General features: G+C 69.9%; 50 protein-coding genes (2 of these 50 cut by a window edge). 30 read left to right on the forward strand and 20 right to left on the reverse strand.

Annotation, left to right across the window (positions count from 1 at the left end):
* A protein-coding gene (locus tag AB0B90_RS28865) for a DUF885 domain-containing protein (RefSeq protein WP_362925794.1) crosses the window boundary here: on the forward strand, positions 1-968 show its 3' portion. It extends 685 nt beyond the left edge of the window; the window shows 968 of its 1,653 coding nt (coding positions 686-1,653); its start codon lies off the left edge, out of view; it ends in the stop codon at positions 966-968.
* A gap of 9 nt (positions 969-977) precedes the next feature.
* On the opposite strand, the gene AB0B90_RS28870 is transcribed toward AB0B90_RS28865, so the two are convergent.
* From AB0B90_RS28870 to AB0B90_RS28880, 3 genes are all read right to left on the reverse strand, one after another.
* Positions 978-1,772, reverse strand: a complete 795-nt coding sequence (locus tag AB0B90_RS28870; RefSeq protein ID WP_350947369.1) for an ABC transporter ATP-binding protein — start codon at positions 1,770-1,772, stop codon at positions 978-980.
* Entirely contained in the window at positions 1,769-2,830 is a 1,062-nt protein-coding gene (locus tag AB0B90_RS28875) for an iron chelate uptake ABC transporter family permease subunit (RefSeq protein WP_362925795.1), read from the reverse strand. Before AB0B90_RS28875 ends, AB0B90_RS28870 begins: the two co-directional genes overlap by 4 nt.
* Positions 2,831-2,901: 71 nt before the next feature.
* A complete protein-coding gene (locus AB0B90_RS28880; RefSeq protein ID WP_350947371.1) occupies positions 2,902-3,987 on the reverse strand; it encodes an iron chelate uptake ABC transporter family permease subunit in 1,086 nt (361 codons plus the stop codon).
* Positions 3,988-4,074: 87 nt separating this feature from the next.
* Here AB0B90_RS28880 and AB0B90_RS28885 point away from each other — a divergent pair, with 87 nt between their 5' ends.
* Positions 4,075-5,094, forward strand: coding sequence for an ABC transporter substrate-binding protein (locus AB0B90_RS28885; RefSeq protein WP_350947372.1), 1,020 nt, complete (start codon positions 4,075-4,077; stop codon positions 5,092-5,094).
* A gap of 32 nt (positions 5,095-5,126) precedes the next feature.
* Here the strand turns inward: AB0B90_RS28885 and AB0B90_RS28890 are convergent, their stop codons facing one another.
* Both AB0B90_RS28890 and AB0B90_RS28895 read right to left on the reverse strand, forming a co-directional pair.
* Positions 5,127-7,523, reverse strand: a complete 2,397-nt coding sequence (locus AB0B90_RS28890) for a helicase-associated domain-containing protein (protein WP_350947373.1) — start codon at positions 7,521-7,523, stop codon at positions 5,127-5,129.
* A gap of 345 nt (positions 7,524-7,868) precedes the next feature.
* Positions 7,869-8,300 carry an ATP-binding protein gene (locus AB0B90_RS28895; RefSeq protein WP_350947374.1) on the reverse strand — a complete coding sequence of 144 codons (432 nt, stop codon included), beginning with the start codon at positions 8,298-8,300 and terminating at the stop codon, positions 7,869-7,871.
* Between the two features lie 355 nt (positions 8,301-8,655).
* Here AB0B90_RS28895 and AB0B90_RS28900 point away from each other — a divergent pair, with 355 nt between their 5' ends.
* The 3 genes from AB0B90_RS28900 to AB0B90_RS28910 all read left to right on the forward strand — a co-directional run bounded on the left by AB0B90_RS28900 (position 8,656) and on the right by AB0B90_RS28910 (position 10,095).
* Positions 8,656-9,477 carry a helix-turn-helix transcriptional regulator gene (locus tag AB0B90_RS28900; RefSeq protein ID WP_350947502.1) on the forward strand — a complete coding sequence of 274 codons (822 nt, stop codon included), beginning with the start codon at positions 8,656-8,658 and terminating at the stop codon, positions 9,475-9,477.
* The gene (locus tag AB0B90_RS28905; protein WP_350947375.1) at positions 9,478-9,714 is read left to right on the forward strand and encodes a DUF397 domain-containing protein; all 237 of its coding nucleotides are present in this window, start codon (positions 9,478-9,480) and stop codon (positions 9,712-9,714) included.
* Positions 9,715-9,837: 123 nt separating this feature from the next.
* On the forward strand, positions 9,838-10,095 hold the full coding sequence (locus AB0B90_RS28910) for a hypothetical protein (protein WP_362902497.1): 258 nt from the start codon (positions 9,838-9,840) through the stop codon (positions 10,093-10,095).
* Positions 10,096-10,152: 57 nt separating this feature from the next.
* Here the strand turns inward: AB0B90_RS28910 and AB0B90_RS28915 are convergent, their stop codons facing one another.
* Positions 10,153-10,734: a histidine phosphatase family protein gene (locus AB0B90_RS28915; RefSeq protein WP_350947377.1), complete on the reverse strand. Its 582-nt coding sequence runs from the start codon at positions 10,732-10,734 to the stop codon at positions 10,153-10,155.
* A 126-nt stretch (positions 10,735-10,860) separates the two neighbouring features.
* Between AB0B90_RS28915 and AB0B90_RS28920 the strand changes: the two genes are divergently transcribed.
* The 9 genes from AB0B90_RS28920 (at position 10,861) to AB0B90_RS28960 (ending at position 21,172) form a co-directional block, all read left to right on the forward strand.
* On the forward strand, positions 10,861-11,748 hold the full coding sequence (locus tag AB0B90_RS28920) for a Gfo/Idh/MocA family oxidoreductase (protein WP_362902493.1): 888 nt from the start codon (positions 10,861-10,863) through the stop codon (positions 11,746-11,748).
* A 449-nt stretch (positions 11,749-12,197) separates the two neighbouring features.
* Entirely contained in the window at positions 12,198-13,157 is a 960-nt protein-coding gene (locus AB0B90_RS28925) for an ABC transporter substrate-binding protein (protein WP_362925796.1), read from the forward strand.
* Positions 13,158-13,447: 290 nt separating this feature from the next.
* Positions 13,448-14,413, forward strand: a complete 966-nt coding sequence (locus tag AB0B90_RS28930) for an iron ABC transporter permease (protein ID WP_362925839.1) — start codon at positions 13,448-13,450, stop codon at positions 14,411-14,413.
* A gap of 151 nt (positions 14,414-14,564) precedes the next feature.
* Entirely contained in the window at positions 14,565-15,338 is a 774-nt protein-coding gene (locus tag AB0B90_RS28935; protein WP_350947380.1) for an ABC transporter ATP-binding protein, read from the forward strand.
* Positions 15,339-15,565: 227 nt separating this feature from the next.
* A complete protein-coding gene (locus AB0B90_RS28940) occupies positions 15,566-16,177 on the forward strand; it encodes an adenosylcobinamide amidohydrolase (RefSeq protein WP_350947381.1) in 612 nt (203 codons plus the stop codon).
* Between the two features lie 68 nt (positions 16,178-16,245).
* Positions 16,246-16,845: a Uma2 family endonuclease gene (locus AB0B90_RS28945; RefSeq protein ID WP_350947382.1), complete on the forward strand. Its 600-nt coding sequence runs from the start codon at positions 16,246-16,248 to the stop codon at positions 16,843-16,845.
* A 297-nt stretch (positions 16,846-17,142) separates the two neighbouring features.
* A complete protein-coding gene (locus AB0B90_RS28950) occupies positions 17,143-18,726 on the forward strand; it encodes a hypothetical protein (RefSeq protein ID WP_362925797.1) in 1,584 nt (527 codons plus the stop codon).
* Positions 18,726-20,327: a serine/threonine-protein kinase gene (locus tag AB0B90_RS28955; protein ID WP_350947384.1), complete on the forward strand. Its 1,602-nt coding sequence runs from the start codon at positions 18,726-18,728 to the stop codon at positions 20,325-20,327. Before AB0B90_RS28950 ends, AB0B90_RS28955 begins: the two co-directional genes overlap by 1 nt.
* A 182-nt stretch (positions 20,328-20,509) precedes the next feature.
* Positions 20,510-21,172 (forward strand): response regulator transcription factor, encoded by a 663-nt coding sequence (locus AB0B90_RS28960; protein WP_350947385.1) that lies wholly within the window; start codon positions 20,510-20,512, stop codon positions 21,170-21,172.
* Here the strand turns inward: AB0B90_RS28960 and AB0B90_RS28965 are convergent.
* Positions 21,112-21,816, reverse strand: coding sequence for a hypothetical protein (locus AB0B90_RS28965; protein WP_362925798.1), 705 nt, complete (start codon positions 21,814-21,816; stop codon positions 21,112-21,114). The genes AB0B90_RS28960 and AB0B90_RS28965 overlap by 61 nt on opposite strands.
* Before the next feature lie 210 nt (positions 21,817-22,026).
* On the opposite strand from AB0B90_RS28965, the gene gdhA reads away from it, so the two are divergent.
* Positions 22,027-23,370, forward strand: coding sequence for an NADP-specific glutamate dehydrogenase (gdhA, locus tag AB0B90_RS28970; protein WP_350947387.1), 1,344 nt, complete (start codon positions 22,027-22,029; stop codon positions 23,368-23,370).
* 142 nt (positions 23,371-23,512) lie between these two features.
* Here gdhA and AB0B90_RS28975 read toward each other — a convergent pair whose 3' ends face one another.
* The 3 genes from AB0B90_RS28975 to AB0B90_RS28985 form a co-directional block, all read right to left on the reverse strand.
* Entirely contained in the window at positions 23,513-24,406 is an 894-nt protein-coding gene (locus tag AB0B90_RS28975) for an aminoglycoside phosphotransferase family protein (protein ID WP_350947388.1), read from the reverse strand.
* Positions 24,407-24,568: 162 nt separating this feature from the next.
* Positions 24,569-25,948, reverse strand: coding sequence for a hypothetical protein (locus AB0B90_RS28980; protein ID WP_362925799.1), 1,380 nt, complete (start codon positions 25,946-25,948; stop codon positions 24,569-24,571).
* A gap of 889 nt (positions 25,949-26,837) precedes the next feature.
* On the reverse strand, positions 26,838-27,467 hold the full coding sequence (locus AB0B90_RS28985) for a hypothetical protein (RefSeq protein ID WP_350947390.1): 630 nt from the start codon (positions 27,465-27,467) through the stop codon (positions 26,838-26,840).
* 314 nt (positions 27,468-27,781) lie between these two features.
* Between AB0B90_RS28985 and AB0B90_RS28990 the strand changes: the two genes are divergently transcribed.
* From AB0B90_RS28990 to AB0B90_RS29000, 3 genes are read left to right on the forward strand one after another with little or no spacing between them, the layout of a single operon-like run.
* Positions 27,782-29,953 (forward strand): DUF6421 family protein, encoded by a 2,172-nt coding sequence (locus AB0B90_RS28990; protein ID WP_362925800.1) that lies wholly within the window; start codon positions 27,782-27,784, stop codon positions 29,951-29,953.
* Positions 29,950-30,615, forward strand: a complete 666-nt coding sequence (locus AB0B90_RS28995) for an SDR family oxidoreductase (RefSeq protein ID WP_350947392.1) — start codon at positions 29,950-29,952, stop codon at positions 30,613-30,615. Before AB0B90_RS28990 ends, AB0B90_RS28995 begins: the two co-directional genes overlap by 4 nt.
* Positions 30,612-31,685, forward strand: coding sequence for a low specificity L-threonine aldolase (locus AB0B90_RS29000; RefSeq protein WP_350947393.1), 1,074 nt, complete (start codon positions 30,612-30,614; stop codon positions 31,683-31,685). The genes AB0B90_RS28995 and AB0B90_RS29000 overlap by 4 nt, the downstream gene beginning before the upstream one ends.
* Before the next feature lie 74 nt (positions 31,686-31,759).
* On the opposite strand, the gene AB0B90_RS29005 is transcribed toward AB0B90_RS29000, so the two are convergent.
* Both AB0B90_RS29005 and AB0B90_RS29010 read right to left on the reverse strand, forming a co-directional pair.
* Positions 31,760-32,059, reverse strand: coding sequence for a DUF3467 domain-containing protein (locus AB0B90_RS29005; RefSeq protein ID WP_329092600.1), 300 nt, complete (start codon positions 32,057-32,059; stop codon positions 31,760-31,762).
* A gap of 74 nt (positions 32,060-32,133) precedes the next feature.
* On the reverse strand, positions 32,134-32,742 hold the full coding sequence (locus AB0B90_RS29010; protein WP_362925801.1) for a DUF305 domain-containing protein: 609 nt from the start codon (positions 32,740-32,742) through the stop codon (positions 32,134-32,136).
* A gap of 170 nt (positions 32,743-32,912) precedes the next feature.
* Here AB0B90_RS29010 and AB0B90_RS29015 point away from each other — a divergent pair, with 170 nt between their 5' ends.
* Entirely contained in the window at positions 32,913-33,668 is a 756-nt protein-coding gene (locus AB0B90_RS29015) for a DUF3105 domain-containing protein (RefSeq protein WP_350947395.1), read from the forward strand.
* Between the two features lie 65 nt (positions 33,669-33,733).
* On the opposite strand, the gene ald is transcribed toward AB0B90_RS29015, so the two are convergent.
* Positions 33,734-34,852, reverse strand: a complete 1,119-nt coding sequence (gene ald / locus AB0B90_RS29020) for an alanine dehydrogenase (RefSeq protein WP_362925802.1) — start codon at positions 34,850-34,852, stop codon at positions 33,734-33,736.
* A gap of 107 nt (positions 34,853-34,959) precedes the next feature.
* Positions 34,960-35,814 carry a hypothetical protein gene (locus tag AB0B90_RS29025; RefSeq protein WP_362925803.1) on the reverse strand — a complete coding sequence of 285 codons (855 nt, stop codon included), beginning with the start codon at positions 35,812-35,814 and terminating at the stop codon, positions 34,960-34,962.
* Positions 35,815-35,985: 171 nt separating this feature from the next.
* Here AB0B90_RS29025 and AB0B90_RS29030 point away from each other — a divergent pair, with 171 nt between their 5' ends.
* Entirely contained in the window at positions 35,986-37,035 is a 1,050-nt protein-coding gene (locus AB0B90_RS29030; protein ID WP_350947398.1) for an excalibur calcium-binding domain-containing protein, read from the forward strand.
* A 30-nt stretch (positions 37,036-37,065) separates the two neighbouring features.
* Here the strand turns inward: AB0B90_RS29030 and AB0B90_RS29035 are convergent, their stop codons facing one another.
* The 3 genes from AB0B90_RS29035 to AB0B90_RS29045 all read right to left on the reverse strand — a co-directional run bounded on the left by AB0B90_RS29035 (position 37,066) and on the right by AB0B90_RS29045 (position 43,374).
* Entirely contained in the window at positions 37,066-39,288 is a 2,223-nt protein-coding gene (locus tag AB0B90_RS29035) for a molybdopterin cofactor-binding domain-containing protein (protein WP_362925804.1), read from the reverse strand.
* A 204-nt stretch (positions 39,289-39,492) separates the two neighbouring features.
* On the reverse strand, positions 39,493-42,405 hold the full coding sequence (locus tag AB0B90_RS29040) for a BTAD domain-containing putative transcriptional regulator (protein ID WP_362925805.1): 2,913 nt from the start codon (positions 42,403-42,405) through the stop codon (positions 39,493-39,495).
* A gap of 534 nt (positions 42,406-42,939) precedes the next feature.
* A complete protein-coding gene (locus tag AB0B90_RS29045; RefSeq protein ID WP_350947401.1) occupies positions 42,940-43,374 on the reverse strand; it encodes a helix-turn-helix transcriptional regulator in 435 nt (144 codons plus the stop codon).
* Between the two features lie 1,378 nt (positions 43,375-44,752).
* On the opposite strand from AB0B90_RS29045, the gene AB0B90_RS29050 reads away from it, so the two are divergent.
* The 4 genes from AB0B90_RS29050 to AB0B90_RS29065 all read left to right on the forward strand — a co-directional run bounded on the left by AB0B90_RS29050 (position 44,753) and on the right by AB0B90_RS29065 (position 49,359).
* A complete protein-coding gene (locus AB0B90_RS29050) occupies positions 44,753-46,027 on the forward strand; it encodes a helix-turn-helix transcriptional regulator (RefSeq protein ID WP_362925840.1) in 1,275 nt (424 codons plus the stop codon).
* 104 nt (positions 46,028-46,131) lie between these two features.
* Positions 46,132-46,728, forward strand: a complete 597-nt coding sequence (locus AB0B90_RS29055; protein WP_362925806.1) for a copper resistance CopC family protein — start codon at positions 46,132-46,134, stop codon at positions 46,726-46,728.
* Entirely contained in the window at positions 46,725-48,767 is a 2,043-nt protein-coding gene (locus AB0B90_RS29060) for a cytochrome c oxidase assembly protein (protein WP_362925807.1), read from the forward strand. The genes AB0B90_RS29055 and AB0B90_RS29060 overlap by 4 nt, the downstream gene beginning before the upstream one ends.
* A gap of 178 nt (positions 48,768-48,945) precedes the next feature.
* Positions 48,946-49,359 carry an ATP-binding protein gene (locus tag AB0B90_RS29065; RefSeq protein WP_350947404.1) on the forward strand — a complete coding sequence of 138 codons (414 nt, stop codon included), beginning with the start codon at positions 48,946-48,948 and terminating at the stop codon, positions 49,357-49,359.
* Between the two features lie 117 nt (positions 49,360-49,476).
* Here the strand turns inward: AB0B90_RS29065 and map are convergent, their stop codons facing one another.
* Positions 49,477-50,325: a type I methionyl aminopeptidase gene (gene map / locus AB0B90_RS29070; RefSeq protein WP_350947405.1), complete on the reverse strand. Its 849-nt coding sequence runs from the start codon at positions 50,323-50,325 to the stop codon at positions 49,477-49,479.
* A 44-nt stretch (positions 50,326-50,369) separates the two neighbouring features.
* Between map and AB0B90_RS29075 the strand changes: the two genes are divergently transcribed.
* The gene (locus tag AB0B90_RS29075; RefSeq protein ID WP_362925808.1) at positions 50,370-50,558 is read left to right on the forward strand and encodes a hypothetical protein; all 189 of its coding nucleotides are present in this window, start codon (positions 50,370-50,372) and stop codon (positions 50,556-50,558) included.
* Positions 50,559-50,631: 73 nt separating this feature from the next.
* On the opposite strand, the gene AB0B90_RS29080 is transcribed toward AB0B90_RS29075, so the two are convergent.
* Positions 50,632-51,210, reverse strand: coding sequence for a hypothetical protein (locus AB0B90_RS29080; protein WP_350947407.1), 579 nt, complete (start codon positions 51,208-51,210; stop codon positions 50,632-50,634).
* Between the two features lie 123 nt (positions 51,211-51,333).
* Here AB0B90_RS29080 and npdG point away from each other — a divergent pair, with 123 nt between their 5' ends.
* The 3 genes from npdG (at position 51,334) to AB0B90_RS29095 (ending at position 54,364) form a co-directional block, all read left to right on the forward strand.
* Positions 51,334-52,023 (forward strand): NADPH-dependent F420 reductase, encoded by a 690-nt coding sequence (npdG, locus tag AB0B90_RS29085; protein ID WP_350947408.1) that lies wholly within the window; start codon positions 51,334-51,336, stop codon positions 52,021-52,023.
* Positions 52,024-52,197: 174 nt separating this feature from the next.
* Complete coding sequence (locus tag AB0B90_RS29090; protein ID WP_362925809.1) at positions 52,198-53,370, forward strand: aminotransferase class I/II-fold pyridoxal phosphate-dependent enzyme; 1,173 nt, start codon at positions 52,198-52,200, stop codon at positions 53,368-53,370.
* Between the two features lie 82 nt (positions 53,371-53,452).
* A complete protein-coding gene (locus AB0B90_RS29095; RefSeq protein WP_362925810.1) occupies positions 53,453-54,364 on the forward strand; it encodes a threonine/serine dehydratase in 912 nt (303 codons plus the stop codon).
* Positions 54,365-54,636: 272 nt separating this feature from the next.
* Here the strand turns inward: AB0B90_RS29095 and panB are convergent, their stop codons facing one another.
* Positions 54,637-55,482: a 3-methyl-2-oxobutanoate hydroxymethyltransferase gene (gene panB / locus AB0B90_RS29100; protein ID WP_350947411.1), complete on the reverse strand. Its 846-nt coding sequence runs from the start codon at positions 55,480-55,482 to the stop codon at positions 54,637-54,639.
* A 322-nt stretch (positions 55,483-55,804) separates the two neighbouring features.
* Between panB and AB0B90_RS29105 the strand changes: the two genes are divergently transcribed.
* Positions 55,805-57,007: an MFS transporter gene (locus AB0B90_RS29105; protein WP_362895771.1), complete on the forward strand. Its 1,203-nt coding sequence runs from the start codon at positions 55,805-55,807 to the stop codon at positions 57,005-57,007.
* Positions 57,008-57,117: 110 nt separating this feature from the next.
* Positions 57,118-57,320: the 5' end (the start) of an MFS transporter gene (locus tag AB0B90_RS29110; RefSeq protein ID WP_350947413.1), read on the forward strand. The gene runs 1,360 nt beyond the window's last position; only the first 203 of its 1,563 coding nucleotides appear in the window; it begins with the start codon at positions 57,118-57,120; its stop codon lies beyond the right edge, outside the window.

Genomic DNA, 57,320 nt, shown 5'->3' on the forward strand with positions numbered 1-57,320 from the left:
AGCTCTACTCCACCCTGCTGCGTGAGCGGGAGATGCTCGGCTACGGCGCCGGCGAGCTGCGCGACCGGGGACAGGCCGCCTACGACGAGCTGGACGCGCGGATGCGCGAGGTCGCGGCGAGGCTGGACGGCGGTTCCGGTGACTGGCACGCGGTCATCGCCGAACTCCAGGACGACCACGCGCCGACGCTGGAGGACATGCGGGCCGAGTACGAGGCCGAGACGGAGCGGGCCAGGAGGTTCGTCCGCGAGCGCGGCCTGGTGACCTTCGCGCGGGGCGAGGAGTGCAGGGTCGTCCCGTCGCCGGAGTTTCAGCGGCCCATCGTCGCCGTCGCCTCCTACATGTCGCCCCCGCCCCTGTCGACCTCCAGGATCGGGCACTTCTTCGTCCCGTACACCCCCGCGTCCTTCACCGAGGAACAGATCCGTCAGCGGCTGCGTACCAACGCCAGGGCGCAGATGCCCTCCATCGCCGTCCACGAGGCATATCCCGGCCACCACTGGCACCTGTCGTGGGTGGCGGACAACCCCCGGCGGGCCCGCAGGCTGTTTCGCACCCCGTACTTCGCCGAGGGCTGGGGCCTGTACGTCGAGAAGCTCATGCACGAGCAGGGGTACTTCACCACCCCGGCCCAGGAGCTCGCCCACCTCGACTTCAGGCTCTTCCGCGCGGCCCGCATCGTCGTCGACACCTCGCTGCACTGCGGCGACATGACGATCGAGCAGGCGGAGGAGTACATGACCACGAGATCGTCGCTCACCCCCGGCACGGCGAAGGGGGAGGTCGACCGCTACTGCGCGTGGCCCACCCAGGCGCCCTCCTACCTCACCGGCGCCCTGGAGATCGACCGCATCCGCGACGACTACCTGGCCGCGGGCCGCGGCGACCTGCGCGCCTTCCACGACACGCTGGCCGGTTCGGGCGGGCTCCCCCTCGGACTGGCCCGCCGGGTCGCGCTGGAGGGATGAGCGAGGGGCTCAGGCGCGGGCGGGGGCGCGGCGGCGGGTCTCGGGGACGATCAGCGGGGTGCCGCTCTGCGGATCCTCGATGATCTCGCAGCGCAGTTCGAAGACCTGCTCCACCAGCGCGGCCGTGATGATCGAGGAGGGGTCGCCCTCGGCGACGATCCGGCCGTCGCGCATCACGATCAGGTGGGTGGCGTAGCGGCAGGCCTGGTTCAGGTCGTGCAGTACGGCGACGAGGGTCCTGCCCCGCTCGTGCAGGTCGGCACAGAGGTCGAGCACCTCGATCTGGTGGGCGATGTCCAGGAAGGTCGTCGGCTCGTCGAGCAGCAGGATCGGCGTCTCCTGGGCGAGCGCCATCGCGAGCCAGACCCGCTGGCGCTGGCCGCCGGAGAGCTCGTCCACGCAGCGCTCCGCCAGTTCGGTCACGTCGGTGGACTCCATCGCCGCCGCCACCGCGACCTCGTCCTCGCGGGACCACTGCCGCATCAGCCGCTGGTGCGGGTAGCGGCCCCTGCCCACCAGGTCGGCGACCGTGATGCCGTCGGGCACGATCGAGCTCTGCGGCAGCAGGCCCAGCCTGCGCGCCACCTCCTTGGACGGCAGCGAGGTGATCGCGGCCCCGTCCAGGTGGACCGTCCCCGCGCGGGGTTTGAGCATGCGGGCCAGGGCGCGCAGCATGGTGGACTTGCCGCACGCGTTGGGGCCGATGATCACGGTGAACGACCCGTCGGGGATCGTGACGTTCAGGTCGCTGGCCACCACGCGCTTGTCGTAGGAGAGCGTCAGGTCGGTGCCGTACAGTCTCAACGTCGTTCCCTCCGGAGTAGAAACACCAGGTATATCCCGCCGATCGCGGCGGTCATGATCCCGACCGGTAGCTGCACCGGCGCGAAGACGCGCTGTGCGGCCAGGTCGGCGCCGACCAGCAGGGTGGCGCCGGTCAGCGCCGAGGTGAGCAGGGTGACGCCGGGGGAGCGGGTGATCCGGCGGGCCAGTTGCGGCGCGGCCATCGCCACGAAGATCACGGGTCCGGCGGCGGCGACGGCGACCCCGCACAGCAGCACCGCGACGGCGATCGCCGTCGCGCGTACCGGCTCGACGCGGATGCCCGCGGCCTTGGCCGCGTCGTCGCCCATCTCCATCATCCGCAGCGGGCGAGACAGGAGAGCGCAGACGGGCAGGAGCACCGCCAGCGCGTACGCGACCGGGATCGCGTGCTCCCAGCCGCGTCCGCCGAGGCTGCCGGTGATCCACGCTCCCGCGGTGGCGGCGTCGTTGATGTCGGCGCGGGTGAGCATGTACCAGTCGGCGGAGACCAGCAGCGCGCCGATCCCGATGCCGACCAGGATCAGCCGGTAGCCCTGCACCCCGCGCCGGTAGGCGAGGGCGTAGACCACCAGTGCGGACAGGACGCACCCGGCGAGGGAGGCTCCGGCGATCTGCCAGGCGGTGCCGCCCAGGATGACGGCGGCGATGCCCCCGGTGGAGGCTCCGGCGGTGAAGCCGATGAAGTCGGGGCTGCCGAGCGGGTTGCGGGTGAGGCTCTGCAGGATGGCGCCGCTCAGCCCGAACGCGGCGCCGACCAGCAGGCCGGTCACCACACGCGGCGCCCGCAGGCGGCTCACGATGAGTTCGGCGACCGGAGGCCCCTCACCGAACAGGGCGGCCACGATGTCGGGGATGGGAACGGTGAACTCGCCGGTGGACAGCGCGACGAGGCTGACGGCCAGTCCCAGGAGGGCGACGGCGGCCCCGGCGGCGAGGCCGCGCGGTGGGAGCCGCAGCGACCAGGAACCCAGGCGCAGGGCGGCGGGTGTCCGCGGTGAGCCGTTCGCGAGGTGGGAGGTCTCCGTGGCGGGTGCCATCCGTGAGGTGACTCTCAGGAGAGGGTTCGTGCGGCGGGCCTTCGGGGTGTCCGTCCGCCGTGAGGTGATCTTCATAGCGCGGCGAGCCTCCGGCGGCGGGCGAGCAGGATGAACACCGGGGCGCCGACGACCGCGCACATGATGCCCACCTGCACCTCACCGGGGGCGGCGACGACCCGGCCGAGGATGTCGGAGCCGAGCAGCACCACGGGGGCGAGCACGAGGGTGTAGGGCAGGACCCAGCGTTGGTCGGGGCCGGTGAGGGCGCGCACCGCGTGCGGCACGGCCAGGCCCACGAACCAGAGCGGTCCGGTGGCGGCGGTGGCGGCTCCGCACAGCAGGGTGACGGCGATCGCGGTGAGCCCGCGCGTGCGGGCCATGTTCACGCCGAGCGCGCGTCCCGCCTCGTCGCCGAGCGCGAGGGCGTTGAGCGGTTTGGCGAGCAGCAGTCCGAGCACCAGCCCGGCCGCGAGGAACGGGGCGAGCCGTATCGCGACGTCGCCGCTCACCCCGGCCAGTGAGCCGGTGAGCCAGAACCGCATCCGGTCGAAGGTCGCGTTGTCGCTCCGCAGGATCGCCGACGCGGCCGCGTTGAAGACCATGCCCAGTGCGACACCGGCGAGTGTGAGCCGTACCGGCCCGCCTCCCGAGCGCCCGGCGGAGCCGAGCGCGTAGGCGAGTGCGGCGGCGGCGGCCGCACCGGCGAACGCGAACCAGACGTAGAGGGAGGGGTCGCCCACCCCGAGCAGTCCGATCGCGACCGTCACCCCGAACATGGCGCCCTGGTTGACGCCGAGCAGTCCGGGGTCGGCGAGCGGATTGCGGGTGAGGCTCTGCATCAGCGCCCCGGCCAGGCCGAGTGCCGCGCCCACGCCGATGCCGATCAGGGTCCTCGGTACGCGAAGTTCCCTGATGACCGTGTGGTCCGGGGACCCGTCGGGCGCGAGCAGCGCGTCCAGGACCGTGGACAGCGGGATCGAGCGCGATCCCACCGCGATACCGACCATCGCGAGCAGCACCAGCACGGCCAGTCCCGCCAGCAGCCCGGCCACGAGCGTCACCGGGCGCCTGCTCGGCCCTCCCGCTCGCCCGGGACGCGGCCCGTCCGGTTTCCCGGGCGTCTCGGACGCGGCCGTGGTCACACCGGCCCTGCTCACCAGGTACCCCTCTTCTTCGGTAATGCTTAGGCAAGGCTAATCTAACGTAGGAGTCAATTTAGGTAAGCCTATCCATTGGAGTGAGAAATGTCCCGACCTGTCCTGCCTCGGCGGGGATTCATGGCCGCGGGCCTCGGTCTCGTGTTCGTCCTGGCCGCCTGCGGGAGCGGAACGGAGACGACCGCGGCGACGGGCGGCCCGTCGGCCGCGACCTCCCCCTCGGCGGGTCCCTGGACCTTCACCGACGACCGAGGCAAGAAGATCGATGTGCCCGGCCGCCCGGCCCGGGTCGTCGCCCAGGTCGGCGCCGCCGCGGCGCTGTGGGACTTCGGCGTCCGGCCGATCGCCGTCTTCGGGCCGCACCGGCTCAAGGACGGCACGAAGGATCCCCAGGTCGGTGCTGTCGACATCACCAAGGTCGAGTCCCTCGGCAACGTGTGGGACGAGTTCAACGTCGAGAAGTACATCTCCCTGCAACCGGACCTGCTGGTCAGCGGCATGTACGCCAAGGACGCCCTCTGGTACGTGCCGGAGAAGTCCGCCGCCACCATCGAGCAGGTCGCCCCCACCCTCGGCGTCAGCCAGATGGACATGTCGGTACCCAAGATCATTGAGAGGTACGGGCAGGTCGCCGCCGCCCTCGGCGCGGATCTCGACGCCCCCGAGGTTGCCGAGGCCAAGGCCAGGTTCGACGCCGCCTCCGCCGCGATCGTCACCCCGGAGAACAAGGGCCTGAAGATCATGGTCATGGCGGGCGGGCCGGAGGCGATGTGGGTGGCCAACCCCGAGGCGCACGCGGACGTGCGCTACTTCAAGGAGCTCGGCCTGGACGTCGTGGTGCCGGAGAAGGTCGACGAAGGCGGCTACTGGCAGACCCTGAGCTGGGAGAACGCCGACACCTACCGGGCGGACGTGATCCTGGTGGACGCCCGCTCCCAGTCGATGCGGCCCGAGGAGATGAAGAAGAAGCCGACCTTCGCCGGGCTGCCCGCGGTCAAGGCGGGACAGGTCTACCAGTGGCACGCCGAGGAGCGCTACAGCTACCAGGGCTACGCCGACGTGCTGGAGCGGCTCAACGCCGACCTCGCCAAGGCGAAGAAGCTGTAGTCGGCACGCCCTCGCGAACCGACTCGTTCGGATCAGGCGTAGGTGCCGCGAACCTCCACGATGTCGGCCAGCGGGAACTCCAGGTAGTCGCCCGCCTCCTCGCACCACGCGTCGAGCACGCCGCTGCGCAGCTCGCCGTGGCTGATGGTGGCGGTCAGGCCGTCGGTCAGCGTGATCGCCGCCCGTACGCCACGGTCGACGACGAAGCCGAGCAGCGACTGCTGGGCGGTCGGCAGCCGGGAGGCCATGCGGCCGATGACCGCCCACGTCCTGCCGACGGACTGGGACGCCTCGCCCTCGGCGACGAGCAGGCGCTGGGCGTGCTCGCGCGGATCGGGAGGCGGTTCCACCAGCGGGTAAGAAGGCTGCTCCAACTCGGCCACCCTGCCCCCGGGAAGCAGGATGAGCCGCCCGTTCCGCGGCTCCTCGACGCGGGCCCTGCGGATGGTGATCTCACCGGTGTCCTCGATCGGCACCGGCGCGTAACCGTTCTCCCTCAGCGCCGCGAGGGTCTTGTCGGCGGGCTGCGAGCTGGCCAGCACGGTCGGGGCGAGCAGCCGCAGGCCCAACCGGCCCAGTCGCCGGTGCCCGGCGATCTCGGCGAGCAGCACCGGATCGGAGGCCTGCACGATGCAGGCGACCGTGGTCACGGTGACCTCGCCGTGCCGCCTGGCCACGTCGTGGACGAGGTAGTCGAGGGGCTGCGGCACCGCGCCCACCTCCGCCAGGTCCGCCAGCAGGCCCTCGGCGGTGTAACCGGAGTCCATGGCGCGGCGCACGCTGGCCGGGGTGAACCGCCACACCGAGGCCGCGCCTCGCGACTCGCGTTCGGCGGCCCGGTCGAGCAGTTCGGCGAGCTCACCGGCGGGCGGGCCGGTCACCACTGCGGTGAGATCGGCGCCGAAGAGGGCGCTGCGCCGCACACTGGCGAGCGCCCTGGTGGAGCACTCGACCAGTACGGGGTCGTTCTCCACGATGGGCGCCGAGTCGTCGATCTCGTCGCCGGGAAAGGCGTCGAGACCGGCCATCGCCCGGCCGAGATCGGTGATCGTGTCGAGGGCGACCAGCCCGAGCACGCGGGCCTCCTCCAGCACGGCGGGGGCGCACTCGGCGAGCAGCGCCCGGTCCAGCAGCGGCGCGTGCCAGTGCGCGGACCTGACCAGCCCCGACAGGTCGGTGCAGGCGGTGTTGGCGGGCAGCCGGGCCAGCACGCCGAGCAGCGCCCGCCGGGCGCGGGCGACCATGGCCCCCGCCGGGTCGTCGCCGAGCACCGTGCCGTACTTGCCGTCGATCTTCCGCAGCGACGAACGCTCCATCCGCCACCACGCCGACAGCAGCACCCGGAGCCTGGCGGCGGCGTCGTCCAGCCGCCAGCGGTCGAACTTCTCCGTGGGCACCAGCCCTCCGGCGGGCTCGTCCCAGGCGAGCAGCCGGGCCACCGCGCACACCTCGAGCAGCAACCGGGTCTCGTCCTCGTCGCAGCCGGTGTCCTTGGCCACCCGCCGGACCTCGCGCACCCCGACCCCGCCCGCCTTGAGCAGCGGCAGCGGGAACTTCGCGGTGTTCTCCAACATGGCGGCACAGCGCTCCACCACGTGCGGTGCGGCGAGCGTCATCAGGTGGTCGACGGCCTCGGGGTCGACGGGAATGGTGGCGAGGTCGGGCGGGAGGGGGGTGAAGGGAGGGTGATAGTCGGGGCCGCGCAGCGCGAGCGCCACCTCACGAGGCATCTCGGCCATGTTCCAGCTGGGCCGGAAGAGCAGGCCGTGGTCGGCCGCCCACTTCTCGGGAGATCCGGGCACCACGAACCTGCCGCCGTCCACGTCGCGGACCGGGCCGTCCCAGGCGAACTCCTCCAGCAGCCCTCTCGTGCCGTCCGGGGCCTTCTCCAGCAGTGCGATCACCCGCTCCGGATCGGAGAGGATCTCGGTCACCCTGGTGACCGTGCGCCGCTTGGGGCCCTGCGGAAGGCCGAGGGCCCTGGCCAGTCCGCGCAACGCGTCGGCGCTGACCGTCCAGGAGTTCAGGTAGTGGGGAATCGGGTCGCCGAGCCCGCAGGGCGCCGTCCACCACCGGGCGACCCCCTCGGCCACGCGGATGCGGCCCTCGGCGTCCGGCCACGCCAACGCGTGGTCGAACAGCAGGTCGAGCCAGGGGGCCACCTCGGCCTCGGGCACGCCCATGAACCGGGCCACCGTGTCAGGCCCGGCCTGCTCGCCGAGGGCGAGCGAGGCCTGCGCCACCTCCAGTGAGGGCAGCGGCAGGCCGCGCATGACCTCCATCACCGCGAAACCGTTGCCCAGCCGCTGCGCCAGGGTGTCCAGGCGGCGTGGCCACGGTGGGGCGATGGCGTCCAGCCGGTTGGCCAGAACTCGGGCGAGCCGTTCTTCGTCGAGGGTTTTCAACCAGCCGAGCAGGTGATCGTCCATCTCGCAGTTCTCTCAGGAATCTCGCGCGGGGACTCTCCGTGAGCCATAAACATCCACGGTAATGCAGAGGGCATCTCTGACGGCATCTACCGCGCAGAATGCGATGCGTTATAAAACTCTCCACCCGGATCTGACCGGTCCCGGGGCCGCGAGACGGGAGAGGTGGCGGCCCCGGGACCGGTCGGCGCCTGTGAGAAGGGAAGAGGCGGCGCCGTCCGGGAGGGTCGGTAGAGGCTCGGGGGAGCGGAGAAGGTCGTCGGAGCCCCGGGAGAACCTCGGGCCCGGGGTGATCGGACCCGAGGGCGTTCGAGGGGCCCTGTGGGGAGAGGGGAGGAAAAAAGGGGACTACGGGCGGTCGAAGGGATCCGGCTCTTCGCACGGACCCGTCCGGAGGACGGCCCACACGATCTTGCCGTACGGAGCGAGCGGTGCCCAGCCCCATCGGAGACTCAGCGACTCGACGATGTGCAGTCCGAGGCCGCCGATGTCGAGGGGGCAGGGGTCACGGAGGGCGGGAAAGCCGGCCCCCGGGTCGTTGAGCGTGCAGGCGACCAGCCCGCCTCGCCGGAGCAGGGAGAGCCGGATCGGTTCCCTGGCGCGTGACTCGGCCAGCCTCAGGCCGTGCCTGAAGGCGTTGGTCGCCAGCTCCGAGACCACCAGCTCCATGTTCTCGCCCAGTTCGGCGAGGTTCCAGCCGGTGAGGGTGCCTGTCGCGAAGCTTCGGGCGGAGTGGACGGACTCGGCCTGTGGCGGGAGGACGAATGTGGCGCTGGCCATGGCTACCGGGGACCTGGGAAGAAGATCACGCGCGGAATCGGGCCACCAGCCGGCGGGGGGCCACCAGTCGAGAGCCGTCCATGACGTTGACGCTCGGGGGGGCGCGGTTTGGGCGGACTGCACAGCCGTCATCATGGTGCAAACTCCCGTGCAGGTGCAAGAGCGAATGCACGTGCATAAGACCTGTGCAACCGCTACCGTTACCCCTGATTGGGTGATTACGGACGAAAGGGGATCTTGGTCATGGCCGAGGATTCTTTGGCCATGAAGTGACAGACTGTCGATCAGGAAAGCGAGCGAGGAGCACCACGTGTCCATGGATCCGCCCGGTACCGGTTCCACCGTTCGGCGAATCATGCTCGGCGCGAGCCTGCGCCGGTTGCGTGAGGAGAAGGGACTTGCCCGAGAGGTCGCGGGATTTCACATCCGTGCCTCGGAGTCCAAGATCAGCCGCATGGAACTCGGCCGCGTCGGTTTCAAGACACGTGACGTGGAAGACCTGCTCACCCTGTACGGCGTGCTCGACGACGCAGAACGGCGCGGCCTGCTGGAGATGGTCCGCGAGGCGAACACCCCGGGCTGGTGGCACAAGTACGGCGACCTGTTGCCGAACTGGTTCACCACCTACGTGGGGCTGGAGGAGGCGACGAACATGATCCGCACCTACGAGGTGCAGTTCGTTCCCGGCCTGCTGCAGACGTCCGCCTACGCGCGCACCGTGATCCGGTTGGGCTACCCGGACGTGCCGGAGGCGGAGATCGAGCGTCGTGTGCATATGCGCATGCAGCGGCAGGATCGCCTGACGAGAAAAGACGGCCCCCGGTTGTGGGCGGTCATCGACGAGGCGGCCCTGAAGCGGCCCATCGGAGGTAAGGAGATCATGCGTGAACAACTCCAGCACCTGCTGGAAGTGTCCGCGCTTCCCAACATCACCCTTCAGGTGATGCCCTTCCGATTCGGCATGCACGCGGCCGAGGGTGGTGCGTTCAGCATCTTGCGGTTTCCCGAGTCCGACCTGTCGGACGTCGTCTATGTCGAGCAGCTCTGGGGTGCCCTCTACCTGGACAAACGTGAGGACATCGATCCATACCTCACGGCCATGGAGCAGTTGTGCGTGGAAAGCACCACGCCCGGGGGCACCGCCGAGATCCTCGGCGACCTTCTCAGAGAGATGTAAATGAAGCAGACCTACAACGGCATGCCCGCCACTGACCTTGCCGGGGCCAGCTGGCGCAAGAGCCGCTACAGCAACTCGACGGGTAACTGCGTCGAGCTGGCCGAACTGACGGATGGCAGCATCGCGGTCCGCAACTCGCGTTTTCCCGAGGGGCCTGCCCTGATCTACACACGGGACGAGATTCGCGCCCTGGTGCTCGGGGTGAAGGATGGGGAGTTCGACGGCTTAACGGTGTAACACCGTTTTTACATCGGGGCAGCCGGGTTAACCGCGACGCGCCGATGATGTAACCGGGGGAGTGGATCGGCACGGAAGAGTTTGAGATCACAGTGATTGGGGGCTCAAACCGTGCTCGACCAGATGACCTTGTATCCGGTGGCCGACGACGTGCTGTTCGCGCCAGGCGGGCGCGTCGTGATCCGCACTTACGGCGTCGCCTCGGCGGCCACAGGGGAAGGTGCGTCCACTCCGGTGTCCTACCGCACATGGGTCACCGGAGTGCGCGACCAGCCACGTTACTGGCGCTGGGGTCATTTCGAGGACGCCTGCCACGGTCATCGCAAGGTCCTCGAATGGCTGACCGGCCGCGGTCCCCAGCCCGTCGCCGCCGCCGCCTGACCGAGCCCTCCGTCTCCCGTACGACGTGACGGCGCCCGGCCCGGCGGTTTTTCGAGGTCAGACGGGGGCGTTCCAGGCGAGGATCACCGGCTCGCCGTGCTCGAAGCCGAGCCGGGAGTAGGTCCCGGTGTCCAGCCGGAAGAGCCGCCCGTCCTGCGGGGACAGCCTGAGCCAGCGGGCGCACAGCACCCGCAGGAAGTGCCCGTGGGCGACGAGGACCACGTCGCCCTCCACGGTCCCGGCGCGGGCGATCACCCGGTCGGCGCGGGCGCCCACCTGCTCCGCGCTCTCGCCGGGATGGCCGGCGTCGCCGGGAACGACGCCGTCACGCCACAGATACCAGCCGGGGCGACCCTCACGGATCTTCGGGGTGGTGATGCCCTCGTAGCCGCCGTAGTCCCATTCCCACAGATCGGGCTCGATCTCGTAGTCCTTGATCCCGGCCAGTTCGGCGGTGTTCCTCGCACGACCGGCCGGGCTCACCAGGGCCAGGTCGAACGCCAGGCCCGCGATCAGCGGGGCGAGCGCCCGCGCCTGGTCCTCGCCCTTGGGGGTCAACGGCATGTCGGTGAGTCCGGTGTGTCGGCCGTCCCGGCTCCATTCGGTCTCGCCGTGTCGCAACAGAGTCATCTGATTCATGGTGCCCACCATCATGCCGGTACGGCCGATGCCGGTCGTCGGCGGCTCATGAACGGCTCACGGACGGCTCATGGACGGCTCATGGACTGAGCGCGGACTGAGCACGGCATACCCCCGGAGCACGCGATGAGGGGAGAGAGAGCATGCGAAACTGGATTAGTGACGTTATCTGTAGGTCTGGTCGGCGCCGGACCATGGGCCGAGATGGTGCACGCACCGATGCTGGCGGCTGGTCCGAACACGCGTCTGGCGGGCGTGTGGGCCCGTCGTCCCGAGGCCGCGGCGAGGTTCGGCGCCCCGGTCTTCGAACGGATCGAGGAACTCTTCGACAACTGCGAGGCGGTCGCGTTCTCGGTGCCGCCCGCCGTGCAGGCGGAGCTGGGGGTACGCGCCGCCAAGGCGGGCAAGGCGCTGCTGCTGGAGAAACCGCTCGCCGCCGACCTGGACGGGGCCCGGCGGCTGGCCGAGGCGGTCGCCGAGGCGGGAGTGGCCTCGCAGATGGTCCTCACCTGGCGTTACTCACCCGCCACCCGCGCCTTCCTTGCCAGGGTGTCGGCGATCGAGCCGTTCGGCGGGCGGGCGGCCAACGTCTCGGGGGCGATGCTCGGCGGGGCCTTCGCCACCTCCTGGCGTCTGGAGCGCGGCGCGATCCTCGACGTCGGGCCGCACATGATCGACATGCTGGACGCGGCGCTCGGCAGGGTCGTCGGGGTCCGGGCGCACGGCAACCCGCTGGGCTGGGTCGGCCTGCTGCTCGAGCACGAGACCGGCGCGGTGAGCGAGGCGTCGCTGTGCATGAGCGTGCCGGGTGAGAACCCGCCCTCCGAGGTCGAGATCTACGGGCGCCTCGGCAGGGAGTCCCTCGACGGCACCCGGCTGGGCTCCGACATCTTCTCCCTGATGCTCACCGAGTTCACGCGTACCGTACGGCGCGGCGGTGGTCACCCCCTGGACGCCGCGCACGGCCTGCGCCTGCAGGAGATCATCGCCGCCGCCGAGGAGCAGTTCGGCTGAGGGACGGCGGCGGTGAGTGGTTCGGCCGAGGTGGGACTCGGCTGAGGGTGGTTCGCCGAAGAGGCGAGGAACGGTTTACCGCAGGGTGCGCGACGGAGGGGTTCACCGGAGGACGGTTCGCCGGAGGGTGCGCGACGGAGGGGTTCACCGAAGGACGGCTCGCCCGGAGGACGCGTGTCGGAGGGGTTCGCCGGAGAGCGGTGCGCCGGAGGACGGGTGTCGAGGGCCTCGACACCCGGGGACCTTCGAAGGACGTTCTGGGGAATTGATACCGTTCGTCTGACGCGCAGCGTGAGCGAAGTCCGGTGTGAGTCCGGCGCTGTCCCGCAACTGTCATGACCCCGAGGGGTCGAGCCAGGTCGCCTCCGCCGCGTCGACGCAGACCCTCGTGGAAAAGGGTGACCCGTCTCTCCTGGGTCTCTCGGTTCCGGCAACTGAAAGGACCTCGTGTGAGGCCCGTACGCAGCGCCCTCGCCGGTGCCCTGTTCGCCGCACTGACCCTGGCCGGATGCGGCCAGAGCTCCCCGGCCTCGGCCCCGTCCCAGACCCTGTCCCCGACCGCCCCCGCGGCGGCCACTCCCTCGGCGGGCTTCCCCGTCACCGTCGAGGCGGGCAACGGCCCCGTCGTCGTCGCCAAGAGGCCCGAGCGGATCGTCTCGCTGTCGCCGAGCGCGACCGAGAGCCTGTTCGCGATCGGAGCCGGACCGCAGGTCGTGGCGGTGGACGACCAGTCCACCTATCCCGCCGAGGCGCCGAAGAGCGACCTGTCCGGTTTCAAGCCGAACGTGGAGGCGATCATCGCCAGGAAACCCGACCTCGTCGTGGTCGCCAACGACATCGGCGGCGTGGTGGCCGCGCTGGGCAAGGTCGGTGTCCCCGTCCTGCTGGAGCCCGCCGCGACCAAGTTCGACGATGCATACGACCAGATCACCGACCTGGGGGACGCCACCGGCAACGGCGACAGGGCCGCCGAACTCGTCGCCGGGATGAGAAAGCGGCTCGACGAGATCACCGCCGCCGCACCGAAGGACGCGAAGCTCACCTACTACCACGAGCTGGACACCACCCCCTATTCGGTCACCTCCGACACCTTCCTCGGCCAGATCTACGGGCTGTTCGGCATGACGAACATCGCCGACAAGGCTCCCGACCCGGCCGGCGGCTACCCCAAGCTCTCCGCCGAGTTCGTCGCCCAGGCCGACCCCGACCTCGTCTTCCTGGCCGACACCAAGTGCTGTGCTCAGTCCAAGGAAACCCTCGCCAAGCGTCCCGGCTGGTCCAGGCTCTCCGCCATCAAGAACGACCGGGTCATCCCCCTCGACGACGACATCGCCTCCCGCTGGGGGCCGCGTGTCGTCGACCTCGCCGAGCAGATCGGCGACGCCGTTCAGAAGGTGTCGGCGGGCTGATCGGTGTCAGGAAGAAACGGCAGATGTCTCCTCCCCGCCTCGAAGGACGAGGGCCGCACCCCGGACCGTCGGTGAGTCCCGGCGACGCGACCTCCGGATCGTCGCCTTCAGCCGACACGGACCCCGGCGTCGAGACGAACGCGGGCACGGACGCCGGCATCGGTACAGCCACCGAGACGAACACGGACGCCGGCGCCGACGCGGTTCGGAAGGCCGATGCCCGGGGGAGGCAGGCGGCCAGGCTGCGCCCGCTGGTGGCGCTCGCGGCCGTGGCGGTGCTTCTGGTGAGCATGCTCGCCGGGCTGCTGGTCGGCGCGGCGGACATCGCGCCGACCAGCGTGATGCTCCAGCTGCTCGACTGGCTGCCGTTCGTCTCGGCGGACTCGGGACTCGCCCCGGTCGAGCTGGGCCTGCTGACCGAACTGCGGCTGCCCCGGGTCCTGCTCGCCGCGATCGTCGGCGGCCTGCTGGCCGTCGCGGGAGCCGGATACCAGGGCGTCTTCCGTAACCCGCTCGCCGATCCCTACCTGCTGGGTGCCGCGGCGGGCGCCGGTCTCACCACCACGGCGGCGATCGTCTTCACCGGTGGCGACGTCGAGGCGATCGGCATCCCCGCCGCGGCCTTCACCGGGGCCGTCGGCGGCGTGCTGCTCGCCTACGCGCTGGGCAGCGCGGCGGGCCGGGGCGGCGGCACCGCGACGCTGGTACTCGCGGGCGTCGCGGTCACCTCCTTCCTCACCGCCGTCCAGACGTTCCTGCAGCAGCTCAAGGTGGAGGAGCTCCAGCGCATCTACGCCTGGATCCTCGGCGACGTCGGCGGCGGCTGGGGCCAGGTCACCCTCGTCGTCCCGTACGCCGCCGTCTCCGTGACGGTCATGCTGCTTCACGGCAGGCTTCTCGACGTGCTCTCGGTCGGTGACGACGAGGCGGTCACCCTCGGCCTGAACGCGACCCGCGTCCGCCTCGTGGTGCTGCTCGCCGCCTCCCTCGCCACCGCGGCGGCCGTCGCGGTGAGCGGGCTGATCGGCTTCGTCGGCATCGTCGTGCCGCACGTGGTCCGTCGCCTCGCCGGGTCGTCGTACCGGATCGTGCTGCCGATCTCGCTCATCGGCGGGGCCGCCTTCCTCGTCCTCGCCGACCTGATCGCCAGGACCGTACTCGCCCCCGCCGAGCTGCCCATCGGGGTGGTGACCGCGTTCGTCGGCGCACCGTTCTTCGTGGCCGTGCTGCGCGTGACCCGCAGGGTCGAGACATGAGGCGGCGCGTGCCCTGCGGGGGCGAGACCATGAGGCGCGTGCCCGGAACCGGGCCCATGGAGTCGTACGTGGTCCGGAAGAAGAAGGCGCGGCTCCGCTCGGACGGTGGGTGCGCGGCCGTGACCCGCGCGCCGCGCGAAGGGGAGACGCGGTGAGTCACCTGGTGGTGCGGGACCTGTCGGTGGTGCTGGATCGGCGCCCGGTGCTGTCCGGCGTCGGGCTCGACGTGCGGACCGGCGGATGGCTGGCCGTCATCGGGGCCAACGGCGCGGGCAAGTCCACTTTGCTGCGGGCCCTGGCGGGGGTGCTGCCCTTCGAGGGGGATGCGCTCGTCGACGACATGCCGTTGCGGCGGCTCAAGGCCAGGGAGCGGGCCGGGCTGCTCGCCTACGCCCCGCAGTCCCCGGCGCTGCCGGCCGACATGACCGTGTTCGACTACGCCCTGCTCGGCCGCACCCCGTACATCCCCTACCTGGGCCGCGAGAGCCGGCACGACCGCGAGGTGACCGTCTCGGTGCTGGAGCGGCTGGACCTGTCACCCCTCGCCGCCCGCCCGCTCGCCCGCCTGTCCGGTGGCGAGCGTCAGCGCGTCGTGCTCGCCAGGGCGCTGGTCCAGCAGGCCCGGGTGCTCCTGCTCGACGAGCCCACCACGGCCCTCGATCTGGGACACCAGCAGCAGGTGCTGGAACTCGTGGACCGGCTCAGGCTGGCCGACGGGCTCACCGTCGTCACGACACTCCACGACCTGAGCCTGGCGGGTCAGTACGCCGACTCGATGATGCTGCTCTCCGGCGGACGGGTGGCCGCCTCGGGTGCCCCGGCCGAGGTGCTGACGGGCGAGCTGATCGGTGAGCACTTCGACGCCCGTGTGCGTGTCGCGGCCGGTCCCGGTGGCAGGCCCGAGGTCCATCTGGAGCGTCCTTGAGCGAGATGGGAAATCGTCCGGAGACGTTCGTGAGCGGCTACGATGTCCGGCCGGAGGTCCCGGAGCGGATCCGAGGTTCACGCGAAGCATCACCGGGACCCTCGCCGGAACACGGAGCGTCTTCGGGACCCTTCCCGACACATGGAGCATCTCCGAGGCAGTCGCCGGCACATGGAGCGTCCCCGAGGCTGAGCCATCGCGACGAGGACGGCGCGCGGCTCGCCTCGTTGCTGTGGGAGTTCGGGCCAGGATGGCGGGCGATCTCCTCGGCGATGGTCGGCGGCGGCATCGGCCCGGTCGCCTGGGTGCTCAACGCGCAGGTGATAGCCGGATACTCGCGGATGGACCCGGTGGACCACCTCCTGGAGCTCGCTCCGCCCGGCCCCGGGGTCGGCATGCTCACCGCGGCCTCGGTCGAGCACTTCACCCGGGCTCACGACGGGGGAGCGGAGGTGGTGGCGACCGTCGGCCTGCGCGTCCCCACCTGGGCCGCCGCCCCCGAGGGCGCCGCCGACCCCGAACTGGCCCCCATGCTGCTGCCGGGAACGATCAACATCGTCGCCGCCGTCCCGGTCGCGATGAGCGACGCCGCCCTGGTCAACATGGTCATGACGGTGACCGAGGCGAAGACCCAGGCACTACTGGAGGCCGGTTTCCCCTGCACCGGCACCGCCTCCGACGCCGTCTGCGTGGTCGCCCCCGAGCGGATTCCCGGGGGCCCGGAGGAACTCTTCGGCGGTCCCCGCTCCACCTGGGGTGCCCGCGTCGCCCGCGCCGTCCACACCGCCGTCCGTCAGGGCGCGCACCGATGGGCGAAACGTGATGTATCAACTACTTAAAGTAAGGAAATCGAGGGAAGTAGCATGTGGGCGAGGGCGAGACTCCCGATACTGAGCAGGTGACCGCGATGGCAACGACGGAGCCGACGACCAGACGGACGGTTCTCCATGGAGAGCCGCCGTTCACCGTCGACGACCTGCTCACGTTCCCCGACGACGGGAACCGCTACGAGCTCTTCAACGGGAGCCTACTGGTGAGTCCCTCTCCTGTCCCCCTGCACCAGCGTGCAATCTTGCGTCTCGCGCGAATTCTCGAAGACGCCGCGCCGCCGGAGTTCGAGCCGCTGCCGGAGGTCAATCTCCGGGTGAGCAGGCGTGACTTCTTCATCCCCGACCTGGTCGTGGTGCCCGCCGAGGCCGTCGACGAGACGGAGCTGATGTTCGCGCCGCGCGACATCCTCCTCGCCGTCGAGATGGTGAGCCCGAGCACCCGGGCGCGAGACCGCCACCTCAAGAGGGCCGCCTACGCGGCGGCGGGAATTCCCGTTTACTGGCGGATCGAGCTGTCCGACGGGCCGTCCGTCCACGTTCACGAGCTCGCCGGTGACGAGTACAAGGCGGCGGAGAAGCACGAGGCCGGAGAGGTGACGAGCCTGCTCGCCCCGTTCGAGGTCTCCTTCGATCCCGCGGTGCTGCTGCGTCCCCGCGATCGAAGGGACCGGAGCTGAGGGAGCGGGGATCGAAAGGACCGGAGCCGAAAGGGCCGGGCCGCTTTGGGTGATCTTCGATCGGTATACGTTGTCGCGCCGGAGGGGCCGCCGGGATTAGACTTTGCGTAACTGTCCGCGACGGGGCGTGGACGTGACGATAGGCCGTAAGACGGGATGGGCGAAGCGGGGTGGCGATGCCCTGCTCATGGCCTTTTACTGGTGATGGCGGAAAGAAAGTCAAGTCCTACGGGCCTGGACGGTTCACTTATTCACCCCCGTTTGCGACCCTGGTCCTATCCCCTGTAGGGAGTGGCGATGCGGCGGTTCGGTTCGGCGCTGGCGGTGCTCGGAGGGCTCTGTCTGGCGATCGCCGGGGTGGCTCCCGCCCTGGCTCATGAGCATCCCAGCGGGATCACCGACCTGGTGACCCCCGCGGTGGTCAGGATCGAGGCGACGGCGCGGGTCGACATCACGCTGCTCGACCACATCGGTGAGCTGGTCCACGTGGAGCGTTCCTACGACGTGCCGATCGGCAGCGGCACCGGCACCGTGATCAACCCCGACGGGGGCATGGTCACCCTCACCCGGGTGGTCAAGACCGACCGCGACGTCCGGATCTACGCGGCCAACAAGATCTTCGCCGCGCACCACAAGGTCAAGATCCCCGAGGACTTCGAGCGGCACAGGCTCAAGGACGACCAGCTCGACCACCACCTGCAGGAGTGTTACCCGCCCAAGCAGCCCACCGCCACCTGCATCATCGACGTCACCACCGAGATCACGGTCTTCCCCAACATCTCTCCCCCGGACAAGGAGGGGTTCAAGGCGGAGATCGTCCGTGTCGGTGACAAGCCGGACAGTCCCGCAGTGCTGAGCCCCGTCGGCCGCGCGGACGGGAGCGCGGGCCTGCCCACCGCCCCGCTCGCCGCCGTGGTGCCCGCCAAGGAGGGCTCGCCGGTGGCGGTCGCGGGGTTCACCGGGCGGCCCGCAGCGAACCTGCCGGAGACCGTCGACATCGCCCACCTGCGGGCGGGCGGCGCGGGGGAGAGCGGCCGGCAGTTCAAGGACCCGGAGAACAAGGTCAACGAGCCGGAGAAGCTGGGAGCCCTGATCGACAAGGGCCTGCTCGGTGGCCCGGTGATCGAGGACAAGAAGGGCGAGGTCGTCGGACTGCTGATCGGCGGCGGCAAGGACGCCCGGATGATCGGCATCCGTGAGATCACCAAGGCCCTCGCCGAGGCGGACGTCACGCCCGCCCGGGGCTCGATCGACGCCGCCTTTGAGCAGGCGCTGACCCGCTTCCACACCCATTACTACGGCGACGCCGTCCCCGCCTTCCAGCGCGTGCTCGACCTCTACCCCGGCCACATCGTGGCGGCGGCGCACCTGAAGACGTCGCAGGCCAAGCGGGGCACGGCGGAGGACGAGGCGACCAAGAGGGCGGCCGCCTCCACCGACCTGCCCAAGAGCACGCCCCTGTGGCCGTTCCTGGTCGGCGGCGGCCTGCTGGTGCTCGTCGTGCTGGTCATCGCGATCCTGCTCTGGCGCCGTGGGTCGCAGGACCCCGAGCCCGAGCCGAGCCCGGCCGCCAAGACCGGGCCCACGGTCCCGGCCTCGCCACCGATACCGATACCGCCGCGACCGGCCTTCGACGAGCAGGCCGACTCCACGGTCGTCGTCGGCCGGTCCTTCCCGGCGCTGCCCAAGATCTCCTCCACCCCCGGTCAGCCGGTGCTGGTGGCACGCGACCCCGGTCACAACACGGCCCCGGGTGCCGGCACGGCACCGGGCACGAAACCCGGAGAGACGATGGTGCAGAAATACTGCACGGGTTGCGGGATGCGACTGGGCCCCGCCCACAGCTTCTGCGGCTACTGCGGCCAGCCGACCAAGACGTGATGTCCATGAACGACAGGGCGCTGATCGGCCGGGAAGTGGCCGGCTACCAGGTCGAGGACATCATCGGCAAGGGCGGCATGGCCGTGGTCTATCTCGCGATCGACCCCAGGCTGAACCGCAGGGTGGCACTGAAGATCCTCAATCCGCTTCTCGGTGAGGACGACAGGTTCCGCCAGCGCTTCGTGCTGGAGTCGCGCACGGTCGCGAGCATCGACCACCCCAACATCATCCCGATCTACGAGGCCGACAGCGCCGAGGACGGCACTCTCTACATCGCGATGCGTTACGTCGACGGACCCGACCTGCGCAAGCTCTTCTACGACCGGGGGCCGATGCCGGTCAGCCAGGTGAGCCGGATCTTCGCCCAGGTGGCCGCCGCGCTCGACACCGCGCACGCCCACGACCTGGTCCACCGCGACGTCAAGCCCGCCAACATCCTGATCGCCGGTCACGCCGACGGCGACCACGCCTACCTCACCGACTTCGGCATCACCAAGCACCGCACCTCGATCTCCGGGCTGACCCAGACCAACCAGTTCATCGGCACCCCCCGCTACATGTCGCCCGAGCAGATCAACAAGGAGCACATCGACGGCCGCTGCGACCAGTACGGCCTGGCCTGCGTGGTCTACGAGGCCCTGTCGGGGCGGCTGCCCTTCCAGCGCGACAACGAGATCGCCCTGCTGTGGGCGCATCTCGCCGAGACGCCCACGCCGCTCACCACGCTCCGCCCCGAGCTGCCGCTCGAAGTCGACGGTGTGATGATGCGGGCCCTGGCCAAGTCGCCCGAGCAGCGCTACGACACCTGCGGCCAGTTCGTCGCCGAGCTGCGTGACGCGATCAGCGGCGCCGGGCAGCCGTACCAGCTCGCGCAGGCTCCCTCGGCGTCGTCGGCGGTGTCGCCGACTGTATCTCCGGCGGTGTCGTCGACGGTGTCCGAGACGACCGAGGTGTCCGGGAAACGAAGAGGGCCCAAGGGACGCCCGTCCGGGGGGAAGGGCATCCTCATCGGCGCGGCCGTGGCGATCACGGCGATCGTCGCGCTGGTGGCGGTGCTCGCCACGTTCCTGCGCGGCGGCGACACCTGGGTGGCGTACCCGGGCTCCTCCGCGGTGCCGGTCGCCTTCCAGCACCCCGGGACCTGGACCCTTGAGCCGCACGCCGACGTGTTCGTGGTGGCCTCCCCGAAGGTGGAGCAGTTCCGCGCGCTGTTCGCGACACCCGTCACCGCCGACTGGGCCGCGGCGAACGAGATCATCAAGGATGCCCCGCAGGACGCCACCGGCCTGTACGCGCAGACCCTAGACACCCTCGACCCGCTCGGCGGCGCCAAGCAGCTGCAGGAGACCCTGCAGTCCTCGCTCCCCGGGACGGTCAGTGTCTTCTCCCAGGTCGTGCAGGTGAGCGTGGGCGGGCAGAACGCCGCGCGCCTGCAGGGGACGATCGCCGACCCACAGCGCGGCGGTCAGCTCGAATTCACCGGCTGGGTCGTCGAACGGCATGACGAGCCCGCCATCCTGATCTACTTCTGCGCGTCCGGCAGGTGCGATGACGCGGTCGCCAACAGGTTCGTGCGGAGTGTCTCGTTCCCGGCGTTCTGACCCGTTGACTTGTGTCCGACTTGTGAGCGGCTTGACCGGGCGTTTTGTCCTATGGGCAAGACGGTCGCCAGGCTTTAGTCTCCCCGCAGGGCGGCTCTCCTTCCCCTTCGGTACCGGTGCGTACGGGCCGTTCGATCGCTCGGCCCCGGAACGAGGTGTCCAGCCGCCCGCAAGGAGGAGAAGTGAACATCCGCGTCGTGATCGCCGACGACCAGGCGATGGTTCGCGCCGGGCTGAAGCTCGTCGTGGAGAGCGAGGTCGGGCTCGAGGTGGTCGGTGAGGCCGCCGACGGGATCGAGGCCCTCGCCGTGGCCCGCCGTACCAGGCCCGACATCGTGCTGATGGACATCTCGATGCCGCGCATGGACGGCATCACCGCCGCGAGGCAGTTGCTGGGCCAGCAGGACCCGCCGAAGGTCGTCATACTGACGACCTTCGACACCGACGAGAACCTCTACGCCGCGCTTCGGGCCGGGACGAGCGGGTTTCTGCTCAAGGTCTCGCCGCCCGAGCAGCTCGTGGAGGCGATCCGCGTCGTCGTCGCCGGGGACGCCCTGCTCGACCCGGCCGTCACCACCCGCGTCATCGCCTCCTTCGCCGGACGCCACGACCCCGCGCCTCCGCCGCAGCTGGCCGATCTCACCCCGCGCGAGCTGGAGGTGCTGCGCTTCCTGGCACGCGGCCTGACCAACGCCGAGATCGCGGGGGAGCTCTTCGTCGGCGAGGCCACGGTCAAGACGCACGTGGCGCGGGTGCTGATGAAGCTTCACCTGCGCGACCGGGCTCAGGCGGTGGTGTTCGCGTACGAGTCGGGCGTGGTCCGGCCGGGGGCGGCGGTCGGGTAGTAGGAGATCCACTCCTCGCGGCTCATCCGGAGCATCTTGACACCGAGATGCCCCAGCGCGACCGCGGGGGCGATCCACATCGGGATGGTCGCCGGACCGTACGGGACGACCAGCGAGGCGCCGTAGCCGATCAGGACGACGAGCGGCACCCACCAGTGCGCGAATCCGGCTCGCCAGACGCCGATCAGCAGGACGGGCAGGCCGAAGAGGGCGAAGAACAGCCAGGGCATCTGGAATCCGAAGACGACGCCGGGCAGGTTCAGCATCTCGTCGAGGATCCGCTGCGTCTGCTCGGGGGTGTTGCGCTGCCCGAGCCACCACTCCACCGGGTCGGTCAGGAGCAGGCCTGACAGGCTGATGTAGCCGATGACGGTGAGCGGGCCGACGATGTGGCCGAAGACCACCGCGCGGCGGCGCATCACGTGCAGCAGGCCGAGGGCCGCGACGGCCGTCAGCAGGTAGGACCAGTGGTACATCACCGACTGGACCTGGGCGAGGGCGGGGTTGTCCCCGAAGCTGACGGACTCGCGATCGTCCCCCCAGGTGCCGGGGTCGACGATGACGGCGATCGCCTGGAGCAGCGGGGCGACGATCAGTAGCACACCTGAGGAGACACGCCGGAAGTCGGCTGAGTCACGAAACATGGGCTTTCCTGCCTGTGCGGGGCTTCTCTCACTCAGGAAGGTAGGTGGCGGGTACGCGCGAGGGCGTCCCTCACCAGGCTGATCCGGGGTCCCTCTCGTGGGGTATTCAGCGGGTAATAAGGTCTCACAGTAGGGCGGTGGGAGTTGTGAGAACCGCCTCTCCCAAGGTCTGGCCCACAGTGCGCGGACTTGCGACCAGAAAGATGAGCGATGTTGCACGAGAAGCTTGAATCGATTTACGACAGCGTCCTGCGTCGCAACCCGGGGGAGATCGAGTTCCACCAGGCCGTTCGTGAGGTGCTGGAGAGCATCGGCCCGGTTCTCGGCAAGCACCCCGAATACGCCGAATCCAAGATCATTGAGCGGATCTGCGAGCCGGAGCGGCAGATCATCTTCCGGGTGCCCTGGGAGGACGACCAGGGCGAGGTGCACATCAACCGCGGTTTCCGGGTCGAGTTCAACAGCGCGCTCGGCCCCTACAAGGGCGGCCTGCGCTTCCACCCCTCGGTCTACCTCGGCATCGTCAAGTTTCTCGGCTTCGAGCAGATCTTCAAGAACGGACTGACCGGCCTGCCGATCGGCGGCGGCAAGGGCGGCTCGGACTTCGACCCCAAGGGCCGCTCCCAGCGCGAGATCATGCGCTTCTGCCAGAGCTTCATGACCGAGCTCTACCGGCACATCGGCGAGTACACCGATGTCCCGGCAGGGGACATCGGTGTCGGCCAGCGTGAGGTCGGTTACCTGTTCGGCCAGTACAAGCGCATCACCAACCGGTACGAGTCCGCGGTGATCACCGGCAAGGGGCTCAGCTACGGCGGCGCGCAGGTCCGCACCGAGGCGACCGGGTACGGTTGCGCCTTCTTCGTCGAGGAGATGCTCAAGGCCCGCGGCACGTCCTTCGACGGCAAGCGCGTCGTCGTCTCCGGCTCCGGCAACGTCGCCGTCTACGCGATCGAGAAGGTACGGCAGCTCGGCGGCACGGTGGTCGCCTGTTCCGACTCCTCGGGGTACGTCATCGACGAGAAGGGCATCGACCTCGACCTGCTCAAGCAGGTCAAGCAGATCGAGCACCTGCGGATGGACGCCTACGCCAGGCGGCGCGGCGGCGGAGTGTCCTTCGTGGCGGGACGGAGCGTCTGGGAGGTGCCGTGCGAGGTGGCGATGCCGTCGGCCACCCAGAACGAGATCACCGGCAAGGACGCCGAGGTGCTGGTGCGCGGCGGCTGTATCGCGATCGGCGAGGGCGCCAACATGCCCACCACGCCGGAGGGCATCCGGATCTTCCAGGAGGCCGGTGTCTCCTTCGGTCCCGGCAAGGCCGCCAACGCCGGCGGTGTGGCCACCAGCGCGCTGGAGATGCAGCAGAACGCCAGCCGCGACTCGTGGACCTTCGAGTTCTCCGAGCGCCGCCTCCAGGAGATCATGCAGGACATCCACGGCCGCTGCCTGAAGACCGCCGAGGAGTACGGCATGCCGGGCAACTACGTGGCCGGTGCCAACATCGACGGCTTCAAGCGCGTCGCCGACGCGATGCTCGCCCTCGGCCTGATCTGAGGTCCGAGCCGGGACGTCTGCCTGCGACCGCCAAAGGCGTCGGTCACCGGCACACCGCTGCCGCATCCCCTCGCGCTCCCGCGCGCCGAGCCCGCCTCCCCCGTCCGGGGACGCTCATCCGGCGAAGCCGTGAAGGGGGCGTCTAGGAGGCGAAGAGCCACTCCAGAGCGGCGAGGGACTTACCGGCGTACGCGTCCCGACCGGTTTCGAGGCCGTAGGCCAGGTCCTCGAAGACGCTGCATCTGCCGTAGAAGACGGCGCGCTCACGCAGGGCGGCGGTGTCACCGGACCGGTAGCGGCCGAGGGCGGCGTCCAGGGCGGCGGGGCCGAGGTCGCGGTACAACAGACCGAAGTCGTAGGCCGGGTCGACGATCGCGGCGTCGCTCCAGTCGATGACGCCGGTCACCGCGCCCGTGGCGGGGTCGACGAGAACGTGCTCGATCCCCAGGTCGTTGTGCGAGAAGACCGGTTCGCGGCCTGGGGCCGGAGGAGGGGTCTTCAGGAAGTCCCGCACCGCCCGGTGGTGGGCCTCGGGGATCTCCTCGGCGATCGCGGGATGGATCTCCGCCGCCTCGTCCAGCCATTCGGACGGCGGTGGGGCGTCCACCTCCACCAGCCCGGCCAGCCGATCCGCCGGAACGGCGTGCGCGGCGGCGAGCAGGTCGCCGAGCGTGGCGGCGATCGACGGGCCGTGGGCCAGCCGCTCCGGCAGGGGCAGGTCGAGCAGCGGCCGGCCGGGGAGCCTGCGGTAGGCGAGGCAGCCCCGTTCCGCGACCGTGAACTCCGGTTCGGGGACGGGCACCGGTGAGAGGCCGGCGACGGCGGCGAGCAGGCGGGCCTCACGCGCCACGAGTACGGCCCGCCGCGCCGGATCCGGCTCCTTGCTGAAACGTACGATCAACTCGCCGTTGACCTGGTACGCGACGTTGTCCTCGCCCTCGCCGAACGGTGTGACGGTCTCGACGCGGTAGCCGGGCAGGTGCTCGGCCACCGCGTCACGGACGTCGTCGGCGCGGTCGTGGTTCTGGCTCCCCATACCGCGACCCTACCGATCACACCGGAGGGCCGAGACGCCCGCTGATCACGTCCTCGATTCGCGCCGGAACACCTCGGGTGAACACGGCGGTCGTCAAACCGGCTGATCCGGCGCTCGCAGGGAGCGTGGATCAGCCGGTCGACATGACGAGCGGGACACCTGTCAGGGGGTGGGAAGGCCGCTCTCCAGTCGGCATCCGTCGGCGGTCCGCGTGTTGTCACAATGGTTGAGCTGGAGGCTGTCCACCACATAGGCGAAGGACTGGCCGTTCGGGCTCACCACCGAGAGCTGCACGGTGGCCGCGCCGGTCGGTGCGATCGCCGAGACGTTGTACTCCGCCCAGTCAGATGTCAGGGCGTGGAGCGAGCTGTCACTGTTCGAGATCAGCGCGTTCGACGCGTTGTACCAGGAGAGCCGCAGCTTGACGCCGCCGGAGGTGGCGGTCGTGAGCCGGGCGAAGAACTTGTACCGTTGCCCCGGCGTCACCTGGGGCCTGCGGGTGACCGACAGGATCCCCTCGGCCCACGACTGGACGTTCATGGTCAAGGATCGCCGGCCGTCGTAGTAGCGGGCCGACACCTGGCTGTCCGCTCCAGGCGGAGTGACCTGCATCCATCCGCCGCCGGAGACGGTGAAGCCCGTGGGGTACCCATAGGGCGCGTCTGCCTCGACCGTGCGTTCCTGCGCGGTCAGCAGGTCGTTGCTGTACCCGATATCGCAGCAGAGCGGCGGGGTGAGCATCGACCAGGTGGCGAGGTTGGCCTTGCGAGGGTGCGGATAGGCGCTCGTGTAGAACGTGGCCGTGGTCTCGCTCGGGTCGTAGTAGTTGTTGAACTCCTGGTCCACCTGCCAGGTGTGCCACTGGGTGGACATGACGTCGGTGTCCTCGTGGAGGACCGTCTCGGTGACCTTGGCGTGGTCGACGTCGAACAGGTGGATGAACTCGTGCAGCATGGTCGCGCTGTCCCACTCGTCGGTCGCCGCGACGCACAGGAGTTCGCAGAAGGCCTGCGCCGTCCCGTCGAAGTCCTCGAACACCATGTAGGTACGGTTGGCGTGGTCGTAGCCCGCCGCCGCCAGGTCGTCCTCGACGACGTCCGCGGCGGTCTCGCCGCCGATCACCCCGCCCTCGATCTTCTCCGGCACCACGAGGGCGCGCGCGTAGTCCGCGTAGCTGCCGGTGCCGTAGCCGGTCCGGCAGCTCAGATTGACATGCTGGTCGTAGTTCGTGGACTCGTCCAGCGACCAGTCCACCCGGTCGACGATCTTGGCGATCCTCTCGACGAAGTCGTCGTAGCGGTTCCCGGACTCCTCGTGCCAGGCGTAGATCACCTGGACCGCGGGGATGCTCCCCGCGGCGTTCCTGGGGTCGGACAGCGTGGTGGCGCAGCCTCGCCGGGGAATGTCCGCGTCCGCCGGTTGGACGTAGGGAACATAAGGTTCGGAGCCGATGGGACTGAAATCGGCGTGTGCCGTATCCGCCATCAGGACGACAAGCGCGACTACGACCAGCGCGGACGTGAATCGCTTGAACCGTGCCAACAAAGGATTTCCCTCCAGGGGTTTACCGTGCCGTGAACCCGTAAACGCGCATGGCGGGTTCCCGAGAATTCCGGATGTGTTCTCGGTGGTATATCGGTAAGCGTTTTTCGGTCGGCGGCGCCGACCTCGAACGTGACCCTTCCGACTGGGGCCGTGAAACGCGGCCGGGAACGGATCTCGCCGAGTTCGGGTTCCGCTCGATGTGATAGCAGCGCTGTGAGCAGCGGTGATGACAGGGGAAGGGGTGGGGGTCACCGGTCCGGCCGTCGAGCCCTCGGCTCGGCGACGAGGGTCGAGTGGGTCGGGTTCAGAGTTCGCTCATGTGACCGGTGGCCGGGTGCCGTCGGCCTTCACGAGCCTGGAATCCCATTCCGAAGAAATGTGTCCTGAATGTATGCGGTCGATGACCGCCTCACCTCTTCACCTTGGAGTCATCGGACCAGGCAAAGGTAAACAGCACCTGTTTCGGCTCGATTTCACAATGACTCCCTGTTCTGTTACTGCTGGGCGTCATGGCGTCGGTTTCCGAAGTTGAAAAGGCGAAGGGTCGCGAAGGGGTGCGGTTACCGGCGGCGCGTTCGCCGTTGCTCACTCCGTCGCACGCGCGATCTCGTCGAGCCGGGGGCGGTGACGATACGGGGCGCCGGGGCGGGGAGTTGTGCCGCCGATCGCCGCGCTCGCCGACCGGCCCTCGGCCGGGCGCTCACCGGCTGCCGCAGGGGGGATCCGTCGCGTTCACTGTCGGCGGCGACCGGATGCCGGGTTCGGGAAAGCCGTCCGCGCGAGGGTGGTGCCGTCCGCGGGAGGTGGTGCCGTTCGCCGGAGGGTCGGCGGTGCGCCGGCCGGGGCAGGCCCTGTGTCCCAGGACCTGCCCCGGCCGGATGTGCGCTCAGCCCGCGCCGGGGACGACGGCGGTCCTCTCCTTGAAGTCGTAGCCGTGCTGGGTGGCGTTCTGCCGCAGGTTGTTGAAGGAGTCCTTGCCGGCCTGGAGGTCGGCCTCGGTGGCGGTGCCGTTCTTCAGCTTGGTGGTCAGGGCGCTGAAGCTGTCGGTGACCGCCTTGACCCCCTTGCACAGGGTCGGGTTGGCCAGGGCGAAGCGCCGGGCCACCTTCAGTTCGTGAAGAGTGAAGAGACCGGCGACGGCGGCCTTGGCGAAGGTCCGCTTCCGCTTCTCCGCTCCGGCCTTGAAGCCGCCGCTCTGCAGCGGTTGGTAGATGTAGCGGTAGAAGGCGCCCAGCGCGAGGCCCGCGTGCAGCGCGAAACGGGTCTTGGCGAACCTCTTGGCGTTGACGCCGGTGGGGCACTCCTCCGCGGTGTACTCCTGGGCGGTGTCCTCCCCGGAGAGGTCGGCGGCGGGCGGGGCGCCCGCGGCGGGTGGAACGGCCGCGGACGTCGTGGCCACGGCGGTTTCCGGTTTCACGGCGGTGGACTGGCCGCCGCCGCAGCCGCCGACGAGCAGTGTCACGGCCAGCAGTGCCGCTGCCGGAACGGCAACGGATCGGGCACTCCGTACAGGCATCTTCCCCCCTGGAGAACGCTCACGGCATCTTTGTGACCTTCATCCCTTTTGTACCCTTTGTGATTGATTAAACACGTTACGTAAGTCGAGTCGCCTTTGTTGTGAGGGGGAATGATCTGTGTGCCGGCGGGTCGTCGGTGGACGTGAGGTCCGGCCGCGACTGGGCGACCGGGGTCGTGTGCGTCCCGCCCGCACTCCGTCCCGTCCGTGAGGCTGCGATCTTTTAATCTCCTCACCCCGTAAGGGATGCGGCAAAACGGGCATATGGTGTGTATATTTTCCGTTATCTGCTCTTGCCTGAAGGAGGATTTATCGTGTCAGCTTTCCCGCGCGTACTGTTCGACGAGGCACACAGCGAGTCGTGGACCATCCGGCGGGATGTGGCCGAGACGATGAATCCCGGCCACCCCGACGACAGCGGCTACGTGCGTGCGGCCGGGCTGCTGCGCGGGCTGGGCCACTCCGTGGACGCGCACGTCGAGGGCCCGCTCACCCCCGGCCTGCTGAGCGCGCGGGACGTGCTGGTGATCGCGCATCCCTCCGCCGACCGGTGGGAGCGCACCACCGGGCTGGGCAGCCCGGTCTTCCCGGTCGAGGAGCTCGACGCGATCGAGGAGTACGTCCGCGACGGCGGCGGGCTCGTCGTGCTGGCCGAGTACGAGCAGGAGAAGTACGGCAGCAACCTCACCGAGCTGCTCGCGCGCTTCGGCGTGGGCGTCGAGCACACCCTCGTCCGGGACCCCGGGAGCGCACACAACGGCGTGGCCTCCTGGGTCCTGGGCACCCCCCGGAACGCCGCGCACGACTCTCGCGGCGGGCAGGACCTGCTCGCCGGGGCCCGCCGCGCCTGCTTCTACCGGGCGGGGACGCTCACCGTCTCCGACCACGAGACCGTCCTGTTCGCCACCTCGCCCACCGCGACCCCCGCGAACCGCCCGCTGGCGGTGGCCGTACGGCACGGGGAGGGCCGCGTCGTGGTCGTCGCCGACTCCGACCTGTTCGGTGACGACTCGATCGGCGACTACGACCACGCCGCGCTCTGGGGCAATCTCGTCACCTGGGTCGCCCGCGTCCCCGCTGTCAAGAGCTCCGCCGCCGAGGGCTCGGCCGTCGGGAGCGCCGAGGCCGCTGAGGACGCTGAGGACGCTGAGGCCCGCGCCGAGTTCCAGGCGCTCAAGGACGCCGTCGAGGCGATCAGGCCGTTGCAGGCCAAGGACGGCTCGATCCAGGAGGAGGGCGACCGGGAGCGGGCCGCCGAGCTGGTCTCGAAGATCGTCGGGCACGTCGAGCGGCTCGCGCCGCGCTTCCCGCACGACGCCGCCTACCTGGCCGCCGTCGTCGCCGACTTCGGCAAGTGGGTCGACCAGGGGCTGGGCGTCCCCGACTTCCTCGACGCGCTCGACGCCTTCCACCCCGACACCCAGCGGGTGGACGGGCTGGAGCACCTGGTCGTCTTCCCGATGTACACCCAGAACGGCACCACCTTCCGCCACATCGAGGCCGTGTGGATCCGGACGATCTGGCCCGAGTGGCTGGCCGAGCTGGAGCGGACCCGCTACGACAACCCGATGTTCGTGCCGATCGCCTTCGAGGACTTCACCTCCGGCTACGACACCAACTCCGCGGTGCTCTTCCCCGAGACCGTCGCGGTCCGCGAGACCCCGGCCCGCTTCACCTGGGGCGGGATCTTCGCCGACCGGGAGGCCGCGAGGTTCCGCGTGGTGAGCGGTGCCGCCGCGGCCACGCTGAAGCTCGCGCTGCCGCCGGACGCGGCCAGGCTGATCGCGTCGCAGGAGCTGGCCCAGGACACCTTCGTGCTCTGGGACCTCATCCACGACCGGACCCACAGCCACGGCGACCTGCCGTTCGACCCCTTCATGATCAAGCAGCGCATGCCGTACTGGCTCTACTCCCTGGAGGAGCTGCGCTGCGACCTGACCGCGTTCGGCGAGGCCGTGAAGCTGGAGCGCGAAGGCGTGCCGCACGCCCGCTACGTCCAGCTCGCGATCCTGTTCGACCGGCTGTTCCGCTTCCCGATCACCGGTAACCGGGTCCGCAACTACGACGGCCTGGGCGGGCAGCTGCTCTTCTCGTACCTGCACCGCAACGACGTCGTCCGCTGGACCGACAACCGGCTCAGCGTCGACTGGGACCGTCTCGCCGAGGGGGTCGCGGACCTGCGGGGCGAGGTCGAGAAGCTCTACAGGGACGGCATCGACCGCTCCAAGCTCGCCCACTGGCTCGCCGCCCACCAGCTGGTCGCCACCTACGTCGCGCCGAACCCCGCCTCGGTCTGGGCCGGCGGGGCCGAGGCCCTGCCCGTGGAAGATGCCCGGGGGTCCGGGGGTCGCTCCCCGGGGGGTAACAGCCCCAAGGCCGTGGTGGACGCGGTGCTGCCCGACGAGTTCCCGCTGAGCATGTTCTACGAGGCCCTGCGCCGTAAGCTCGGCGACGTCGTCGACTCCACGAAGGGGATCCGAGCATGATCATCCTTGTCACCGGTGCGGGCGGTCCCGCGGGCCGGGCCGTCGTCCGCAGGTTCACCGGCGAGGGCCACACGGTGATCGGCGTCGACAAGAGCGGCGCCGACGGGTGCCTCGCGGTCGACCTGCTCGACGCCGCCGCCGTGGAAAGGCTCGCGGCGGACGTGCGGGCGGAACACGGCAGGGTGGACGGGATCGTGCACCTGGTCGGCGGCTGGCGCGGGTCCAAGACCTTCGCCGAGACGTCGCTGGACGACTGGGAGCTCCTGCACGACCTGCTGATCCGTACCCTCCAGCACGTCACGCTCGCCTTCGAGCCGCTGCTCAAGGCGAGCGAGCGCGGCCGGTTCGCCATCGTCTCCGCCAAGGCGGCCGAGCGCCCCACCCAGGGCAACGCGGCGTACGGCACGGCGAAGGCCGCCTCCGAGGCCTGGACCCTCGCCTTCGCCGACGCCCTGGAGGGCACCGCCTCCACCGCGAACATCCTGGTCGTCAAGGCGCTCGTGCACGAGGGCATGCGCGCGGCGAGCCCCGAGCGGACCTTCCCCGGCTTCACCGACGTCGACGACCTCGCCGAGGCGATCGACGACCTGTGGAAGACCGACGCCAACGGCACCAGGATCGACCTCACCGTCGACGCGAGGCGGGAGGGGAGGACCGCGTGACGGACGCCATCCGCAGGCACGACCCGCTGGTGAAGGGCTTCGCCAGCGACAACTACGCCGGGGTCCACCCGGAGATCCTTCAGGCGATCGCGCTCGCCAACGGGGGCCACCAGACCGCGTACGGCGACGACGTCTACACCGCCGCGCTCCAGGAGGTCTTCAAGAAGCACTTCGGCCCCGCCGCGCAGGCGTGGCCGATGTTCAACGGCACCGGGGCCAACGTGGTCGCGCTTCGTTCGATGACCGCCCACTGGGAGGCGGTGGTCTGCGCGGAGTCGGCGCACATCCACACCGACGAGGGCGGCGCCCCCGAGCGGTCGGCGGGGCTCAAGCTGCTGCCGGTCGCCACCCCGGACGGCAAGCTCACGCCCGAGCTGATCGACAGGCAGGCGTGGGGCTTCGGCGACGAGCACCGGGCACAGCCCAAGGTGGTGTCGATCACGCAGACCACCGAGCTGGGCACGCTCTACACGCCCGAGGAGATCGGCGCGATCTGCGACCACGCCCACGACCTGGGCATGCTCGTCCACCTCGACGGCGCCCGCGCGACCAACGCCGCCGCGGCGCTGGACGTGCCGCTGCGCGCGTTCACCACCGACGTGGGTGTGGACGTGCTGTCCTTCGGCGGCACCAAGGCCGGCCTGATGTTCGGCGAGGCCGTCGTGGTGCTCAATCCCGACGCCGTGCGCGGCCTGCGCTACCTGCGCAAGAGCGCGATGCAGCTCGCCTCCAAGATGCGGTTCGTCGCGGTGCAGTTCGAGGCGCTGCTCGCGGGCGACCTGTGGCTGCGCAACGCCCGCAACGCCAACGCGATGGCCCGGCGGCTCGCCGACGCCGTGCGGGACGTGCCGGGGGTGGAGATCCCGCGCCCGGTGCAGGCCAACGCGGTCTTCGCCATCCTGCCGGCGGACGTGACCGAGCGCCTGCAGAAGCGCTTCCGGTTCTACACCTGGAACGAGGCCACCGGCGAGGTCCGCTGGATGACCGCGTTCGACACCACCGAGGCCGACGTGGACGCGTTCGCCGCCGCCGTGGCGCAGGAGCTACGTCCGCGCCAAGATCTGTCGTAAGGCGCGTCGTGAAGGCCCGGCGCGGGGACCCCTTTCAGGACCCTTTCAGGGGGCCGAAACCCCCCCGCCGGGCCTCAGTTCTTGTGACCCGTCTCGTGCTCGTACGCGGTCAGCTGCTGTTCGAGGGCCTTCATCAGCTCGAAGACCTGACTCGGGGGGATGCGGATCCGGCTCACGATCCGGGTCGGCACGCTCACGAAGTGCTGCCCTGAGGAGGGGTCGTTGGCCAGTTGGGGCGGCCTGGTGATCACCGCGAAGTCCAGGACGAAGCCATCCTGGGTGTGCCACACCGAGGCGAAGTTGGCGTACTGCCCCATTTCCACCTCGGCGGAGATGCTCACCTCCAGGCGGTTCTCCGGCTCGTCGTTCACCATTCTCTTTCCTCCGGCCAGGTTGGCTCCATGCTGCCCTGACCGGAAACCGGCCGCACAGGGACGCGCCGACGCCACTAAAGGATGGAAGGCAGCCGCTGGGCGCCGCGCTGCCGCAACATGTCGGTCATCAACTCGATCTCGCCCGTCTGACCGTCGACGATGTGCTGTGCCATGGTGGCCACCTCTTCACGGTCGGACAGTTTCAGCAGACCCTCGCCCATCTGCACGCCGCCCTCGTGATGACGGATCATGAGTTGGAGGAAGAGGACCTCCTGCTCCTTGCCTGTGGCCTCGCGGAGCTTTTTGAGCTCGTCCTCACTTGCCATACCGGGCATCGCGGCGGGCGCGTCCGGTGTTACAGCGTGACCGCCACCGTGCCCGGCCATCCACGCCATGGAGGGACGATCACCCGACTGGGTGAGGCCCCACTGCTGCAGCCAGCCCGTGAAGATGCCGCGCTGGGCCGTCTGCGTGACGATGATGTCGTAGGCCAGGCGCCGCAACGCGTCGTCCTGGCTGCCGTCCCTGGCGATGAAGGACATCTCGACGGCCTGGGCATGGTGAACGGCCATGTCGCGGGCGAAACCCGCCTCCGCCGAGGCGTCCGTCGGAGTGGCCGTCCTGCCCGTCGCGAGCAGCAACACGACCGCCGTGACCAGGCAGCCGAGCAGTGCGCCGACCACCACGCCACCACGTCTGGACGTCGCGCCCTCTTTACCCGGGGTTTCCATTACCTGCCCAGCGTACCCACTGTCGGGAATCGTCGCTGTATCACGCGTTGTCATCCCCTTATTCTCCACATACGCCGGTAGGGCATAGGGTGACCCGAAGTTGTTTGCCGGCTGGAGGGTTGATGACCAAGGAAAAGGCGCAGGCGAGGCGCGAGCACCTCAACCGCATGCGCGATGAGCAGAGGCGCAAGGAGCGCAGGGCCGCGCTTCTCATGTGGGGTGCCGGAGGTGCCGTCGTCGTCCTGCTGGTCGCGGTCGTCGCCTACTACCTGGTCAACGAGCGGGCCGCGACCTCACTGGACAACGTCGCCACCGCGAAGTACACGGGCAGCCAGCACACCCAGACCAAGGTGACGTACAAGGAGAACCCGCCGATGGGCGGTGAGCACAACCCGGCCTGGCAGAACTGCGGCATCTACGAGCAGCCGATCAACAACGAGAACGCCGTCCACTCCATGGAGCACGGCGCCGTGTGGATCACCTACCAGCCGGATCTCCCCAAGGCCGAGGTGGACAAGCTGCGGGAACTGGCCTCCAAGGACTACATGCTCCTGAGCCCGTACCCCGGCCTGCCCTCCAAGGTCGTGGCCAGCTCCTGGAACAACCAGCTCAAGCTGGACAGCGCGAACGACGGGCGCCTGCCCAGGTTCATCACCAAGTACAAGAACGGCCGGGACACCCCCGAGCTCGGAGCGTCCTGCAGCGGAGGCGTGGGCACCACCACCGCCGAGGCGCCCATCCCGGAGACCGCGCCCAGCCAGCCGCCGGGCGCCCCCGACGGGTCCGCGGCTCCCAGCGACGCCCCGGCCACGGACGCTCCCGCGACCGATGCCCCGGCCACCGACGCCCCGGTTCCCAGCCCCACCCCGGCGCCCTGATCCGGCCGGTCGCGACACCGGTGACGCCGTCCTGACGAGGCGCACCGGCCGCACCGGGCCCGCGACTAGGCCCGCAGCACCTGTTCCAGGGGCACCGCCTCCAGCCCGTGAGCCTCGGCCACGGGCCGGTTGGTCAGGTGCCCCTCGTGCGTGTTCAGGCCGGCGGCCAGCGCCGGATCTCTCCGAAGGGCCTCCCGCCAGCCCACCTGGGCGATCGCGAGGGCGTAGGGGACGGTCACGTTGGTCAGCGCGTACGTCGAGGTGTGCGGCACCGCGCCCGGCATGTTGGCCACGCAGTAGAACACCGAGTCGTGCACCCGGTAGGTCGGGTCGGCGTGGGTGGTGGGCCGGGAGTCCTCGAAGCAACCGCCCTGGTCGATGGAGATGTCCACCAGGACCGACCCCGGCCTCATCCGCGAGACCAGCGCGTTGTCGACCAGCTTGGGAGCCCTCGCCCCCGGGATCAGCACCGCGCCGATGACCAGATCCGCGTTCAGCACCGCCCGTTCGATCTCGTACGTGGAGGAGGCGATGGTCCTGCAGTGGCCCTTGTAGATCATGTCCGCCTGGCGGAGCCTGTCGATGTCGCGGTCGAGCAGCAGCACCTCCGCCTGCATGCCGAGCGCGATGACCGCGGCGTTCATGCCGGAGACCCCGGCGCCGATCACGACCACGCTGGCCGGATGCACTCCCGACACCCCGCCCATCAGCACGCCGCGGCCGCCCCCGGGGCGCATCAGGTGGTACGCCCCCACCTGGGGGGCGAGCCGCCCGGCCACCTCCGACATGGGGGCGAGCAGCGGCAGGGAGCCGTTCGCGTTCTGCACGGTCTCGTAGGCGATGCCGGTGACCCCGGTCTCCAGCATGGCCCGGGTGCACGCCTGCGAGGCGGCCAGATGCAGGTAGGTGAAGAGCACCTGGCCCTTGCGCATCCGGTGGTACTCCTCGGAGATCGGCTCCTTGACCTTCAGTACCAGCTCGCCCGCGGCCCACACCTCGTCGGCCGAGTCCAGGATGGTCGCGCCGACGCGTTGGAAGTCGGCGTCGGGAATGGAGGACCCCACCCCGGCGTCCTTCTCGACGAAGACCTCGTGGCCGTTCCTGATGAACTCGTGGGCCCCGCCGGGGGTGAGCGCCACGCGATATTCGTGGTTCTTGACCTCGCGGGGAACGGAGATTTTCACGGCTCCTCCAGGGTGGGCGCGTGTCCTCTACATTCACTGTGCGTTCCCCGAAAGAGAGTCATCACGCGCAAGGCGGCAGGAATGGGGGCAGAGTTGATGACATTCCGTCAGCAATCGCCGACGTTCGGTTTCCCGAAGGGTGTCGTGACGTGCGGGGTTACCGGCTCCCCGCACCGGTCGGTAGGCTCGCCGCGAGCAGATGCGAGGAATACGGGGATATGACGATGGGGATGCACGCGGGGCAGGGTGAGCCGCCCGTACCGCAAGGGCCTCCAGGAGGGTCTGACGACCCTCCTGACGCGCCGTGGTCCTCGCCCGGCTCCTATGACGCCTTCACCCCGCCGGGGCGTTCTGGCGCCTCGTCCGGACGTCACGCCCGCGGCCCCGGCGAACCGGACGCCGGCCCCTCCGGCGCCTCGGACGGCTCCGACGGCTCCGACGGCTCCGACGGCCCGGACGGTCACACCGCCTTCGGCGCTCCAGGTCGCGGCGATCGGGGCCTCGGCGGCCCGGGTCCCGTTCCCGGTTCCGATCACGGTTCCGGCTTCGACGCCTTCGGCGGTTACGGCCGCGTCGGTCCTGACCGCGACGCCTTCGGCGCTCCCGGCCGGGGCGGCTCCGACGTCGACGCTCTCGGTGATCCTCGCCGAAGTGGTCCCGGCGGCGACGTCTTCGGTGGTTCCGGCAGCCCTGGCTTCGACGCTTTCGGTGGGCCCGGTCGGGTTGGTCCTGACGGCGACGCCTTCGGCGCTCCCGGCCGGGGCGGCTCCGACGTCGACGCTCTCGGTGATCCTCGCCGAAGTGGTCCCGGCGGCGCCGTCTTCGGTGGTCCTGGCGGCTCTGATTTTGATGCTTTTAGTGCTAAAGGTTCTAGTTTCGACGCTTTTGGTGCCGGCGGGGTGAGGCCCGATGGTCCCGGTTTCGGCGACCCGGGTCCCGGCGGTGCGAGTTTCGGCGATCAAGGACCGGGCGGTCTCGGCTTCGAGAGGACGGTTCCCCTGGGGCAGGGCCCCGGCGATCCGGCGGACCCGATCGTGGAGGAGCCGGGCGGCCCGGTTCCCGAGGGGCCGGGCGGCCCCGGTTCCGACCTCCCGCCTCCCGCCGGAGGAAAGGAGCTCCCCGCTCGGGGACCCGTGAGCCCGGGACCCGGCGGGCCGATCCCGGGCGCACCGGGGACCGGTGAGAAGCGGGCCGGAGAAGCGCCGGACGGGGCGCCCAGGGCGAGCCGCGCCACGACCGCGATCCTGGTGACCACCCTCGTCGTCGTCGTGCTGATCACCGGCGTGCTCGGCACCATCGCGGTGCTCATGACCCGCAACCCCGACATGCCGCTCGGTGGCACACCACCCAGGCGGCTGGCGAACCCCATTCACTTCGCCCCGGTGACCGAGGTGAGGCCCGGAGCCTGCACGGTCGCCGAGACCTATCCCGACGACCTCGGGCAGAACTGCTACTCGCTCGGCGCGGGGATCACCGTGAACGCGGTGAGGAAGATCGAGACGATCCAGGAGAAGAGCGGCGCCTACTCGGTCAGGATCGCGTTCGCACCCGCCTTCCGCGAGCAGATCAACGACCTGACCGCGGAGGCGGTGAACGCGGACGACCCGGTCAGGCAGCAGATCGCGATCGTCGTGGGACAGAAGGTGGTGGCGGCCCCCAAGGTCGCCCAGACGATCACCGACGACAGCCTGAGCATCGCGGGCTCCTTCACCAAGGAGCAGGCGGACGCGATGGTCGTCAAGCTGCTCGGCTCGGGCGACGTCGTCCCGCAGCCGTCGGACGTCCCGCAGCCGAACGGATCGGTCTTCACCCCGCCCGCCGACCCGGGCGCGACCCCTCCGGCGAACCAGCCCCTGACCCCTCAGGGAAACCAGAACCAGCCCGTGACCCCCACCGACAACCAGCCGGTGACCCCTCCGGCGAACACCGGCGGGGACCCGGCCGCCACGAACCCCTCGGGAACCTCTGGAACCTCGGGGACCGGCCAGAACCGCCCGGCGAACACCACGGGAGCCACCTCGGGGAACACGTCCGCCGAGGGACTCGACCGCAAGTTCGCCACCTGCAAGGCCGCGAGGGAGAACGGGTACGGCCCCTACACCCGGGGTGTCCACGAGGAGTACCAGTGGTACATCGACGGGGACAACGACGGCGTCGCCTGCGAGCTGGGCGACGCCGGCTGAGGCCGGTCGGCGCGGCCCTCCCCGCGACGGTCATCCCTCCAGGGCGATGTCGTGGGGCCGGATGGGCACCCGGGGCAGCCGCAGGCCGGTGGCGGCCCGTACGGCGGCGGCCACCGCGGGCGTGGACGAGAGCGTGGGCGGCTCGCCCGCGCCGCGCAGCCCGTAAGGGGCGTTCGGGTCGGGATTCTCCATGATCGACAGCCGCATGGGCGGCATGTCGAGGATGGTGGGGATCAGGTAGTCGGTGAACGAGGGATTGAGCACCAGCCCGTCGCGGACCTGGATCTCCTCCATGAGCGCCAGTCCCAGGCCCTGGGCCGAGCCGCCGTGGATCTGTCCCTCCAGTGCGAGCGGGTTCATGATCTTTCCCACGTCCTGCACGGCGGCGAGCTCGATCACCTTGACCAGGCCGAGCTCCACGTCCACGTCCACCACGGCCCGGTGGACGCACAGGGCGAGCTGGGTGTGCGAGTCGCCCTGGCCGGTGAGCGGGTCCAGGGGGAAGGTGGGCCGGTGCCGGTACTGTCTCGTCTCCTCCACAGCACCGGCCCGCTCCAGCGCCTCCACCAGGGACGTCCCGTCGCCCGTCAGCTTCGCGAGCCGTTCCCTCACCGCCTCGCAGGCCGCCCTGACCGCGCCTCCGGTGACGTAGGACTGGCGCGAGGCGGACGAGGATCCGGCGGAACCGACCGAGGTGTCCGCCCCCGCGACCGTCACCGCGTCGATCCCCAGCTCGGTCCTGGCGATCTGCTCCTGGACCATCAGCAGGCCCTGCCCCACCTCGGCCGCCGCCGTGTGCACCAGGACGTGCGGCTCGCCACCGATCAGCTCCACCCGCACCCTCGCGGTCGAGTAGTCGTCGAAGCCCTCGGAGAAGCAGATGTTCTTGATGCCCACGCCGTACCCGACACCGCGCCGCACCCCCTCGCCGCGCGTGGTCTGCGAGACGCCGCCCGGCAGGCTCCGCAGATCCGGTGAGTCCGTGGCCTCCGGCGCGGCGGGCAGCGGCATCGCGTCGAGCTCCCTGAGCATCTCGGCGAGCGGCGCGGGGGAGTCGATCACCTGCCCGGTGGCCAGCACCGACCCCTGGGAGACCGCGTTGCGCACCCTCACCTCGACCGGGGAGATCCCGCACGCCTCGGCGAGCCGGTCCATCTGCGACTCGTACGCGTAGCACGCCTGCACCGCGCCGAAGCCGCGCATCGCGCCGCAGGGCGGGTTGTTGGTGTAGACGCCGTAGGCGTCGATCCAGACGTTGTCCACCTCGTAAGGCCCCACCCCCAGGGAGGCCGCGTTGCCCACCACCGCGGGAGAGGTGGAACAGTAGGCGCCGCCGTCCAGCAGGATCTCCGCCCGCACGTACAGCAGCCTGCCGTCGCGGGTGGCACCGTGCTCGTAGCGCATCCGGGCGGGGTGGCGGTGGACGTGGCCGTAGAAGGACTCCTCGCGGTTATAGACGATCTTCACGGGGCGGCCGGTGCGCAGGGCCAGCATGCACGCGTGGACCTGCATGGACAGGTCCTCGCGCGCGCCGAACGCCCCGCCCACCCCGGCCAGGGAGAGCCGCACCTTCTCCTCGGGCAGCCCCAGGCACGGCGCGATCTGCTCCCGGTCGGAGTGCAGCCACTGCGTGGCGATGTACAGGTCCACCCCGCCGTCCTCGGCGGGTACAGCCAGGCCGGACTCGGGGCCGAGGAACGCCTGGTCCTGCATGCCGACCTCGTACTCGCCGGTGACGACCACCGGGGCCTCGAAGGTGGAGCCGACCCGGATCGGCTGGTGGCGCAGCACGTTGCCGCTCTCGTGGACCGAGGGGCAGGAGGCGTCGAAGGCGGCCCGGCGCGGGTCGGTGACGGCCTCGCGGACCTCGTACTCCACCACGACGGCCTCGGCCGCCCGCCTGGCGCGCTCGGGGTGGTCGGCGGCGACCAGCGCGACCGGCTCGCCCTGGTAGCGGACCTGGTCGACGGCGAGCACCGGCTGGTCCCTGTGCTCCAGTCCGTAGAACTTCGCGCCGGGAACGTCCTCGTGGGTGAGCACCGCGTACACACCGGGCATGGCGAGCGCGGGGCCGATGTCGATCGAACGGATCCACGCCGACGGATGCGGGCTGCGCAGGGTGACCCCCCAGATCATGTCCGCCAGGTACAGGTCGGAGGAGTAGGCGAATTCGCCCGTCACCTTCAGCGTCCCGTCGGGGCGCAGGACGCTCTCGCCGACGCCGCGATGCTGCCGCGTTTCGATGCCACTCATGTCAGCAGTACATCAGCCGGGTAGGGGGGAGGACATGGCAGGCACGACGGAACGCGGGGGGCGGCCGTTGGCGACTCTTGCGGTTGTGTCCGGCAGCCGGGCGCCGACCGGCCACGGCTCCTGCCGTCGAGCGGCCCGCGAAGCTCCCGGAACCGCCCACGGGTGCACCCGTCGCCGTGTCACCGCCCTGGCCGGGACAGACGCCTAGCCCAGGGGCGTGATCGGCTCTTCCCGGACCAGGACAGCCTCCTCCGTCAACGCCTGCTCCTCCACCTCCGCGTTCCCCCTCTCCCTGGCCGTCGCGAGGGAGCGCGAGAGGTAGGCCGAGGCCTGTTCCGTGTCGCCGAGGAGCCGGTGGGAGCGGGCCAGACCGAGCAGCAGGTACGGTTCGGCGACGCTCAGCCGCTCGGCGCGCGCGCAGCCGAGAGCGGCCTCGAAGGAGGCCTTGGCCGACACGGCGTCCCCCCTGCTGAGATGGGTCTCGCCGATCCTGCTGTGCACGGCCGCCTCCTGATACCGGTTGCCGTCCCTGCGGCACATGGTCAGGGCTTCGCCCAGCACCTCCAGCGCCTGCTCGAACCGGCGCAGGCCGTTGTATCCCGCTCCGAGCATGGTGAGCGCGTAGTGCTCGCCCGACCTGTGCTCGATCGCGTTCGCGATCTCCCGTTGTTTCCGGGCACAGTCGATGGTCTCCTCGTAGCGGTCCAGTTCGAGGTAGTTCATGGCGAGATTGCCCAGTGCTCTCTGCTCCCCGTGCGCGTCGGAGAGCCGGCGGTACAGGATCAGCTGCTGCCGGAGGTGGTGCACGGCCTCCGCCGGGCGGTTGGCCATGTTCAGCGCGACACCCGCGAAGCCGTGCGCGTACGCCTCGATGCTGTGATCGTCCAGCCGCCGGCCGATCGCGAGAGGCTGCGAGCTGATCGTGAGGAGCCGGCCGTGGAGACCGGTGTGGTGGAGGTGCCAGAACAGCGCGAAGACCAGGGCCACCCCGAGCCGGGCGGTTCGCTCCCGGGAGGCGGACATCGCCTGGGAGGCGGCGGACAGAAGGTTGGCCTGCTCCCGGTGCAGCCAGTCGCGGGCCTCCTCGCACGAGGTCAGTGGGAGGGGTGCGGCGCTGAGGTCGACGTCCGTCTGCGCCGGGCGCGGGTAGCGGCCCACCTTTATGGCCAGGCGGGTGGTTCCGACGTACGAGCTCAACGCCCGGTCCAGCATGGCGTCGCGGTCGGCTTCCGGCTCCTCGCTCGCGGCCTGCTCCTTGGCGAACAGCCGCACCAGGTCGTGCAGCCGGTATCTTCCCGGCTCGTCCATCTCCGCGAGGTGCGCGTCGACGAGCCGTTCCATGGCGTGCGCCGCCGTCTCCACCGAGACGTCCAGCAGGGCGCCGACGATGTGCGCCGTCACGTCGGCCGTCTGCAGCACGCCGAGGGCGCGCAGCGCGCGGGCGGCCATCCGGTCGAGGAGCTGGTCGCTGCCGGCGAGCGTGTCGTAGCTGACGGCCAGGCTGGTCCGTACCGCGATGTCGCCCGCCGCCAGTTCCCTCAGCCGGCCGTGCTCGTCGTTCAGCCGGTCCACCAGGTCGGCCACCTTCCAGCGTGGCCGGTTCGCCAGCCGGGCTCCGGCGATGCCGACGGCGAGCGGCATGCCCGCGCAGAGATCGATCAGGCGCTTTGTGGCCTGGGCGTCTTGGGCGACCCGTTCGGCTCCGATCAGTTTCGCGAGCATCGCCGAGGACTCGGTTCGTCGCATCCCGGAGATCGGTACGCGGGCGCAGTCGTCGAGCAGGGTGAAGCTCTCCCGGCTGGTCGTCAGGATCGCGTTTCCCCTCGACACCGACAGCAGCGGGCGGATCTGGGGCAGGTCGGCGGCGTCGTCGAGCACGATGAGCGTCTGGCGCCCGTCGAGCTCGCCGCGCCAGTGTGCCGCAGCCTCCTCGACGTCGGTGGGGATGGCGTGCGGAGGCACACCGAGGTCGCGCAGGAACCTGGTGATCACCTCGATCGGTTCGAGCCGTTTCATGCCGGGTGTGGCCCCGCGCAGGTTCACGTACAGCTGCCCGTCGGGAAAACGGTCGCGGGCCAGGTGCGCGGCCCGGATGGCCAGAGTGGACTTACCGGATCCCGGTGCTCCGGTGATCGCGACGACATGGTGCGGCGGGGAGCCGTCCCAGGGGGAGAGCAGTGCTCTCAATCGCACGAGCTCCTCCGCGCGCCCGACGAAATCCACGGGATCACGTGGCAACTGCCGGACCGTCGTCCTCTCCGCCGCCGTACGGTTCCCGGAGGGCCGGGTGTGCGTCGGCTTCGGGGTGAGGGAGGCCACCGGCAAGGGCAGGTCGGACAGAGGGGCGGCGCGCAGGATCAGCTCGTGGCACCTGCGGAGACTCTCGTGCGGCTCGACGCCCAGCTCCTCCGAGAGCAGGCGCCGGGTCTCCCGGTAGATCTTCAACGCCTCCGCCTGCCGGCCGCAGTGGTAGAGCGCGGCCATGTGCAGCTCTCGGAGCCGCTCGCGCAACGGGTGCTCCGCGGTCAGGGTGACAAGCCGGGTGGCGGCGTCCTGCGGGTGTCCGAGCAGGAGCAGCAGCTCCGCGTGCAGTTCCAGCGCCACCAGGTGCAGTTCTCCCAGTCTGTGCCGCTCGAACTCGGCGAACGGGCCGGGGATTCCGCTCAGACACGGCCCCCGCCACAGTTTCAGCGCGTCCCTCAGGAACCGCAGGGCCGTCTCGTGGGAGCCTTCGGCGTATGATCTCCGGGCCTGGCCGAGGTGTTCTTTGAACACTTCGGCGTCCACCTGCCCGGGTTCGAGCCGCAGAGCGTATCCGCCCGAGGTGGAGGCGAGCAGCCTCGAAGGTCTTCGTGAATCGCGGTCCGGCTCCAGTGTTCGCCGCAGTTTGGACACGTACGTGTAAACGCTCTGCTCCGCGGTCTTCGGCGGATCCGCCCCCCACACGCCGTCGATCAACTGGTCTTTCGTAACCGCCCGTCCGGTATTGGCGGCCAGGACGCAGAGAATCGCCTGCTGCCGGGGCTCTCCCAGCTCAAGTTCGTCGGTGAGTCTACGGACGACCACCGAGCCCAGCACGCCGATGTGGAAATCCCCCGGCCGGGGGCCGTCATCCATCCTCACGATTTCGTCGGTCCTGCCCATTCGGATTCCCACATGCGGTCAAGCATGGCGTAGCGAATTCGCGGAAGCCAGGTCCAGCCGATGGGTTCGCGTCGAAGTAGAGGTCGCGTCATCCTCCGCCCGGATGCCGTAAGAACGCGGACGACATGATTTCGATCACTTCTCGCACGCACCCGATCACATTTTGTATTCGAGGTGGGACGTCCGGGAACCGGACATGAATCAAGTCGGGCGATGGTCTCCGCGTGTCCCCGGGAGTGTCCGCGAGAGCGATTCCGGGTGGTCGTGGCCAGAACGCCGGCCGAAACCATTCGGGCCATTCTGGGAGAGTCCTGAGAACGCGTGATCCACCGAGGCCGGAGGGATTCTCCAGGACTCTCGCGGTGGTCGGCGAGACATGCCGGACCGGATTCGACACGAACCTGACCGCCGCGCTCGTCTTCACCGACGATGAGATGCCGCGCTCCGGAAACCACGACGGGCGCCTTCCGGGCACATACCCGTTACCGGAAGACCGGGAAGCAGAACCTAGACGATTCCCGCTTTGGCGATGCGGATCCCCGCCTGGAGTCTGCTGTGCGCCCCGATCCGCCCCATCGCGTTGGCCATATGGCGGCGCACGGTGCGGGAGGTCAGCCCGAGCCGGCGGCCGATCACCTCGTCCGTCATGCCCTCCGCGGCCATTCGCAAGATGGTCTTCTCCTGCTCCGTGAGTGAGAACGGCGCCTTCCACTCCCGCGGACGCTGTTCGGCGCGTGACCAGACGTGCTCGAACAGGTCTCCCAGCAACGAGAGCAGCGCGGGGGTACGCACCACGGCCATCCGGGACGTGTGGCCCGTCAAGGCGATGTGATCGTCGATCACCATGAATCTCTCAGAGATCAGCGGGTCGACCCTCAGCTCCACGGACGCGGGGAAACCGGCTGTTTCGTACGGCGAATCGACCACGATCCTCGTCCGCACCCCCGGCGGGATGCTGGGGGAATCGAAAATCTGGAGAAACGTAGTGTTTCTTCCTGGTTCAGGAAGAAACACATCTATTGACCGTTTCGCGGATGAGCACAGGGTTTCGGCGTCTTGTCGGACCTGGGATCGCTCTCCCCCGGAGGGTGGGACCGGTAAGGAGTGGGTCATGTGCCCCTCGCGTTCGTCGTCCGGGCCGGCGGTGGCAGGGGTGCTCGGCAAAGCCTTCTCGGGCCGGGCCCGAAGAGGCGAACTCCCGCCACCGGACTTCGCCGGATCATTCTGGGATTCTCGCCGTTTCACTGTCGCAGGTGATTCTAGAGATCACCTAGAGACGCTCGCGGGCACGTGCCGTGTGCGCCGGCTGGGGCGAGAGGCCGAACTCAAGAGAGGTCGAAGTGGGGGCGAGCCGCCCGCGCTCGCTGCTTTCCCCGAGGCTTTCCCGTGGGCGGATCATGCTCGTTTACTTTCCTGTGGGGCGTGCGCATTCCTGGTTTTCCGTGAGCCGAAACAGTTCGGGGCTTTCTTTGTGTCCGCCGCGAAATGGCCGTCCGTCTTCCCGGGCTTCGGCTGACCGCTTTAGGACATTGACTTGATGGTGGATTGTTTCAATATATTTTCAGGGTGACGACTGATTCCAAACGTGAAGGTGCCGAGGGGGTGCCCGGCGACAGGGGTTCGTGAGCCGACCGGCCTGCGGACCGGTCGGCGACGAAAAGCGAGCGGAACGGATGACGCCTACGAGAGGTCGAGTGGCCGTCGGCGGCACCCTCGACCTGGGTCATGCGGCCCACGAGCCGTGACCTGCGACGAAGCGGAACGTGTGCAAAGTGGATCACACACGTGTGCTCTTCCGGCCGGGATCCTCCGTGAGGAACAACGATCATCACGGAAGGGGTTCGGATCCCGGCTCGGCCGCGATCGGTGGCGCCAACCATCCGGGGGCGCGGACGCCCCGGTGTTCAATGATTCCGTCTTGCTGAAGCGTGCGCGAGGGAAACCTGCGCGCTCACATCGGCGCAAGCGCGCCGGTTCCGCCGGGTGGAGCGGCTCGCTGGCTGAAAGCTCTCCACGGAGGGCGGAGCTCGTTTCGTTTCTGGATCTCCTTCGGCCGGGCTGAGTCGTAGCTCAGCCCGGGTAGTCCCAGCCCAGGTAGGCCTGGGCGTTGACCGTCTGCGAAGAATACTTGCCGGTGTTCTTCGGGGGGGCAGACGAATCAGCACTCGCGGTCGTAGCATTGCCAGTGACGGCAAAAGTAGCCGTAAACAGCATGGCGAGGGCAGACAAGGCAAGACGTCGGCGCACGGGGAGACTCCTGTCGTAGGTTCTGCTGCTCAGACAATATCTTTCAAGGGGTAACGTGACCGGTCAAGACTTGGTGGGGCAGCGCATCAAAACCGCCCGTCGGCAACGGGGTCTTTCTCAGGCGCAGCTCGCTCATCCAGAGCTGTCGGACAGTTACGTCTCTCTCATCGAGAGTGGCAAGCGTACTCCGACCCCCGCTGTGCTGGAGCTTCTCGCGGAAAAACTCGACTGTTCCCTGACATATCTGATCAACGGCGTCACCGCCGAGCAGATGCAGGAGATCGAGCTCGCGCTGAGCTACGCGCAGATGGCTCTGGACAACGGCGAGGTCGTCGAAGCCCGTAACCGCTACGCCGAGCTTCTCGCCGACAGCGGCCTGGCCGGCCTGCCCCAGCTACGGCAGGACGTCGAGTACGGCCTCGCCCTCGCGACCGAGGCCTGCGGCGACCTGGAGCAGGCGATCGTGCTCTTCGGCGGGCTGCACGAGAGCGACACGACGGTCATGAGCCCCGAGCGTCACATCGCGGTCGCCGTCGCGCTCTCGCGTTGTTACCGCGAGATCGGTGACCTCACCCAGGCGATGGCGGTCCCCGAGCGGATCCTCACCGGCGCGGTCAGGCCCGCCTGGAACGACGGCCTCATGAGGCTGGGCAGCCAGCTCTTCGCCGCGTACGTGGAGCGGGGTGACCTGCTGCGGGCCCGCCAGTTCGCCGCCGAGCTGGTCGCCGCCGCCGAGCTCCTCGGCACCCCGATGGCGCTCACCCTGGCGCACTGGGGCGCCGCGATCGCCGCCGTCGAGACCGGTCACACCGACGAGGCGGTCACGCACGCCGAGCGCGCCCTGGCCATCCAGTCCGAGTACGGCGACCCGTGGCGGCTGTCGCGGCTGCGCAACGACTACGCCCAGGTCATGCTGATCGCCCGGCCCATGGAAGCCGAGAGTTGGCGTGACGTGCTGCTCAAGGTGGAGAAGGAGCTCGCGGAGAGCTCCGCCAGCTCGATCACCAAGATGCGCTGCGCGATGAACCTCGTCCGGGTGGAGCTGCTGCTCGCCCGCCCCGACCGGGCGGAGAAGCACATGAACTTCGTCTGCGACCTGCTCGACGGCATGCCCAAGGCCCTGCAGGCGGAGGCGCGCCTGCTGCACGGCGAGACCCTCGCGGCGCTGGGCATGCAGGCCGAGGCGTCGCGGGAGCTGTCCGCCGGGGCCGAGTGCCTGGAGCAGGTGCCGGAGACCCGCTTCACCGCCCATGCCTGGCTGACCGCGGCCCGCGTCCTGGAGCGGATCGACGAGCCCGACCGGAGCATCGACGCCTACAAGCGGGCGATGGCCTGCGTCGGCCTGTAGCCCGCGTCGGCCTGTAGATCGAGACGGTGAGGGCGACCCGCGCGGTCGCGGATCGGACAGGGGGGTCGAGACCGCGCGGTCTCGTCGGTAGCCTTGTGGTTGCCATGAAGACTTCCCCTGTCGCGGTCGCCCTCGCGCTTCTCGCCGCCCTCGTTCTCGGCACGGCCTTCGCCTCGCCCGCCCTCGCCCATGACCGGCTCAAGAGCAGTGATCCGGCCAAGGGCGCGAAGGTCGAGAGCCTGGAGGAGGTGAAGCTGACGTTCAGTGCCTCGGTGCGCTTCCCGAACGTCGTCGTGCGCTCCGGCGACGAGACGTACCAGGACGGCAAGCCCGTCGCCGACGGCCCCGTGGTGACCCAGAAGGTCAAGGGGGATCTACCTCCCGGCGCGTACGTCATCGCCTACCGCGTCGTGTCCTCCGACGGCCACCCGATCGAGGGGGAGATCCCCTTCACCCTGCTCGGTTCCGCGGAGCCGTCCCCGTCGCCGTCCTCGGCGAGCCCGGAACCCGCGGAGAGCGCGGAGAGCACGGTCGCCGAGAGCACGCCGGTCGCCACGCTCAGCCCGGCCGCCGCAGCCGGGCAGTCCGAGGAACCCGGCTCCTCGGGAGGCGTCCCCGGCTGGATGTGGATCGTCGTCGGAGGCCTGACCGGCATCGGCATCGGCCTGTTCCTCAGCATGCGCGGCAGGAAGAAGACATGAGCAAAACCGCGCGGGCCGCGCAGGCGGCACAGGCCGAGGCGCCGGCGAACGGCCGGGTCGTGAAGCTCGCCCTGGCGGGCGCGGCGGCGGCCGTCGCCGCCCTGGTGATCGCCATGATCGCGGGAGGTGCCGCGAGCCCGCGCATCATTCCCGGCCTGCCCGACCAGGGTTCCTTCACCCGCTGGGGCCTGCCGCTGGCGAAGCTGACGATGGACGCGGCGGGCGTGCTCACCGTCGGCACGCTCCTGGCCGCCGCGTTCCTGCTTCCCAACGACAAGGGCCTGCTGGGCAAACCCGCCCTCGGCTACGTCAAGGCCGCCTCCTGGATCGCCCTCGTCTGGGCCGGGGCCGCCGCGGCCACGATGGTGTTCAGCCTCTCGGAGGCGCTCGGGCTGCCGGTGGCCGACGTGCTCGGCGGCGACGAGCTCTCCAGCTTCGCCAGCCAGGTCTCCCAGGGCATCGCGCTCACCCTGGTCGTGCTGTTCTCGGTCGCGATCGCGCTCTTCGCCCGTGGGGCGATCACCGCCGGCGCGGCCGGCGGCCTGCTGGTCCTCGCCCTGGCCACCATGCTCCCGCCCGCCCTGACCGGCCACTCCGCCTCCTCGCCCAACCACGATCTGGCCACCACCGGCGTCGCAGTCCACCTGGTCGTCCTCGCCCTCTGGGTGGGCGGCCTCGGCGTGCTCTGCGCGCACGCGCTGCGCCGTCAGCCGCACCTGGAGATCGCCGCCGCACGCTTCTCGTCCCTCGCGCTGTGGTGCTTCGTCGGGGTGGGACTGTCCGGCCTGTTCAGCGTCCTGGCCAGGCTCAGCGCGATCTCCGAGCTGTTCACCTCCGCCTACGGTCTGCTGCTGCTCGCCAAGACGGCCGCGTTCGCACTGCTCGGCGCCGTCGGCTGGTGGCACCGCACCCGGACCCTGCCGTTGCTCGCGGCGGGCGGATCCGGCACGTTCCTCCGCTTCGCCGGAGGCGAGATCGTCGTCATGTTCGCGGCCGTCGGCCTCGCCGTCGCGCTGTCCCGCACCGCACCGCCCCCGGCGATCCTGCCCGTCGACAGGGCCTTCGAGGTGCTCGGCTACACCATGCCGCCGGAGATCTCGCTCGCCAACCTGGCCTCGCTGTGGTGGTTCGACCTGTTCTCCGGCACGATCATCGCCCTGCTCGCCGGTCTCTACCTCGCCGGTGTCGTACGGCTCACCCGGCGCGGTGACGCCTGGTCCAAGGGGCGTACGGCCGCCTGGTTCACCGGTGTGCTGATCCTGCTGATCGCCACCCAGAGCGGTGTCGCCCGCTACGCCAAGGTGCTGTTCAGCGCGCACATGGCCGAGCACATGACGCTCTCCATGCTGGTGCCGATCTTCCTCGTGCTCGGTGCGCCCGTCACCCTCGCCCTGCGCGCGCTCAAGCCCGCCGCCCGCAGGGGCGACCGGGGGCCGCGGGAGTGGCTGACGACGATTCTGCACAGCAGGTTCGTCCGCTTCATCGCCCATCCGGCGATCGCCACCGCGATCTTCATCGTCTCCACCTACGCGCTGTACTTCACACCGCTGTTCGCCGCCGCGATGGAGGAGCACCTCGGTCACATCGTGATGACGGTGCACTTCCTGCTCAGCGGGACCCTGTTCTTCTGGGTGATCATCGGTGTCGATCCGGCCCCCTACCGGCTGCCGCACGTGGCCCGGCTCATCCTGCTGTTCGTGACCATGCCGTTCCACGCGTTCTTCGGCATCGCGCTGATGAGCATGAGCACCGTGCTCGCCTCCGACTGGTACGACCAGCTCGGCCGGACCTGGGGCGCGTCCGCGATCGAGGACCAGCAGACCGGCGGCGCCATCGCCTGGGCGTTCGGCGAGATCCCGACCCTCATCGTGCTCATCGCGCTCGCCTACCAGTGGTGGCGCCACGACGATCGCGGGGCCCGGCGCGCCGACCGCCGTGCCGACGCCGTCGCGGCCAGAGACGGTGGCAGTGGCGATGCCCAGCTCGACGCGTACAATGACTACCTGGCCAAACTCAACAGGCGAGACGGCGCGGAGTAGCCGGACAGCTACGGCCTTCTATCTTCGAGCCCCCTTAAGGACACCTCCCGGTAGCCTGTGTTTTCAGGGGGCTCGTGCTCACCGCAGCGGGTGCGGCGCTTCGTCATCGCGCGCCACGCCCATCCACATATCCGGTCGGGGGGCCGGGGGCTGCAATGTGCATCAGGAAGGTTGAGCAGTGTCCGAGGAAGTGCGCGTACGCGAGGGCCGAAGCCGAAGCCTCGCCCAAGCGCTCGAAGAGCAACTCACAGAGTGGGCCGAGCGCACCGGGATCGCCGTCGAGATCTGGGCGCTGCCCGCCCAGGGCGTTCCGCCCGGGGTCGCGAGAGCCGTACTGGCCGCGCTTGGGGAGGCACTGGCCAACGCCGAGCGGCACAGCCGGGCCCGCGTCGTCTCCGTCGCCGTCACCTCCGGGCGCGGCGGCCTGCGCATGACGGTGAGTGACAACGGTGTCGGCTTCTTCGGAGAGGCCGGGGGCCGGGGCATCACCGCGATGCGCACCCGTTTCGAGCAGTTAGGCGGCACGCTCGGTGTCAACGGCGTTCCCGGCGAGGGGACCACCGTCACCGGAGTGGTGCCCCGCCAGGACTGACCGGGACACCGAGCGGGCGGATCCCCGACGGAGGCGCCGCCCCAGGGGGCGTCGCTCCAGGCCGGAGGCTCCCAGGGGCCTTCAAGCCTGAGACGCGGTCGTGGAGCGGGCCGAGCCTCAGGGGAGTGTCAGGATCTCATGGCCGGTCTCGGTCACCAGGATGGTGTGCTCGAACTGGGCGGTCCGCATGCGGTCCTTGGTGACGGCGGTCCAGCCGTCGGGCCAGATCTCGTAGTCGATGGTGCCGAGCGTGAGCATGGGCTCGATCGTGAACGTCATGCCCGGCTCCAGCGTGACCGCGAGTGACGGGTCGTCGTAGTGGGGGACGATCAGGCCCGAGTGGAACGTGGTGCCGATGCCGTGCCCGGTGAAGTCGCGGACCACGCCGTAGCCGAACCGCTTGGCGTAGGCCTCGATCACGCGACCGGCCACGTTGAGCTGACGGCCGGGGGCGATGGCCTTGATGGCCCGGTTGGTGGCCTCGCGGGTGCGCTCGACGAGCAGGCGCGACTCCTCGTCCACGTCGCCGACGAGGAAGGTGGCGTCGGTGTCGCCGTGCACGCCGTCGATGAAGGCGGTGATGTCGACGTTGACGATGTCGCCGTCGCGCAGCACGGTGTCGTCGGGGATGCCGTGGCAGATCACCTCGTTGATCGAGGTGCACAGCGACTTGGGATATCCCCGGTAGCCGAGGGTGCTGGGATAGGCGCCGCGGTCGCAGAGGAACTCGTGACCGATCCGGTCGAGCTCGTCGGTGGTGACGCCGGGCGCCACGTGCCTGCCGACCTCTTCGAGCGCCTGGGCCGCCAGCTTGCCCGCGACCCGCATCCGCTCGATGATCTCGGGGGTCTTGACGTCGGGCTCGCCGGTCTTCGGGGTTTTCTTCCCGACGTACTCCGGCCGCCGGATGTGAGAGGGCACCTTGCGGATAGGGGAGATCCGCCCGGGCTGGAGCAGTGTCGTCATGGTCCCCCAGTCTAGTTGTGCTTCTCACTGGGCAGTATTGCCGCATGAGTGATCAATGGTGGTTCTGCCTGAGGCACATGGCCGTCGAACCCGACGAGGGATGCCCGAACAAGGACAGGATGGGGCCGTACCCGACACGCGAGGCCGCAGGCGCCGCGCTGAAGACCGCGGCCGACAGGAACGACGAGTGGAAGGAGGGCGACCGCGCCTGGGACGGGGACGGGGACGACTGAGGCCGCCGGCCGATGCGGACCGTGGTCGTCGCGGGGCCGTCTCGTGGCCGTCGCGGTGCGCCGAGCCGCGGACCTAGTCGGCGACCTGAGGACCGCTGATCCGCTCCAGTAACCTCGCCAGGCGGTCGCGCAGGCCGGGACGGCGCCCGACCTCGCCCGCGGCCATGCTCACCAGGTGCTGGGCCCCGTCGAAGGAGAACGGCGCCCGCTCGGGAACCGTCAGCGCGTCGTGGGCCAGACCCGCCAGATCCGGGTCGCCGCCGTCCAGGGCGAGGATCGTCGTGCCGGTCCTGCGGGCGTCGCTCACCCGTTCCAGCAGCGCCTCGGGGGCGCGTTCCTCGGTCACCACGAACAGCGTCTCGCCCCGCCCCGCCCGCTCGATCCGCTCCAGACCGACCCGCAGGTGCGCGGGCGCTTCGGGGGCGGGCGCCCAGCGGACCAGTGTCGGGGCGAGCTGGGGCAGTCCGGAGAACCTCGCCTCGTCACTCAGGTGCGCGGTCAGGTGCCAGGGCTCCTCCTGGGGTGTACCGACCACCAGCAGCCCGCCGGGGGAGCGCGTCGCGCGAAGGGCGAGGCCCAGCTCGCGGGTCCGCTCGACCCAGCCGGTCGAGGCGAGGATTTCGCGCAGCAGTGTCACCGACCCGGCGTCCATCGCACCATCGTGCCCCACAGACCCCGCGCCGATCCTGGAAACGCGCCCCTGAGAAGATCGGGGCAGGCGATATGGTCGCTGGAGTCCGGTCCTGAGCGGCCGGGGGACGATGAGGAGCGCTGAGTGAGCATTGATATTCCGGACGTGAGCGGGATTTCGATCGGGATCCTGGGCGGAACCGGTGACCAGGGCAAGGGCCTGGCCCGGCGGTTCGCCCTCGCCGGGCACACCGTGCTGATCGGCTCGCGGAGCGCGGAACGGGCTCAGGCGGTGGCGGAGAGCATCGGCGGCTCTGTGCGTGGCTCTGTGCGTGGCTCGGTGCGTGGCGCGGACAACCCGGCCGTGGCGGCGGAGGCCGACGTGGTGATCGTGGCCACTCCCTGGGACGGGCACCGTGCCACGCTGGAGTCCCTCCGCTCCGAACTGGCAGGGAAGATCGTCATCGACTGCGTCAACCCGCTCGGCTTCGACAAGCAGGGGGCGTACATGCTCCCGGTCGAGGAGGGCAGCGCCGCCCAGCAGGCCGCGGCCGTCCTGCCCGACAGCCGCGTGGTCGCCGCCTTCCACCACGTCTCGGCGGTCCTGCTGCTGGACCCCGAGGTCGAGGAGATCACCCTGGACGTGCTCGTGGTGGGTGACGACCGCGAGGCCACCGACACCGTCCAGGCGCTGGCGGGCCGGATCCCCGGGGTGCGCGGTGTGTACGCGGGCCGTCTGCGCAACGCCCACCAGGTCGAGGCGCTGACCGCGAACCTCATCTCGATCAACCGCCGCTACAAGGCTCACGCGGGTCTGCGCATCACCGACATCTGACGGTCGCTCATGGTCGCGGGAGCCGGGGACGGGGCGGGGTGCATGGGCTTCGTCCGGTGGCCGTTTGCCGAAATTCGACCCTCAAACCGGGCCAATCTTGCCTGATTGGATCTGACAAGTAGCTCGTTGGCCGGACATTCTTGACACATGACTGATTCTCGTCCGGAGAGGCGCATGACTGGTTTTCGTCCGGAGACCCGTACCGTCCACCTGCCCCAGCCTTCACTGAACGGCAGCCGTCCCATCGCGGTGCCGCTCTACCAGACCTCCGGGTTCGTCTTCGACGATCCGGCAGTTTTCGCCGACGGGATGGGCCGCCCGGACGGAGCCTTCGTCTACGGGCGGCTGTCGAATCCGACGGTCCGCTCCCTTGAGGAGGCCGTCGCCGGACTGGAGGGCGGCGTCGGCGCCGTGGCCACCGGATCCGGCATGGGCGCCATCAACTCCGTACTGCTCGGGTTGCTGAAGCCCGGCGACCACCTGATCGCGCAGAAGGCCCTCTACGGCGGCACCGCCGGGATGATCAACGATCTGGTGGGGCGGTTCCAGATCGAGGTCTCCTACGTGCCCGAGGACGACCCGGCGGCGCTGCGCGCGGCCGTGAGACCCGAGACCAAGCTCGTCTATCTGGAGACCATCGCCAACCCGGTGACCCAGGTCGCCGACCTGCCGGGCATGTGCGCCGTGGCCCGCGAGGCCGGGCTGATCTCCGTGGTCGACAACACCTTCGCCTCCCCGATCCTGTGCAGGCCGATCGAGCACGGCGCCGACATCGTGGTGCACTCCACCACCAAGTACCTGAGCGGCCACACCGACGTGGTCGGCGGGATCGCCGTCTTCGCCTCCGACGAGCTGTACCGCAAGGTGTGGGCCTTCAACGTCAAGCTGGGCGCCAGCGCGGACCCGTTCGCCGCCTGGCTCACCCTGCGCGGCATCCAGACACTGCCGCTGCGGATGGAGCGCCACTGCTCCAACGCCCGCGAGCTGGCCACCCGCCTGAACGCCCACCCCGCCGTCTCCGTCGTGCACTGGCCGGGACTGCCCTCCCACCCCTCCCACGAGCTGGCGGCCAAGCTCCTGCCCGACTTCGGGGGAGTCTTCTCCTTCGACCTGGTCGGCGGGCGGGATGCGGGGGAGCGGTTCATGAGCTCGGTGAAGCTGGCCCTGCTCGCCCCGTCCCTCGGCGGCGTCGAGACGCTCATCCTGCATCCCGCGACGACCTCCCACCTCTCCCTCACGGCCGAGGAGCTCGCCCGGCACGGGATCGGAGAGGGTACCGTGCGGGTGGCGGTCGGCATCGAGCACGTCGAGGACCTGTGGGCCGACTTCGAGCAGGCTCTTGCCTGAGGCGGTGGGAAACCCGATCATCGGTGACTCCCGCACCGCGGCACGGGGCCGCTTCCTGATCGTTTCCGGGGAGGGAGCACGTATGAGGGTGTCCATCGGGGATGTGGAACGGGCCGCCGAGCGCATCGCGGGACATGTCCTGCGCACGCCGGTGGTCGAGGTGTCACCGGGGTTGTTCCTGAAGCTGGAAGGGCTGCAGCATTCGGGGTCGTTCAAGGCGCGGGGAGGCTTCAACCGCGCTCTGGCCTGCGGAGGGATCCCCGAGGCCGGACTGATCGCGGCGAGCGGGGGCAACCACGGTCTGGCGGTGGCGTACGTGGCACGCAGCCTCGGCGTCCGGGCGGAGGTGTTCGTGCCGACGGTCTCCAGCCCGGTGAAGGTCGCCGGGCTGCGCGCGCTCGGCGCGAGGGTGACCCAGATCGGCGATGTCTACGCCGAGGCGTACGAGGCGTCGGTCAAGCGCGCGGCCGAGACAGGTGCCCTGGACATCCACGCCTACGACCAGGCCGAGGTGGTCGCGGGACAGGGCACGGTGGGCCTGGAGGTCCTGGAGCAGACCGGGGGAGTCGACACGGTGATCGTCGCGGTCGGCGGCGGTGGGCTCGTCGCCGGGATCACCGTCGCACTCGGTGGCCGCGCCCGCGTGATCACCGTCGAGCCCGAGCTCATCCCGACCCTGCACCGGGCGCTGGAGGCGGGCGGGCCGGTCGGCGTCGAGATCTCCGGGGTGGGGGCCGACGCCCTGGGCGCGAGCCGGGCGGGCGAGATCGCCTACGAGATCACGAGCGCGGCGGGGGTACGGAGCCTTCTCGTCTCCGACGAGGCCATCGTCGAGGCGCGGCGCGAGCTGTGGCGGAGCCACAGGATCGCCGCCGAGCACGCGGGGGCCGCGGCGTACGCGGCCCTGCTGTCCGGCGTCTACACCCCGGCCCCCGGCGAGCGGGTGGCCGTCGTCGTGTGCGGCGCCAACACCGATCCCGCCACGCTCGTCTGACAGTTCTGACAGTTCTGACAGTGAGGACGGAGGTGAACGCCTCCCGGTGAGGTCCGGCTCGTCGTCCGACCGACCGTGGTGTCTTCGGTGTCTTCGGTGTCTTCGGCGGGGATCTGCCGACCTCGGCCGGGAGGCGTTCGTCCGCACTCACCGGACGCGGCGCGTGGACCACGCGGAGGAGCCGCCTCGGGACGGCCGAGGCGGCTCGGTGACCCCGGGTGACCCCGGGTGACCCCGATGACACGGTCACCGGGCCGCGGGGCCCGGGGACGTCAGCGGTAGCTGTGCTCGGCGGTGGGGAAGGCGCCGGTCGACACCTCGTCGGCGAAGCTGCGCACGGCCCTGTCCATCTCGTGGGCGAGGTCGAAGTACTTCTTGACGAACTTGGCGGGGCTCGCGGTCAGGCCCATCAGGTCCTGCCAGACGAGGACCTGCGCGTCGGTGCCGGGTCCGGCGCCGATGCCGATCGTGGGGATCGACAGGGACGCGGTGACCCGCTCGGCCAGGTCCGCGGGCACACATTCCAGGACCACGGAGAACGCGCCGGCGTACTCCAGGTCCTTGGCGTCGGCCATCAGTTCGTCGCCCGACTGGCCGCGGCCCTGTACGCGGTAACCGCCGAGGGCGTTCACCGACTGGGGGGTCAGACCCAGGTGGGCCATCACCGGGATGCCGGCCGAGACCAGGGCCTCGACCTGGGGGAGCACCCGCCGCCCGCCCTCAAGCTTGACGGCGTGGGCTCCCGCCTCCTTCATGAAGCGGGCGGCCGTCTCCAGGGCCTGCTGAGGAGAGGACTGGTAGGAGCCGAACGGCAGGTCGGCCACGACCATCGCCCGGGAGGAGCCGCGGACCACGGCCGCCGTCAGGGGCATGAGATCGTCCACCGAGACGGGCAGCGTCGAGTCGTACCCGTACACGACCATGGCGGCCGAGTCACCGACGAGCAGCACGGGGATGCCGGCCTCGTCGAAGACCCTGGCGGTCATGGCGTCGTACGCGGTGACCATCGGCCATCGCTCGCCGCGCTCCTTGGCGGCGGCGACGTCGCGCACGGTGATCCTTCGTCCAGCCTGGCCGCCGTAGAGGGAGGTCGGCCGGTTGGGGACGGAAGAGGACATGGGACCCTCCAATGAAGTCTCGAGGCGCCCCTGTGGCGTCCCCGGACGGTTCCGATGATTGCACGCGTACGACAGGTGCAACAGCCCCGATCGGTCTGGTAATCCGGAGAGATATGGGGGGAGTACGACACGTTCGTACGCTTGATCCCATGACGGATTGTTATTTGTCGTGACAGATGGTGTGTTCATGGGGTTGTCGGGTGGTGCGCGGCGTACGTGAGGAAGGGCGGGGTGATGTGTGGTGCCCTTCGAGGGTGCGGTAATCCAGTGGCGGAAGCGTCGGGGGTGTGCGGCACAATGCTCGCGGAGGTAAGTAATCACAATGGCTTTAGAACCTTACCGCCGCCTGCTGGCGATTCCGGGCGTGCGGTCGTTGCTGCTGGTCGGGATGGTCGCCCGCATCCCCTCGACCGCGATCGCCATCACGCTCACGATGCACGTCGTCGATCCCAGCGGGCTCGGCCTCGGGTTCGCCGCGGCGGGTCTGGTGACGATGGCGAGCACGGTGGGGATGGCGGTCGGCTCTCCGCTGGCCGGAAGGTTCGTCGACAGTCATGGTCTGCGCCCGGTGCTGGTGGTCACCACACTCGCCCAGCTCGCCTTCTGGTCCACCGCGTGGGCGATGCCGTTCCCCCTGCTGCTCGCGGCCGCGGTGCCCGCGGGCCTGCTCAGCCTCCCGGTGTTCAGCGTGATCAGGCAGTGTCTCGCGGCGCTGGTCCCGGTCGACCAGCGCAGGATGGGCTTCTCCCTCGACTCCATGATCGTTGAAATCTCCTACATGACAGGTCCCGCCCTGGCGGTCGCGGGGGTGACCCTCCTCGGCAGCGTGCCCACCATGGGCATCGTCGCGGCCGGCTTGGTCGTCTCGGGGACGACGCTGATCGTGCTGAACCCGCCCGTCCGCTCGGACGAGGAGCTCCGGAGGCCGCAGGGGAGGATCCCCCGGCGCCGATGGCTTACCCCGGGCATGCTCGGTCTGCTCGGCACGGTCGCCGCGGCGACCTTCGTGCTCGCCGCCACCGAACTCTCCCTGGTCGCGACGATGCAGCGGGGCGGTGACACCGCGTGGATCGGGCTGGCGATCGGCCTGTGGTGCGCCTACTCGCTGATCGGCGGTTTCGTGTACGGCATGCTGCCCCGAGGGGTGTCGCCACTGGTCCTGATCGGTGCCATGGGCGCCCTCACCGTCCCCGTCGGGCTGGTCGGCGGCGACTGGCACTGGCTGGTCCTCGCCCTGCTGCCCGCCGGGGTGCTGTGCGCCCCCGCGCTCTCCTCCACGATCGAGACCGTGAGCCGCTGGGTGCCCGTCGGGGCCCGGGGTGAGGCGATGGGCCTGCACGGCACGGCGCTGCTGATCGGCGGGGGTGCCGCGGCGCCCATCGCGGGCGTGATCATCGACGGTTCCGGCCCCGGCTGGGCCTTCGCCGCCGCCGGGCTGGTCGGTGTGGTGATGGTGCTGGTCGCGCTGCCGTTCTGGCGGCGCACCGCGACCGTGGTCGAGGAGCCTGTCCCGATGGCCGCCTGACCCAGGTCACGACATTTCACGATAAATACGAAACGATACGGTTGCGTATCGTAAAATCTGGCGCTACGGTGGTGTTTCGAAACTCAAGCGTATCGAATACGGGGCCTTTCGTGGAACAACAGCTCGGCCACCCGCGACGGTGGCAGATCCTTGGGGTGCTGGTCTTCAGCCTCCTCGCGGTCGTGATCGACAACACCATCCTCAACGTCGCACTGAAGACGATCGCGGACCCCGTGGCAGGTCTGGGCGCCACCCAGAGCCAGCTGGAATGGGCGATCAACTCCTACACGCTCGTGTTCGCGGGCCTGCTGTT

The organism is Streptosporangium sp. NPDC049078 (genome assembly GCF_040648855.1).
Lineage (GTDB): Bacteria > Actinomycetota > Actinomycetes > Streptosporangiales > Streptosporangiaceae > Streptosporangium.

Coding starts and splice junctions, on each gene's coding strand:
- AB0B90_RS28875 (WP_362925795.1), bottom strand. CDS start 2,830: ATGGCACCCGCCACGGAGACCTCCCACCTCGCGAACGGCTCACCGCGG.
- AB0B90_RS28885 (WP_350947372.1), top strand. CDS start 4,075: ATGTCCCGACCTGTCCTGCCTCGGCGGGGATTCATGGCCGCGGGCCTC.
- AB0B90_RS28890 (WP_350947373.1), bottom strand. CDS start 7,523: ATGGACGATCACCTGCTCGGCTGGTTGAAAACCCTCGACGAAGAACGG.
- AB0B90_RS28895 (WP_350947374.1), bottom strand. CDS start 8,300: ATGGCCAGCGCCACATTCGTCCTCCCGCCACAGGCCGAGTCCGTCCAC.
- AB0B90_RS28900 (WP_350947502.1), top strand. CDS start 8,656: ATGCTCGGCGCGAGCCTGCGCCGGTTGCGTGAGGAGAAGGGACTTGCC.
- AB0B90_RS28905 (WP_350947375.1), top strand. CDS start 9,478: ATGAAGCAGACCTACAACGGCATGCCCGCCACTGACCTTGCCGGGGCC.
- AB0B90_RS28910 (WP_362902497.1), top strand. CDS start 9,838: ATGACCTTGTATCCGGTGGCCGACGACGTGCTGTTCGCGCCAGGCGGG.
- AB0B90_RS28915 (WP_350947377.1), bottom strand. CDS start 10,734: ATGAATCAGATGACTCTGTTGCGACACGGCGAGACCGAATGGAGCCGG.
- AB0B90_RS28920 (WP_362902493.1), top strand. CDS start 10,861: ATGAGGGGAGAGAGAGCATGCGAAACTGGATTAGTGACGTTATCTGTA.
- AB0B90_RS28930 (WP_362925839.1), top strand. CDS start 13,448: ATGCTCGCCGGGCTGCTGGTCGGCGCGGCGGACATCGCGCCGACCAGC.
- AB0B90_RS28945 (WP_350947382.1), top strand. CDS start 16,246: ATGGCAACGACGGAGCCGACGACCAGACGGACGGTTCTCCATGGAGAG.
- AB0B90_RS28950 (WP_362925797.1), top strand. CDS start 17,143: ATGCGGCGGTTCGGTTCGGCGCTGGCGGTGCTCGGAGGGCTCTGTCTG.
- AB0B90_RS28955 (WP_350947384.1), top strand. CDS start 18,726: ATGTCCATGAACGACAGGGCGCTGATCGGCCGGGAAGTGGCCGGCTAC.
- AB0B90_RS28965 (WP_362925798.1), bottom strand. CDS start 21,816: ATGTTTCGTGACTCAGCCGACTTCCGGCGTGTCTCCTCAGGTGTGCTA.
- gdhA (WP_350947387.1), top strand. CDS start 22,027: ATGTTGCACGAGAAGCTTGAATCGATTTACGACAGCGTCCTGCGTCGC.
- AB0B90_RS28975 (WP_350947388.1), bottom strand. CDS start 24,406: ATGGGGAGCCAGAACCACGACCGCGCCGACGACGTCCGTGACGCGGTG.
- AB0B90_RS28985 (WP_350947390.1), bottom strand. CDS start 27,467: ATGCCTGTACGGAGTGCCCGATCCGTTGCCGTTCCGGCAGCGGCACTG.
- AB0B90_RS28995 (WP_350947392.1), top strand. CDS start 29,950: ATGATCATCCTTGTCACCGGTGCGGGCGGTCCCGCGGGCCGGGCCGTC.
- AB0B90_RS29005 (WP_329092600.1), bottom strand. CDS start 32,059: ATGGTGAACGACGAGCCGGAGAACCGCCTGGAGGTGAGCATCTCCGCC.
- AB0B90_RS29015 (WP_350947395.1), top strand. CDS start 32,913: ATGACCAAGGAAAAGGCGCAGGCGAGGCGCGAGCACCTCAACCGCATG.
- AB0B90_RS29035 (WP_362925804.1), bottom strand. CDS start 39,288: ATGAGTGGCATCGAAACGCGGCAGCATCGCGGCGTCGGCGAGAGCGTC.
- AB0B90_RS29040 (WP_362925805.1), bottom strand. CDS start 42,405: ATGGATGACGGCCCCCGGCCGGGGGATTTCCACATCGGCGTGCTGGGC.
- AB0B90_RS29055 (WP_362925806.1), top strand. CDS start 46,132: ATGAAGACTTCCCCTGTCGCGGTCGCCCTCGCGCTTCTCGCCGCCCTC.
- AB0B90_RS29060 (WP_362925807.1), top strand. CDS start 46,725: ATGAGCAAAACCGCGCGGGCCGCGCAGGCGGCACAGGCCGAGGCGCCG.
- map (WP_350947405.1), bottom strand. CDS start 50,325: ATGACGACACTGCTCCAGCCCGGGCGGATCTCCCCTATCCGCAAGGTG.
- AB0B90_RS29075 (WP_362925808.1), top strand. CDS start 50,370: ATGAGTGATCAATGGTGGTTCTGCCTGAGGCACATGGCCGTCGAACCC.
- AB0B90_RS29080 (WP_350947407.1), bottom strand. CDS start 51,210: ATGGACGCCGGGTCGGTGACACTGCTGCGCGAAATCCTCGCCTCGACC.
- AB0B90_RS29090 (WP_362925809.1), top strand. CDS start 52,198: ATGACTGGTTTTCGTCCGGAGACCCGTACCGTCCACCTGCCCCAGCCT.
- AB0B90_RS29095 (WP_362925810.1), top strand. CDS start 53,453: ATGAGGGTGTCCATCGGGGATGTGGAACGGGCCGCCGAGCGCATCGCG.
- panB (WP_350947411.1), bottom strand. CDS start 55,482: ATGTCCTCTTCCGTCCCCAACCGGCCGACCTCCCTCTACGGCGGCCAG.
- AB0B90_RS29105 (WP_362895771.1), top strand. CDS start 55,805: ATGGCTTTAGAACCTTACCGCCGCCTGCTGGCGATTCCGGGCGTGCGG.